This window comes from Streptomyces sp. NPDC047974 (assembly GCF_040653375.1).
Taxonomy (GTDB): domain Bacteria; phylum Actinomycetota; class Actinomycetes; order Streptomycetales; family Streptomycetaceae; genus Streptomyces.
This window is the reverse complement of sequence record NZ_JBEZNU010000019.1, coordinates 1-56,175: the sequence shown is the minus strand read 5'-3', so window position 1 is coordinate 56,175 and position 56,175 is coordinate 1. Positions and strand designations below refer to the sequence as shown.

Sequence of the window (56,175 nt, the reverse complement as noted above, 5' to 3'; positions counted from 1 at the left end):
GGGGCGGCGGCCCCGGCTTCGACCGCTTCTGGCGCAACGCCCGCGCCCTCACGGCCCGTACGCGCCCCGCCCACCGGCTCCGCGACATCGGCGACCACTACCTCCACAACGGCCACACCCGGCTGGCCCGCAGCGCCTGACCCCGGGGACGGACGGTCCGGCATGTCGGGACCTCCGTCCCTCACGTCCGACGGCCGATGGGCCCAAGCTGGGGGTGGAAGGGGACCGGCCGCCGGGCCGGACCCGACGCGCGCTGCGAGGGAGGACGTCGGATGAGTCGCGAGGCCCAGGAGTTCCGTACCGGAACGGAGATCGTGGCCGGGACGGAGATCGTGGCCGGGGTGGACGGATCGCCGGAGAGTCTCGCCGCCGCGGAGTGGGCGGCGCGGGAGGCCGGGCACCGGGGGGTGGCGCTGCGGCTCGCGCACGCCTGGCGCTGGGAGCTGCTCGACCTGCCTCTGGTCCAGGACGAGGGCGCGCAGGAGCAGGCGGCCGAGGCCGTGCTGCGGGAGGCCGAGCGGGAGATCACGCAACGCCACCCGGGCCTCCCCGTCACGGCCGAGGTACTGAAGGACACTCCGGTCGCGGCGCTGCTCGCCGCGCAGGAGAGCGCCGGGATGCTGGTCATCGGCTCGCGCGGGCACGGGGCGGTGGCCGGGTTCCTGCTCGGCTCGTACGGGCAGCAGATCATCGCCGCCGCGACCCGGCCGGTGGTCGCCGTGCGCGCCCGCGACGACCGGGCCGCCGAACCGCCCACGGGCGAGATCCTGGTGGGCCAGCAGGGCACCCCGGAGGACAGCGAGGGGGTGCTGCGCTTCGCCTTCGAGACCGCCGACGCGCGGGGCGCCGCGATCCGCGCGGTGCGCGCCTGGAGCCTGCCGTCGCTGTACGCGTTCAGCCCGGCCTCGCTGCGGCTGGCCGACGACTCCGGCGGCCTGGTGCCCTTCGAGGAGAAGGCGCTCCGCGAGGCGCTCGCGCCCTGGCGCGAGCGCTACCCGCACGTGCCGGTGACCGAGCACGTCGAACTCGGCAGCGCCGGCCAGGTCCTCCTCACCACCTCCGGGGCCGCGCAGCTCCTCGTCGTCGGCCGCCGCGCCAAGCGCGGCGCGCTGGGCGGGCGGATCGGCTCGGTGGCCCACGCCGCCCTGCACCTCGCCCCCTGCCCGGTGGCCGTGGTCCCCCAGGGCTGAGAGCGGGACGGCGCGCCGCACCCGCGCGGCCGCCGTGTCAAGCCGGCACGGCGGGTTGACGCGCGGAGTTGACCCGCCGGGTTGACGTCGGGTGTCGGGGCGCGGGCGGGCGGAAAGCCTTGACCCCGTCGCCCCGGGACCCACCGGCCCCGGACCGGACGGCGGCGCAGGCGAGAGAGCGGAGCCCCATGCGGTACGAAGGTCCCCCCGGTCCCGACCCCTCCGACCCCCACGAACACCCCCACCGCCCCGGCCCCGGCTCCCCCGCCTCCGGCCGCCATCGCCGCGGCGGTCCGGTCCGGCGCCGCGGGCTCCCCCGGCCGGGCTTCGCCGCGTCGGTGCTCGCCGCGGGCACGGCCGCCACCGTCGCCACCGTCCTCCTCGGTCTGTACGCGGCCCACCCGCCCTCGGCTCCCGCTCCCCGCGCGGCCAGGCCCCCCGCCCCCGAGGCCCCACCCCCGTCCCACCCCACCCGGGCCCCCGCCTCGCCCCCGGCCCGCGCCGGGGCGCAGGACGGGACGGCCTCCGACGGGCTCGCGCCCCAGACGGGGGCGGTGCCCGCCTCTCCGGTGACGGTGCCGGCGCGCGCCTCCGGCTACGTCCAGGACGTCATCGCCCTCGCCAACGCCGAACGGGAGCGGGCGGGTTGTGACCCGCTGCGGTCGGAGGCCCGGCTCGCCAAGGCCGCCCAGGGGCACGCCGACGACATGGCGGCGCGCGACTACTACGCCCACGACAGCCCCGAGGGGCGCGACGGCGGCGACCGGATGACGCGGGCGGGCTACAGCTGGTCCGCGTGGGGCGAGAACATCCACAAGGGGCCGAAGACCCCGCAGCGGGCGATGGACGACTGGATGGAGAGCCCGGCGCACCGGGCGAACATCGTCAACTGCTCGTTCCGCGACGTCGGGGTCGGCGTGGCCCTGACGGCCGACGGGCCCTGGTGGGTACAGGACTTCGGCACGAGGGAGTGACCGGGCGCGGGGGTCAGTTCGCGGGCGCGGCCAGTTTCTGCACCCAGACCGTGCCGCGCGGGCCGGGCGCGGCGGCCACGCCGGTGTCGCGGTAGGCGCAGTCGAGCATGTTGCGCGCGTGCCCGGCGTCGTCCCGCCAGCCGGCGACGACGGAGGCCGGGTCCTTCTGTCCCTCGGCGAGGTTCTCCGCCCAGGCCGACCAGCGGTAGCCGGCCTCGGTCATCCGGGTGTCCGCGAACTCGCCCTCGGGGCTGGCGTGTCCGTAGTATCCGCGGGCCGTCATGTCCCGGGCGTAGGCGCGGGCGGCGGCGGTCAGCCGGGGGTCGGTGCGCAGCGGTGCGCAACCGGCGTCCGCGCGGAGCCGGTTGACCAGCTCGGTGACCTCGTCGCCCGGGTCGGCCGGGGGCGGTGGGGTGGTGCGGGCCGGGGTGGGCGGGGCGGTCGTGGGCGTGGGCGTGGGCGGCGCCGGGCGGGTGGTGACGGCGGCGGTGCTCGGCGTGGGGGTCGGCGGGGGCGTCGCCGCCGGGGTGGTGGCGGGCGGTGCGGCGGCGGGCCGGGGTGCGGGCGGGGGCTCGGTGGCCTCGGGCAGGGTGAGGACGAACACGCCGAGCACGGCGACGGCCGCGACACCGGCCGCTCCCACGGCTCCGGCGCGGCGCCCGGTCGCCGCGTACGGCGCGGCATGGGCGCCGGCGGACCCCGCCGTGCCCGCCGGGTCCGGCGCGCCCGTGGACTCTCCGAGGGCGGCCGGTTCGGTGCCCGCCGAAGGTTCCGCCGCTGCGGTCGCTCCCGCCGCTCCGGCCGGTTCCGCCGCGAAGGCCGGGGTCATACCGGCGTCGAGGAGGGCGCCGGCGACGGGCGGGACCAGGCCGATGCCGACGAGGAGGCCCTCGACGGGGGCGAGGCCCCGCCGGGCGTTGCCGGTCGCGCAGGTGCGGCAGTCGCGCAGGTGGCGGGCTATGCGTTTGCGCCACAGCGGGGAGGGGCGGCCGTCCCAGGGGGCGAGGGCGGCGGCGAGGTCGGGGCAGCGGGGGTCGGCGTCGAGGGCGCCGACGACGGCCCGGCCGGTCTCCAGGCGCTCCTTCATCCGCTGGACGCGGACGGCGGTGTGGGCCGGGGGCAGCCCGAGGGCCTCGGCGAGTTCCGCGCGGGTCAGTTCCCCGGCGGCCTCCAGCCACCACAGGGAGAGCAGTTCGCGGTCGTCCTCGTCGAGCCAGCGGGTGGCGCGGGCGACGTCGCGGCGCTGTCCGGTGAGGCCCAGACGGAGGATGGTGAGGTCGGTGAAGTCGCCCGCCGGGTCGGCGAGGTCGACGGCCCGGTCGAGGCCGGGCACGGGCGCCTGGCTGCGTTCCCGCCAGCGGCGGCGCACCCCGTTCATGGCGATGGCGACGAGCCAGGACCGGAAGCGCTCGGGGTCGCGCAGCCCGGGAAGCCCGTCGAGGGCCCTGACCAGGGTCTCCTGCACGATGTCGTCGGTGTCGGCGTGGCCGTCGAGGGCGCGCCCCACGATGTTGTGGACGAGCGGCAGGAAGGCGCGTACCAGTTCCTCCCTGGCGTGCGGATCGCCCGCGCGCGCCGCCTCCACCAGGGCGGTGGTGCGCTGCTCGTCGCTGTGCATGGATGGTGCTCCCTCGTGCCCGGTCCTGTCCCCGTCCTGCTGGAGACGCACGGTGCCGGGTGGGGATAACACTTTTTCTAGCCGGTCGGATGCGGCAGGCGCGGGACGGTGGCCCCGGCGCCCGCCCTCACCGCCTCCACGACCGCGTCGTGGAGCTCGCGGCTCTCCTCCTCCGAGGAACAGGGGACAGGACTTCCCGACATGGTGAACCAGTCGGAGGCGCCGCTGTACTGCACGGCCACGCGTGCCTCACCGTCGGCGAAGGTCGTGTGCACGGTCAGGTCGCCCGTGACGATTCCGCCTTCGACGGTCAGCACCCCACCACGCCCGGTGTAGACACCGGCGGTCGTCCAAGATGCCCAGCTCATGCCCTCCAGGGTCACACCCGGATGGCGTACGCGCCACCGACGCGACCGCCCCGGCCGGAATCGCTCCGGCCGGGGCGGCGTGCGCCGGGTGCGGGATCAGGCGAGGGACGCGACGGCCGCGTTGAACGTGGCGGACGGGCGCATCACGGCCGCGGCCTTGGCCGGGGCGGGCTGGTAGTAGCCGCCGATCTCGGCCGGGGAGCCCTGGACGGCGTTCAGCTCGTCGACGATCTTCTGCTCGTCGGCCGTGAGCGTCTCGGCGAGCGGGGCGAAGGCCTTGGCGAGCTCGGCGTCCTCGGTCTGCTTGGCCAGCTCCTGGGCCCAGTACAGGGCCAGGTAGAAGTGGCTGCCGCGGTTGTCGATGCCGCCGACGCGACGGGTCGGCGACTTGTCCTCGTTGAGGAAGGTGCCGGTGGCGCGGTCCAGGGTGTCCGCGAGGACCTGGGCGCGGGCGTTGCCGGTGGTGGTGGCCAGGTGCTCGAAGGAGGCGGCCAGCGCGAAGAACTCGCCGAGGGAGTCCCAGCGGAGGTAGTTCTCCTTGACGAGCTGCTGGACGTGCTTCGGGGCGGAGCCGCCGGCGCCGGTCTCGAAGAGGCCGCCGCCCGCCATCAGCGGGACGACCGACAGCATCTTGGCGCTGGTGCCCAGCTCCAGGATGGGGAAGAGGTCGGTCAGGTAGTCGCGCAGCACGTTGCCGGTGACGGAGATGGTGTCCTCTCCGCGGCGGATGCGCTCCAGGGAGAACTTCGTCGCCTCGACCGGGGACAGGATCTTGATCTCCAGGCCCTCGGTGTCGTGCTCCGGCAGGTACTGCTTCACCTTGGCGATGATCTGCGCGTCGTGGCCGCGGTTCTCGTCGAGCCAGAAGACGGCCGGGGCGCCGGTGGCGCGGGCGCGGGTGACGGCGAGCTTGACCCAGTCCTGGATCGGGAGGTCCTTGGTCTGGCAGGCGCGGAAGATGTCGCCCTCGGCGACCTCCTGCTCCAGGAGGACGGTGCCCGCGGAGTCGACGATGCGGACGGTGCCCGCCTCGGCCAGCTCGAAGGTCTTGTCGTGGGAGCCGTACTCCTCGGCCTTCTGCGCCATGAGGCCGACGTTCGGGACGGAGCCCATGGTGGCCGGGTCGAAGGCGCCGTGGGCACGGCAGTCCTCGATGACGGCCTGGTAGACGCCGGAGTAGCTGTGGTCCGGGAGGACGGCGAGGGTGTCGGCCTCCTGGCCGTCCGCGCCCCACATGTGGCCGGAGGTGCGGATCATGGCCGGCATCGAGGCGTCGACGATGACGTCGGACGGCACGTGCAGGTTGGTGATGCCCTTGTCGGAGTCGACCATGGCGAGGGCCGGGCCCTCGGCGAGCTCGGCGTCGAAGGAGGCCTTGATCTCGGCGCCGTTCGGGAGGGCGTCGAGGCCGCCGAGGACGGTGCCGAGACCGTCGTTGGCGGAGAGGCCGGCGGCGGCGAGCGCCTCGCCGTACTGGGCGAAGGTCTTCGGGAAGAAGGCGCGCACGACGTGGCCGAAGATGATCGGGTCGGAGACCTTCATCATCGTGGCCTTGAGGTGCACGGAGAAGAGCACGCCCTCGGCCTTGGCGCGGGCGACCTGCTCGCTGAGGAAGGTGCGCAGGGCGGCGGCGCGCATGACGGCGGCGTCGACGACCTCGCCGGCGATCACCTTGAGCGGCGCGCGCAGCTCGGTGGTGGTGCCGTCGGCGGCGGTGAACTCGAAGCGCAGGGTGTCGTCCGCGGCGATGACGACCGACTTCTCCGAGGAGGCGAAGTCGTTCTCGCTCATGGTGGCGACGTTGGTCTTGGACTCGGGGGTCCAGGCACCCATGCGGTGCGGGTGGTTCTTCGCGTAGTTCTTGACCGAGCCGGGGGCGCGGCGGTCGGAGTTGCCCTCGCGCAGGACCGGGTTGACGGCCGAACCCTTGATCTTGTCGTAGCGGGCGCGGACGTCCTGGTCCTGCTCCGTCTTCGGGTCGTCCGGGTAGTCCGGGAGGGCGTAGCCCTGGGCCTGGAGCTCGGCGACCGCGGCCTTCAGCTGCGGGATCGAGGCCGAGACGTTCGGCAGCTTGATGATGTTGGCCGCGGGCGTCTTGGCCAGCTCGCCGAGCTCGGCGAGGGCGTCGCCGATGCGCTGCTCCTCCTGGAGGAACTCGGGGAAGCTCGCGATGATGCGGCCCGCGAGCGAGATGTCACGCGTCTCGACCGTGACACCTGCCGTGGAGGCGTACGCCTGGATCACGGGCAGGAACGAGTACGTCGCCAGTGCCGGCGCCTCGTCGGTGTGGGTGTAGATGATGGTCGAGTCAGTCACCAGGTGCTCCGCTCCACGTCTGCGTATGCGAGATTGCTCGACATCAAGATATCTCGTGATCGTGGTTCTCCGTAAAGGGCCCCACGAGCTCACCTTGGTCGGGGGCTCCGGAGTCCTCCACGAAGGGGCCTCCGAGCCGGTACGAGGCGGGCCCGCCGTCCAGGTCGACGTGGCGGACGAGGGCGAGCAGGGTCAGTCCGGCGGCGGCTCCGACCCCGGCGGCGAGGGCCTGGCCGCAGCGGTGGGCGAGGGCGAGCTCGTCGGGGTCGTACGGGGCGGCGGCGGGCAGTCCGAGGGTGTCGCCGAGGAGCAGGAATCCGGCCACGAGGCCACCGGCGGCGACGAGCGCGAGCGGCACGGTCGCGGGGAGGCCGCGCAGGGCGATGCCGCGCCGGGGGCCGGGGCGGACCTTGCCGCGCCGGGCGAGCAGGGCGATCAGCCCGCACTGGACGGCGAGGGCGAGCAGGGCGGCGGCCATCACGTCGCCCGGCCGGTGGTCGCCGGCGGCGATCGAGTACGCGCCGAGGAGGACGGCCCACAGGGTCGCGGCGCCGGTGACGAGGCCCCGGGCGCGCCGGGGCACGACCAGGGGGAGGGCGAGGGCGACCGCGAAGGCGAGGGTGGCGGTGGCGCTGGGGAAGCCGCTGGGCACGAGCGCCCCGGCGCCGTCGGGGAGCCGCGGGCGGGGGGCGTACCGCTGGAGGAGTCCGGTGACGGCGAGGGAGACGGCGACGGCCCCGGCGGCGGCGCCGGTGAGGGCGTACCGCTTGCGCAGCGCGCCGAGGCCGACGAGGAGGACGCAGGCGAGGACGAGGGAGAGGGTGGCGGCCCCGGCGAGCGAGGGGTGGTCGCGGACGAAGGCGGCGACGCGGGTGTCGGCGCGCCGGCCGGTGACGGCGGCGTCGCCCCAGCGGCGGCCGGTGGCGGTGAGCACGAGCCCGGCGTAGACGAGCGTGAGGAGCAGGACGGCCCCGAGGCAGGCACGCCGGGTCCGGGTGCGGACGCGGGTGCTGAAGGAGTCCGCGGCCTCGCCGGCCACGGCGGCGTACCACCAGGTGTCACCGGCCTTCGGCGGCCTCGGGGAGCCGCCTATGCGCCTGTCGTAGGAAGCCATGCCCCGATTCGAACCCACGCGCGCCCGGGCCGCCTGCTGGGATCACCCGAACGACACGCCGGGGCGTGGATTCAGTCGCGGCCGGAGCCGAGTTGGGCGACGAGGAGCAGGATCAGGGCGGCGACCATGGAGACTGCGGCAACGAGGCCCTCGGCGGTGCCGACGGCGGACTCGCCGACGAATCCGCTGACGCTCTGGAGGGCGAAGGATCCACCCATGACCAGCTGGCCCCAGCCGTGGAGGGCGACCCGCCTGACCCTGCGGCGCAGCCACGGCAGGACGAAGCCGGTGCGGAGGGCGGCGACACCGCTCACGGCGAGGAGGAGCGCGGACGCTCCGGGTATCAGGTACCAGTCCATGACAGCCCCAGGTCGTCTCCGGCCCAGCGCCGGAGCTGACGCGATCATGCCATGGACGGCGGTGGGCCCCTCGGGGCTCAGGAGGACGCGCGGACGACGAGTTCGGTGGGGAGCATCCGGCGGGGCTGGTCGTCGGGTTCGCTCGGGGCGGCGATCTCGGCGAGGAGCATGCGGGCCATGGTGCGGCCCATCTCCTCGATGGGCTGGCGGACGCTGGTGAGCGGCGGGTCCATGAGGCGGGCGACGGCGGAGTCGTCGACGCCGACGAGCGCGACGTCCTCCGGGACGCGGCGGCCGGCCTCGCGCAGCACGGCCCGGGCGCCGGCCGCCATCACGTCGGAGGCGGCGAAGACGGCGTCGAGGTCCGGGGCGCGGTCGAGGAGTTCGCGCATGGCGCGGCGGCCGCCCTCCTCGGTGAAGTCACCGGTGGCGACGAGGGCGTCGTCGGCGGGGAGCCCGGCCTCGGCGAGGCCCTCGCGGTAGCCGTCGAGGCGGCAGCGGGCGCCGTACATGTCGAGGGGGCCGGTGACGGTCGCGATGCGGCGGCGGCCGCCGGCGGCCAGGTGGGCGACGGCGGTGCGGCCGGCGCCGGTGTTGTCGGAGTCGACGAAGGCGACGGGCTCGTCCTCGCGGCGGCGGCCGTTGAGGACGGCGGGCATGCCGAGGCCGCGGACCTGGTCGGGGAGCGGGTCGTCGGCGTGCACCGAGACGAGCAGGACGCCGTCGACGCGCTGGGCGGCGAGGTACTGCTCGAAGCGCTGGCGCTCCTGGTCGCTGCGGATCAGGGTGAGCAGCAACTGCTTGTCGGCGGCGGCGAGTTCGCCGCTGACTCCGCGGATGATGTCGAGGAAGTACGGTTCGGCGAAGAGCCGGGCCTCGGTCTCGGGGACGACGAGGGCGACGGCGTCGGTGCGGCTGCCGGCGAGGGCGCGGGCGGCGCGGTTGGGCACGTAGCCGAGTTCGGCGACGGCCTGCTCGACGGCCGCCTTGGCCTGTTCGCTCACCTTCGGGGAGCCGTTGATGACCCGGGAGACGGTGCCGCGGCCGACTCCGGCCCGGGCCGCGACCTCCTCCAGGGTGGGCCTGCCGGTCTGTCGCCCGCTCACCGCCATGTGCCGCTTCTCCCCTCGGCCCGGGCCCGCCGCCCGCTCGACCGCCCGTACTGTGCGGCGAACCTATCAGGCGGGCGGGCGGGCCCCGGCGGGATCAGACGTCGGCGGGCGCGAGCTCCGCCATCGGGCCCCAGCCCCGCTGTTCCGTCTTCACGTTGATGATCTCGGGGGTGGCGGCGACGGCCCCCGCCATGGCGGCGAGACCGGCGGCGAAGTGGTCGGAGGCGACGTGGACGGCGCCGGCCTCGTCGTCGGCGAACCCCTCCAGGAGGGTGAAGACGTTCGGGTCGTCGACGCCGCGGGACCAGTCGAAGAAGAGGTTGCCCGGTTCGGCGCGGGTGGCGGCGGTGAAGTCGGCGACCAGGTCGAGCCAGCGGTCGGCGAGGTCGGGACGGACGGTGAAGCGCACGGCGATGAAGATCATGCCGTCAGGCTGCTCCGGGCGGCCCGGTGCGGGCCAGGCCGGCCGGTCAGGATTCCGGCAGGGCCGGAAAGTCCGGCACCGCGCGGGCCAGCGCGGCGCGGACGGCGCCCTGGCGGCGGGCGAAGTCGGCGGTGGGCAGGGAGACGGAGAGGGCGTGCACGATGCCGTCGCCGCGGTCGGGCACGGCCACCGCGAGGCAGGTGTACGCGAGGTCCGCCTCGCCGACGGAGACGGCGTAGCCCTGGCCGCGGACGGCGGCCATCTCGGCCTCGAAGCGTTCGGCGCCGGTGATGGTCCGCTCGGTGAAGCGGGCCATGCCGTGCTCGGCGAGGTAGCGGCGGCGGCGGGCGCGCGGCAGGGCGGCGAGGAGCGCCTTGCCGTGCGCGGTGGCGTGCGCGCGGGCCTCCGGGCCGGGGGTGAAGGGGTGGGCGGTGTCGGTGACCGGGGCGGTGGTGTCGACGACGGTGATCAGGCCGTCGCGGTAGGCGGTGTGGTACGCCTCCGCGCCGGTCGCCCGGCGCAGCCGCCCGAGCAGTTCGCCCGTGGACGCGCCGAGGCCGTGGTGACGGAGGTGCGCGCGGTGCAGGGCCGGGACGCGGGGCCCGGGCGCGTACCCCTCGGCGGTACGGACGAGGTGGCCGCGCGCCAGCAGCGGCCCGGCCAGGTGGTAGACGGTCGAGAGCGAGCAGCCGAGGCTCCGCGCGAGCGCCTTGGCCCCCACGGCCCGTCCGGCGTCGGCCACCAGGTCCAACAGCTCCAGCGCCCGCTCCACCGACCGCGGTCCGACGGAGCCCCGCGGCGGCTCGGCGGGGAGGTGCGGGTGCGGAAGCGGGGCGTCGGCGGGCATCGGACCAGGGTAGCCAGCGGGACGGGTCCGGTGCGGGCCCCGGCGGCGGCCGGCACGGGGCGGGCTCCCGACAGGCCCGGGGCGCCAGGCCCCCGCCCGCCCCCGGGGCGGCCCGTGCGACGGACTCCGGCGGGCCCGGGCCCGGGGACGGAGGCGACTCGCGCACCGGGCTCCGGGCTCCGCGCACCGGGCGGGGGCCGGTTCGGCTCGTTCGGGCGGGCGGGCGGGCGGGCGGGCGGGCGGCGCACCCTCTGTGGTGGGGGTGTCGCAGGGGGTATCGGTGCAGGTCAGCAGGGCTTTATGTGCATTTGACACTCTTTCGACGTACCGTCGTGAGGATCCCCTTGTCCCCGACGCACCGGGAGAGCGTGTGCCCCGCCCCAGGACCGACCATGCCCCGACGCCCGCCGCCGCGAACCGCCCACGGTGGCGGACGGCCGCGATCGCCACGGGCGTCGTCGCCGTCGCGGCGGGCGGTCTCTACGTGGCCGGCCTTGTGGCCACCGGCGACGACATATCCGCCGGCACCCGGGCCGGGGGCATCGACATAGGCGGCCTGAGCAAGGCCGAGGCCGCCGAGCGGCTGCGGGCGCAGGCGCCGGCGGCGTGGACGGCGCCGATCGCGGTGCAGGTCGGCGAGCGCACGGAGAGCGTCTCCCCGGCCGTCGCCGGGCTCACGGTCGACGCGGACGCGACGGCCGAGCGGGCCGCCGACCCGTCCAAGGACCCCTTCACCGTCATCGGCCGCCTCTTCTCCTCCGGCGACCGCGAGATCGAACCGGTCCTCGCCCAGGACACGGCGAAGACCGACGCCGCCGTCGCCGCGCTGGCGAAGCGGAACGACCGGGCCGTCAAGGAGGGCGCGGTCTCCTTCCGGGACGGCGAGGCCGTCGCCGCCCGGCCCGTCACCGGGCAGAAGCTGGACACCGCGAAGGCCGCCGAGGCCCTGCGGGCCGCCTATCCGGCCGCCCCCGGCGCCGCCGCCGTCGCCCTGCCGGTGTCGCTGACCGAGCCGAAGCTGCCCGCCGCCGAGCTGACCCGCTTCCTCGACGCGTACGCCCGGCCGGCCGTCTCGGGGCCGGTGACGCTCACCGTGGGCGAGGAGCGGCTGCGGATCTCCCCCGAGACCCTCGGCGACCACCTGACCGTGAAGGACGAGGGCGGCCGGCTGACCGGCTCCCTCGACTCCGCCGCACTGCTGCGCGACCCGGACGTGGCCCGGCCTCTCGCCGCCATGACGGGCGCGCCGGTGGAGGGCACCCTCGGCGTGCGGGACGGCAAGGTCGTCGTGGTGAAGGAGGGCAAGCCGGGCCGTGAGGTGACCGAGAAGTCGCTGGCCGCCGCCGTGGACCCGCTGCTCACCCGTACCGGCGACGCGGCCCGTACCGCCGCCGTGGCCACCAAGGTCACCCAGCCGCAGGTGAGCTCCGCCACCCTCGACTCGCTCGGCGTGAAGGAGCAGATGTCGACCTTCACCGTGAACTTCCCCACCGCGCCCTACCGGACGATCAACATCGGCCGGGCCGCCGAGCTGATCAACGGCTCGCTGGTGCAGCCGGGCGAGGTGTGGAGTTTCAACGAGACGGTCGGCGAGCGCACCGAGGAGAACGGCTTCGTCGACGGGACGATGATCCTCGACGGCCGCTACCAGGAGGCGCCCGGCGGCGGTGTGTCGGCGGTGGCGACCACCGTCTTCAACGCGGTCTTCTTCGCCGGCGTGCAGCCGGTCGAGTACGGCGCCCACTCCTTCTACATCGAGCGCTACCCGGCCGGCCGGGAGGCGACCGTCGCCTGGGGCAGCCTGGACCAGAAGTTCCGCAACGACTCCGGCAAGCCGATCTACATCGCCGCGAGCGCCACGGACTCCTCGGTGACCATCACCTTCTACGGCACCAAGAAGTACGACTCCGTGGAGGCGGTGGCCGGCCCGCGCACGAACATCACGAAGCCGGAGAAGCGCGAGGCCACCGGCAAGACGTGCGTGCCGCAGGAGCCCCTGGAGGGCTTCGACATCGCCGTCGACCGGGTCTTCGGGAACGGCGGCGAGGAGGTCAAGCGGCAGACCTTCAAGACGCACTACACCCCGCGCGACGAGGTCGTCTGCAAGCCGGCCACGGACTGACGCCGTCCAGGCCGGAACGGTGTCCTCCCCGTCACGGGCGGGCATGCATCCGGGGTGCGGCCGGACCGTGGCCGCTCCGAGCCCTGCCGGAGGCGTCCGTGGCGGAGCGCAGCGAAGTTCCCCCCTACGCCCGGCTGCTGGCCGGGGCGGTCCAGGACGGCGTGTGCCCGGGGGCCGTGTGGGCGGTCGGCGACGCGTCCGGCACCCGCTCGGCCGGCGCGGTCGGCGTGCTCGACCCGGAGCTGCCCGGGGAGCCGGTCCGCCCGGACACCCTCTTCGATGTGGCCAGCCTCACCAAGATCCTCACGGTCTGGGCGGTGACCGGGACCCTGGTCGACGCGGGGAAGCTGGACCCGGCGGCGCCGCTCGGCTCGTTCTGGCCGGCGGCCGCCGGCCGGCCGGTGGGCCGGGTCACCGCGCACCACCTGCTCACCCACACCGCCGGGATGCCGCTGCGGGCCAATCTGCGCTTCCTGTACGGCTCCGATCCGCAGGACATCAGGGACGGGGTGCTCTCGGAGCCGCTGCGGCACCCGCCCGGCGCGGCCGTCGCGTACACCGACCGGGCGGCGCTGGTCCTCGGCTGGCTGGCCGAGCACCTGACCGGCCGCCCGCTGGCCGAGCTGGCGCGCGAGCGGGTCTGGACGCCGCTGGGCATGCGGGAGACCCGCTGGGGCCCGCTGACGCCGGCGGAGGCGGCCCGCTGCGCGTCCACCGAGTACGACGAGGAGTCCGGCCGCCGGCTGCGGGGCACGGTCCACGACTTCTCCGCCCGGCTCCTGGGCGGGGTGTGCGGGATCGCCGGGGTGTTCACCACGGCCGGGGACACCGGCCGCTTCCTGCGCGGGGTGCTGTCCCCGCCGTCCGGCACCTTCTCCGCCGCCTGGACGGCCGCCTCCCTGCGCGTCGGCACGGGCGCCCTCGACCCGCCGCGCGGCCTCCTGTGGCATCCGGCGCCCGGCACCGGGCCCGCGGACGACGTGTGGGCGCACTTCGGCTTCACCGGCACCGCGATGTGGGTCTCCCCCGCCCGGTCCCGCTGGGCGGTGCTCCTCACCAACCGGCTGTACGTGACGCGGGACCCGGCTCCGCTGGCCCGGGTCCGCGAGGCCTTCCGGGCGCACGCCTTCGCCTGAGCGGCGGGCGCCGTCGGCGGGCGCCACGGGCGGGCGCCGCGGGCAGGCGCCGGCGGCAGGCGTTGTCGGTGGCCGCCCCTACGGTGCTGCCGTGGCGAACTCCTATACGACGCTCTGGACCAACGAACTCTGCCGGGAGCTGAAGCGCTCCGGGGAGGAGGGCCTGCGGCCGACGATCCTCTTCGGCGGGCCCTTCGCCTCGCAGCCCAGCTTCCGGCGGGCCGGGGTGCGGCCCGGCGACACCGTCTATCCGGTGCGGGCGCACCGCACCCGGCTCCATGTGCTGGGGTCGATGGAGGTGTCCCGCGTCCTCACCCACGAGGAGGCGGGCGCCGAGCTCCACGACGACTACGCGAAGCTCATGTACTGGCGGCGGCTCAAGACCGGCTTCGTGACGGAGGTGCTGCTCGGCCCGCCGGGCTCACCGCTCTCCTTCGACACGGTGGTCCCCGGCGACCTGCTCGGCCGGCTGACCTACACCTCCCGGCGGGGCGAACGGACGCTGAAGTACGTGGAGGACGGCAGGCTGCTGCGGGCGAACAGCCTCTACGGCATCTACCGGCTGGCCCCCGGGTCGGCGGCGGAGCTGCGGCAGCTGGTCGCCGACCGGTTCCAGGGGCCGGAAGTGTGAGCTCGCGGACAGACGTTCGGGCCCCCCTGTCGGGGCCGAGGACCTGGGGGTTACCATATGAGCGCCGTCTAGCTCGAAAGATAAATCTTGTGACTGTCAATGATGACTCGTTCACCAGCTGGAAGAACCGTGAGGAGATCGCGGAGTCGATGATCCCGATCATCGGGAAGCTGCACCGTGAGCAGGACGTCACCGTCCTCGTTCACAGCCGCTCCCTGGTGAACAAGTCGGTCGTCAGCATCCTCAAGACGCACCGCTTCGCCCGCCAGATCGCCGGCGAGGAGCTCTCGGTCACCGAGACGCTGCCTTTCCTGCAGACGCTCACCACGCTCGACCTCGGTCCCTCGCAGATCGACATCGGCATGCTCGCCGCCGAGTACAAGGCCGACTCGCGCGGCCTGACGGTCGAGGAGTTCACCGCGGAGGCCGTCGCCGGCGCCACGGGTGCGAACAAGATCGAGCGCCGTGACGGCCGGGACGTCGTCCTCTACGGCTTCGGCCGCATCGGCCGCCTCGTCGCCCGCCTCCTCATCGAGAAGGCCGGTTCGGGCAACGGCCTGCGGCTGCGCGCCATCGTCGTGCGCGGCGGCGGCGAGTCCGACCTCGTCAAGCGCGCCTCCCTGCTGCGCCGGGACTCGATCCACGGCCAGTTCCAGGGCACGATCACGGTCGACGAGGCGAACAGCACCATCGTCGCCAACGGCAACACGATCAAGGTCATCTACGCCAACGACCCCTCCGAGGTCGACTACACGGCGTACGGCATCGAGAACGCCATCCTGATCGACAACACCGGCAAGTGGCGCGACCGCGAGGGTCTGTCGAAGCACCTGCGTCCGGGCATCGACAAGGTCGTCCTCACCGCGCCCGGCAAGGGCGACGTGCCGAACATCGTGCACGGTGTCAACCACGACACGATCAAGCCGGACGAGCAGATCCTCTCCTGCGCCTCCTGCACCACCAACGCCATCGTCCCGCCGCTCAAGGCGATGGACGACGAGTACGGCGTGCTGCGCGGTCACGTGGAGACCGTCCACTCGTTCACGAACGACCAGAACCTGCTGGACAACTACCACAAGGCCGACCGCCGCGGCCGTTCCGCGCCGCTCAACATGGTGATCACCGAGACCGGTGCCGCCTCGGCCGTCGCCAAGGCGCTGCCGGAGCTGAAGGCCCCGATCACGGGCAGCTCGATCCGCGTCCCCGTCCCGGACGTCTCGATCGCCATCCTCAGCCTGCGCCTGGGCCGCGAGACCACCCGCGACGAGGTCCTGGAGTACCTCCGCGACGTCTCGCTGCACTCGCCGCTGAAGCGCCAGATCGACTTCACCACGGCTCCCGACGCCGTCTCGATGGACTTCGTCGGCTCGCGCCACGCCTCCATCGTGGACGCCGGCGCGACCAAGGTCGACGGCGACAACGCGATCCTGTACCTGTGGTACGACAACGAGTTCGGCTACTCCTGCCAGGTCATCCGCGTCGTCCAGCACGTCTCGGGCGTCGAGTACCCGACCTTCCCGGCCCCGGCGGCCTGATCCCGCCCGCGCCACACGCGAACGGCGCGCCGCGCTCCCCGAGGGGAGGGCGGCGCGCCGTTCGCGTGTGGCCGGGGCGTCAGTTCCTGCGCACGGAGCGCAGCGCGCCGGCCGCCGGTTCGACCGGCTCGTCCCGGGCCTCGGCCCAGAGCGAGCGGACGTGGCCGAGGTGGCGCATCATGCACGCCTCGGCGCCCGCGCGGTCCCGGGCGATCATGAGATCGAGGAGTTCGACGTGCTCCTCGGCGGAGCTGATCAGCTTGCCCGCCTCGTCGAGCCCCGTCAGGCCGTACAGCCGGGACCGCTTGCGCAGGTCGCCCACGGTCTCCACCAGCCGGTCGTTTCCGGACAGGCCGAGCAGGGTGAGGTGGAACTGCCGGTCGGCCTCCAGGTAACCGATGAGGTTGTGCGCGCGGGCGTTGGCCACGATCTCCTCGGCCAGCGGGCGCAGCGCCTCCAGCTCCTCGGCCGTCGCGGTCTCGGTGACCCGGCCGACCGTGGGCACCTCGATGAGCATCCGCAGCTCGGTGCACTGGTCGAGCTCGCGCTCGCTGACCTCGGTGATCCGGAAGCCCTTGTTGCGGACCGGCTCGACGAGGCCCTCGCGGGCCAGGTCGAGCATGGCCTCGCGGACCGGGGTCGCGGAGACGCCGAGTTCGGCCGCGAGACCGGGCGCCGAGTAGACGGTGCCCGGCTTCAGCTCCCCGGCGGTGAGCGCCGCGCGCAGCGCGTGGCCCACCTGGTCGCGAAGCCGCTCCTGGGCCTTGATGAGACTGTGCTGCTTCAGGTCACCCACGCCGTTCCTCCGAGAATCCGCAGACGACCAGCGTACAATGTCACGTTGCTCAGCCGGTGGCCGCCCGGTGGACCGCGACGGCCACGGCGAGATCCTGCCAGGCCATCCCCACGCTCTTGAAGAGGCGGGGAGCGGGTCCCGGCGCCGGCAGGGCCGGTCCCCGGACGAGATCGGCGAGCGTGCCGGTGAGGTGTCCGGGTCCGATCGCCCCCTCCGCCTCGGGGATCAGCAGGTCGCCGGCCTCGCGGAGGGCCGCCGAGCGGGCCTCGACCCAGACCACGGAGCGGCGCACGAGCGCGGTGTCGGTCTCCCGGGCGTCCGGCTCGTGCGAGCCGACCGCGACGACCACCGTGCCCGGCGCCACCCGCCGTCCGTCGAAGAGGGGTTCGCGCGCGGTGGTGCAGCAGACCACCAGGTCGGCCTCGGCCACCTCGCCGGCGGTGCCGGTACGGCCCTCCGGGACACCGATCCCCCGGGCGTACGCGGCGAGCCCCTCGGCGCGCCGGGGGTCGCGGGCGACGACGGTGACGGAGGCGAGCTTCCGCACCGCGAGGAGCGCGTCGACGTGACCGTACGCCTGCGGTCCCGACCCGAACACGACCACCCGCAACGGCCCGTCCCCCGAGGTGAGGTGACGGACCGCCAGGGCGGAGACGGCCGGGGTGCGCAGCGCGGTGAGCGCGGCGCCGTCGAGGAGGGCGCGGGGCCTGAGGGTGGCCCCGTCGAGGAGGAGGTAGCTCCCGGTGATCCGGGGCAGCCCGAGGGCGGTGTTGCCGGGCGCCACCCCGGCGATCTTCACTCCGGCCCAGCCCCCGGCGGCGGCCGGCATGAGCAGCAGTTCGCCGGCCGGGACGGGGACGGCGGAGCGCGGCGGGCAGGTCTCGGGGTCGAGGCCGTCCCGCAGGACCTGGGCGAGCGCCTCGACGGCGGCGGCCGGGGCGAGCGCCCGGGTGACGGCGCCGCCGTCGAGGTAGGGCACCGGCGGGGTGCTCACAGCAGGAACCCCGCGCCGAGCGCGTCGTCCGGGTCGAGCGTGAAGTGCGCCGTGCCGGTGCGGTGGGCGGTGCCGGTGACCTCGGTGACGAGTCCGCCGGCGGGGTCGCCGCCGGGGACGGCGCGGCCGGTGAAGACCGTGCCCGCGAGGGACTCGTGGGTGAGGACCTCGCCCTCCGCCAGGCGGCCCTCGTCGGCGAGGAGGGCGAGCCGGGCGGAGGTGCCGGAGCCGCACGGGGAGCGGTCGATCTGGCCGTCGGCGAAGACGGTGACGTTCCGCTGGCGCGGCCCCTGGGCGGTGTCGGGCAGGTCCTCGTACAGGATGACGCCGTAGACGCCGGAGAGCAGCGGCCCGTCGGGATGCCAGGTGGCGGGGTGGCCGGCGAGCGCGGTGCGGATCTCCCGTCCCACCCGGGTGAGTGCGGGCAGGGACGCCCCGTCCACGGTGAGGCCGAGGTCCCGGGCGCGGACGGAGGCGTAGCAGGCTCCGGCGTGGGCGAGGTCGGCCTCGACGATGCCGAGGCCGGTGGCGACGGGGACCTTGCGGGCGGTGACCCGGGCGGGCACGTTCCGGAAGGTGACGCCGGTGGTGCGGCCCGCGGCCCGGTGGACGGTGGCGGTGACCCGCCCGGAGGGCACGTCGACGCGGACCGGGACGTCGCGGTCGCCGTCGCCGGACGGGACGAGTCCGCTGTCGACGGCCCAGGCGGCGAGTGCCATGGTGCCGTGGCCGCAGGCGGTGGAGAAGCCGTCCTTGTGCCAGAAGAGGACGCCGAGGTGGGCGCCGTCGTCGTCGGGCGGGACGACGAAGCCGCCGTACATGCCGGCGTGGCCGCGCGGCTCCTGGACGAGGAGGCGGCGCAGCGCGTCCAGGGGGCCGGGGCGGGGGGCGGTGCCGGAGCCGCCGGAGCCGATGGCGGTGGCGCACCGCTCGGCGACGGTGTCGCCGGGGGCGGGCGGCAGCCCTTCGGCGACGATCCGGAAGGGTTCGCCGGCGGTGTGGTAGTCGATGACGCGGATCCCGTCCGCGGGGAGGGCGGTCACAGCAGGAATCCGGCGGGGAAGGGGTCGGTGGGGTCGAGGAAGTACTGGGCGGTGCCGGTGATCCAGGCCCGTCCGGTGACCGTCGGGACGACGGCGGGCCGGCCGCCGACGGTGGTCTCGGCGACGAGCCGCCCGGTGAACTCGGTGCCGATGAAGGACTCGTTGACGAAGTCCGTGTCGAGCGGGAGGAGTCCGCGGGCGTGCAGCTGGGCCATGCGGGCGCTGGTGCCGGTGCCGCACGGGGAGCGGTCGAACCAGCCGGGGTGGATGGCCATGGCGTGCCGGGAGCGGGTGGCGTCGGAGCCGGGGGCGGCGAGGTAGACGTGCTTGACGCCCGCGACGGCCGGGTCCTCGGGGTGGACGGGCCGGTCCTCGCCCGCGTTGATCGCGTCCATGATCGCCAGTCCCGCGGTCAGCAGGTCCTGCTTGCGGGCGCGGTCGAAGGGGAGGCCGAGGGCGTCGAGTTCCACGAAGGCGTAGAAGTTGCCGCCGTAGGCGAGGTCGTAGGTGACGGTGCCGTACCCGGGGACCTCGGTCTTGAGGTCGAGTCCGACGCTGAAGGCGGGGACGTTGGTGAGGGTGACGGAGCGGGCGGCGCCGTCCTCGACGCGGACGTCGACGGAGACCAGGCCGGCCGGGGTGTCGAGGCGGACGGTGGTGACGGGTTCGACGACCGGGACCATGCCGGTCTCGACGAGGACGGTGGCGACGCCGATGGTGCCGTGGCCGCACATCGGGAGCAGGCCGGAGACCTCGACGAAGAGGACGCCGTAGTCGGCGTCGGGCCGGGTCGGGGGCTGGAGGATGGCGCCGCTCATGGCGGCGTGGCCGCGCGGTTCGTACATGAGCAGGGTGCGCAGGGAGTCGCGGTGCTCGATGAAGTGGAGCCGCTTCTCCGCCATGGTGGCGCCGGGGATCACCCCCACTCCGCCGGTGACGACCCGGGTGGGCATGCCCTCGGTGTGGGAGTCCACCGCGTGGTAGACGTGTCGGGTGCGCATGGGCTGTGTGTCTCTCCCTCGGGTCAGCGGAGGCCTTCGGCGAGGACCTTCTCGGTGGCGGCGCGGACGGCGGTCTCGACGGCGCCGGTGAGCGGCAGGCGCGGGGCGCGGGTGGGCCCGCCGGGACGCCCCGCGATGTCCATGGAGAGCTTGATGGCCTGGACGAACTCGATCTTGGAGTCCCAGCGGTAGAGGCTGTGCAGCGCCTTGTAGAGCGGGAGCGCGGTGGTGAGGTCGCCGGCGACGGCGGCGCGGTAGAGGGCGGTGGCGGACTCGGGCAGGGCGTTGGGGTAGCCGCCGATCCAGCCGACGGCGCCGGCGACGGCCAGCTCCAGGAGGACGTCGTCGGCGCCGGCCAGGAGGTCGAGTCCGGGGGCGAGTTCGGCGATCTCGTAGGCGCGGCGGACGTCGCCGCTGAACTCCTTGACGGCGACGATGGTGCCGTCGGCGTGGAGCTTGGCGAGGAGGGCGGGGGTGAGGTCGACCTTGGTGTCGATGGGGTTGTTGTAGGCGACGATCGGCACCCCGGCCTGGGCGACCTCGGCGTAGTGGGCGCGGACGGAGGCCTCGTCGGCGCGGTAGGCGTTGGGCGGCAGGAGCAGGACGGATCCCGCCCCGGCCTCGGCGGCCTGCTCGGCCCAGCGGCGGGACTCGGCGGAGCCGTAGGCGGCGACGCCGGGCATCACGCGGGCTCCGTCGCCCGCGGCGGCGACGGCGGTGTGGACGACGGCGGCGCGCTCGGCGTCGGTGAGGGTCTGGTACTCGCCGAGGGAGCCGTTGGGCACGACGCCGTCGCAGCCGTGGGCGATCAGCCACTGGACGTGCTCGGCGTAGGCGTCGAGGTCGATGGAGAGGTCCTCGCGCAGCGGCAGCGTGGTGGCGACCATGATGCCGTGCCAGGGGCGGATGCGGGTGTCGGTCATGGTGACGTACTCCTTTGTAGTGTGTGACATTTTACTAAGGGGTGTGCGGCGGCCACAAGAGTGTGACCACCACGGAAAGCGGCTAGTCGGCGGGGAGCTCGGCGAGCTCCCCGAGGCGTACCGGGCAGGCCAGCGGGCGCCGGTCGGCAGCGGGTTCGCCGCCCGCGAGCGCGGCCACCGCCGGACCGCACATGCGGCCCTGGCACCAGCCCATCCCGGCGCGGGTCAGCAGCTTGACCGCGCGGGCGTCGGTGGCACCCAGCTCCTCCACCGCCTCGCGGACCCGCCCGGCCGGCACCTCCTCGCAGCGGCAGACGGCGGTCTCCTCGCGGAGCCAGCCGGTCCACCCGGCGCCGGGCCGGTGCGCGGCGCCCATCGCGTCGGCGAAGGCCCGCAGTCGGGCGCGGCGCCGGGCGAGGGCCGCGGGGACGGCCCGTCCGGCGATCGAGAGGGCGGCGATCTCGCCCTCCGCGAGGGCGAGTCGGGCGCCGCCGATCCCGCCGGTCTCGCCCGCCGCCCACACGCCGGGCACCGAAGTGCGCAGCGCGGGGGTGAGGACGAGGGCGGCGGTGCCGTCGGCGGCGGTGCGGGTCGCGCAACCGAGGGCGGTGGCGAGGGAGAGTTCGGGGACCAGGCCGTGGCCGACGGCGAGCGCGTCGCAGGGGACGCGACGGCCGGTGCCGGGCACGGGACGCCAGTCGCGGTCGAGCCGGGCGACGGTCACCGCCTCGACGCGGTCGGTGCCGTGCGCCTCGACGACGGCGTGCCGGAGCAGCGGGCGGACCTGGTGGCGGAGCAACGCACCGCCGTAGAGGGCGCCTTCGGCGAGCTTGGCCGGGTTGCGCAGCAGGGTTCCGGTGTGGCGGGCGTACGCCCCGTACCCGGCGGCCTCGACGACGGCGGGCACCCGGGCGCCCGCGGCGGCCAGCGAGGCGGCGACGGCGAGCAGCAGCGGCCCGCTGCCCGCGACGACCACCCGGCGCCCCGGCAGCACGAGCCCGCTCTTGAGCATGGCCTGCGCTCCCCCGGCGCCGACGACGCCGGGCAGGGTCCAGCCGGGGAAGGGGAGCTGGCGCTCGTACGCCCCGGTGGCGAGCAGCACGGCGCGGGCGCGTACGGGCTTCCCGGCCCGGTCGTCGGTGCGGGAGTGGAGGGTCCAGTCGCTGCCGGAACCGGTGACGCTCCAGACCTGATGGTTCGCCACATACCGGATGCGGCCCGCCCGTTCGTACGCGCGCAGCTCGGCCTCGCGACCGGCGAAGGCGGCCCAGTCGTGGTGCAGGGCCTGGGGGCGGGTGGCCCCGAGGGCCGGGTCGGGGTGGCGGTAGTACTGGCCGCCGGGCCGGGCGCCCGCGTCCAGGAGGGTGACGGTGCGGCCGAGGGCGGCGGCGGTGACCGCGGCGGCGAGTCCGGCGGGACCGGCGCCGACGACGGCGAGGTCGGCGCCCGCGGTGGGGTCGGCGCCCGCGGTGGTGTCAGACGGCGAGGTCGTCATGGCCGGTTCCCTCCTGGCTGGTGACGAGGCCGCCGGGACGGGCGGGGACGAGGCAGGCGCGGCGGTTGGGGGTGCCGTCGACGGTGACGAGGCAGTCGAAGCACTGGCCGATCCCGCAGAAGGCGCCCCGGGGTTCGCCGGCGCCGCGGGTGGTGCGCCAGGCGAGGACGCCCGCGCCCCACAGGGCGGCGGCGACGGTCTGCCCGGCCGCGGCCGGGATGTCCCGGCCGTCGAAGCGGAAGGTGAAGTTCTCCTGCGGTGCGCCGCCGACGAGGGCGCGCGGGGTACGGCGGCTCAACTCTGCTGCTCCTGGGTCGGGGCGTCGGCGGGGCCGAAGTCGCGCTCGGGACGGAAGGGCGCCGGGTCGAGCGGGGGTTCGGCGCCGGTGAGGGCGGCGGCGACGAGCGCGCCGGTGGCGGGGGCGAGGCCGATGCCGGCCCCTTCGTGGCCGCAGGCGTGGTGGAGGCCGGGGACGCGCGGGTCGGGGCCGATCGCCGGGAGGTGGTCGGGGAGGTAGGGGCGGAAGCCGTGGTAGGCGCGGAGCACCTGGACGCCGGCGAGCACCGGGAAGAGCGCGGCGGCCTGGGCGGCGAGCCGGCGCAGGGCCTCGGTGGAGAGCGAGCGGTCGAAGCCGACGCGTTCGCGGGTGGCGCCGATGAGGACGGGGCCGCCGGGGGTGCCCTCGACGACGGCGGAGGACTGGAGGGCGGCGGAGCCGCTGGCCACGTCGGCGATGTAGTCGGCGGCGTAGACCTTGTGGCGGACGACCCTCGGGAGGGGTTCGGTGACGAGGACGAAGCCCCGGCGGGGCAGGACGGGGAGGTGGACGCCGGCGAGCCGGGCGGCCTCGCCGCCCCAGGTGCCGGCGGCGTTGACGACGGCGGGGGCGAGGAGTTCACGGCGCGTGGTGCGCACGCCCCGGACGGCGCCGGCCGGGCCGCGGAGGATCGCGGTGACCTCCTCGCCGAGGTGGAGCGCGGCGCCGGAGGCGGCGAGCAGCCGGGCGGCGGCCTGCGCGGGCTGGACCTGGGCGTCCTGCGGGTAGTGGAAGCCGCCGGCGAGGCCGGGGGCGAGGTGGGGTTCGAGTTCGGCGAGCCGGTCGGCGGGGATCTCGGTGGCGGTGACGCCGGCCTTGCGCTGGCCCTCCGCGAAGGCGCGGAGGGCCTTGAGAGCGGGCTCGTCGGGCGCCACGACGAGCCCGCCCTTGGGCTCGTACTCGGTCTCCGGCGGGAGTGCCGCGGAGAGTTCGCGCCAGAGTCTCGTGGACAGCAGCGCGAGGTCGAGCTCGGGGCCCGCCTCCTTGTCGGAGACGAGCAGATTGCCTTCCCCGGCGCCGGTGGTGCCGCCCGCGACGGGACCGCGGTCGACCACGGCGACGGTGAGTCCGGAGCGAGCCGCGTAGTACGCGCAGGCGGCTCCGACGACGCCGGCGCCGATGATCACGACGTCCGGGGAGTGTCTGTTGGGCACGGCAGTAATATGTCACATTCTTCAGACGTTGCCCAGGGGCCGGCGGCCCCTGGGCAGGACGGGTGTGCGATCAGCTGCGCAGCGGGCCCTCGCAGCGGAAGTCGGACGTGCCGGCCGCGCGGTTGCTCCAGATGTCCACCGGGCCGAAGGAGCAGTTCATGTCGGCCAGGTTGTTGGAGGCGGCGCCCGCCCGGTCGAGGATGAAGTAGTCGACCGTCTCCGACATGTCCTTGAAGACCCGGTCGGGACTGCCGGCGTCCGCCAGGTTGGCGGTGATCCGGCCGGTGCAGACGAAGCGCCGCTTGCCCGCCTCGCCCGCCTCCACGCAGTCGGGGTTGTTGTAGGTGGCGGTGGCGAAGGCGGAGCGGACCGCGGCGACGTCCCAGTCCTTCAGGGAGCCGTTGGCGGTGTAGGTCGTGTTCGGCACGAAGAGCTCGTCGACCTTGGCGATCTGCGCGTCCAGGAAGCGGTCGTACGCCTGCTGGAGACCGGGGTCGGAGCTGAGCCGCTCGCGCCAGGCGTCGTAGCCGGCCACGTCGTCACCGCGCAGGTGGGTGTACATCTCGCGGATCAGGGAGGGGCGCTCGGTCCACAGGAACTCGAAGAAGGTGCCCGCGTAGTTGTAGAAGCGGAAGCCGTCGCCGTCGTAGGTGGCGTGCAGGATCTGGCGGAGGTTCATCCGCGGGCCGCCGCCGGCCGTGTCGTTGATGATGCCCCGGACCAGGGACTTGCGGACGGCGATGCCGTTGTCACGGGTGGCGCCGTCGAAGAACTCGGCGGTGCCCTCGTCCATGAAGGTGGTCCGGTCGCCCTGGTACCAGGGGCCCTGGCCGAAGAAGCCGGGGACGGCGAAGCGCCCGTTGAGGTAGTGGGCGTACTCGTGGCGGAACAGCTCCTCCAGGGTGAGGGAGGAGTCCTGCGGGACGCGGCGCTGGTACGTGTAGAAGGTGGCGCCGTTCTCGATGTAGATGCCGCCGTTGTTCGTGTCGTACCCGGTCAGGATCGGGTGGTAGTTCTCGTAGTCGGCCCGGGAGCCGTACAGCACGATGTTCAGGGTGGTGTTGGGGTCGCCGGCCAGCGGCTGCTCGCTGCCGACCACCCGGTGGAACTGCGCCTTGACCTGCTTGCTCGCGTAGTACAGCTGGTCGACGGTGGCGCGGTCGAGGCCGGTGCGGACCTTGAGGGCGGCGCCGGTCCCGGTGTCGTAGGTGTAGGTGTACGGGAAGATCCGGGCCTCGATGTCGGCCTTGCAGACGTTGTACGGGGCGCAGGCGTCGTAGAAGTTCAGCCAGGAGACGATCTTGGCCCAGGGCTGGCTGCCGGAGCCCCAGGCGGACTCGACGGGGCCGATCATCGCGCCGAGGTCGGCGACGATGCCGTCCCGCAGGCCCGCGACCTCGCCGAAGCGGCCGTACTCGCTGAGGGCGTCACGGGCGACCCAGGCGTTGGCGGTGCCCTTGAGGTGGGTGTAGCCGGCGAAGGCCTTGAAGACGGCGCGGTAGGCCGGGTCGGCGGCGACGGCGGCGTGGAAGGCCGCGTCCTGGTTGCCGGAGTAGATGCCCAGGTAGTTGACGGAGAGTCCGGCGAGGGCGGCGCCCGCCCAGGTCGGGTCGAGGTTCGTCGCGGGGTGCGACGGGTCCATGGTGGCGAGCACCTTGGCGATGAGGCCGAGCTGGTGCTGGCGCAGGCCGGGGGCGCTGCCGATGTAGAGGGCCTCGCGCAGGGTGCGGGCGTTGGACGCGGTGACGTCGAAGGTGCGGGCGGCGGAGCCGAAGGCGGCGATGGCTCGGCGGACGGCGTCGACGGTCGGGGCGTCGGTGATGTCGATCTCGTCGCGCGAGAAGTCGTGGTAGGCGACGGCGTGGAGATAGGTGAACATCTCCTCCAGGTGGGAGGAGTTGCGGCCGTCGTGGGCGGCGGCCAGGCCGGATATCCGGTTCGCGACGGCCTGGACGTGGGCGTCGGACATGACCGGGACGAGGCGGGCGTCCCAGGTCCAGATGAGGCCGCTCAGACAGCCGTCGGCGGTGACGGCGGGGTCGGCGAGGAAGTCGGCGAAGGCCGCCGGGGAGAGGCCGGTGATGCCGTCGAGGGTGCAGGGCACACCGGCGGCGACCAGGGCGGGCGCGGCCTGCGCCTTGCTCTTCCCTGCCGTGGCCTTGGTGTCCTTCTTCGCCTGGCCGGGGACGCGGGCCTCGGTGTCGCCGGTGCCGCCGGGGGCGGGCGCCGGGGCGGGCGTGGCCGTACGGGCCTTGGCGAATCGTTCCACCTCGTCGAAGGGGTTGGGCTCGGCGGCGGCGGGAGCGAAGGCGCCGGGCGCGGCGGACGGCGCGGCGGCGGCGCGGGGGGCGGGCGTCTCGGCGGCCTGGGTCGCGGCCTGGCCGGCGGAGGCCACGAGGGTCACCGCGATCGCGGTGGCGAGGAGGGAGGAGCGCACGACTCTGTGCTGGGACACGAGGTCTCCTGGATGAGGGTGGGGATGAGGGGGGTCGCGCGGCCGATCGGCGGAACCTGAACGCGAGTTGACGAAGAGACAGCCGTCCGCCGCACGAGGTGTAACATAGTAATGTGAAATTGCACTGACAACCCCTGTGCACGGGTCAGTTGCGACGGCCGGGCGACCGCCTCCGCGAGGGAACGGGGGGAGGCGGCCGCCCGGCCCCTCATCCGGGGCCGAACCCGCAGGTCAGCGCGGTGTGTTCGGTACGGCTCCAAGCCCGGGCGCCGCCGGCCTCAGCCCCTTCGCCGCGCCCTCCGCCCGCTCGCGCGCCACCGCCGCGAGCGCCGCGTCACCGATCGCGTCGGCCAGCCGGGCCCTGCCCAGCCAGTTGTACGGGCTGTCCGGGCGCAGCCCGTCCCGCTCGCTCAGGAGCAGCCGCGCCCGGTCGTGCTCCCCGGCGGCGAGCGCCGATTCGAGGAGCGTCCGCTGGACGGCGTCGCGCTGGGCGTGGCTGCCTCCGAAGAGCTGGATCCGGCGCCGCAGCGGCCACAGCAGCTCCACCACGGCGGCGTGGTCCCCTCGCCCGTACGCCACCAGCGCCTCGCAGACCGGGAGTCCGACCTCGGCCGTCATGGCGTGGTTGGCGAGGGCACGCCGGTCCCCGTCGCCCTCTCCGTCCGCCAGCCACCGGCGGCGGTCGGCCACCAGCGCCTCCGCCTCCGCGATCCGGCCCGCCCCCACGTACGCCATCACCGCGTGGGCGTCGTTGAAGGCGTAGAACGGCGGATCGGCCCGCGCGGCCCAGGCGTCGGCGAGCCGCGCCCAGCGCGCCGGCTCCTCCCGGCCCGCGAGCCGCAGCCGCCACAACAGCGCTGCGGCGTCGAGGAGTTCCATGGCGAGCCCCGCCGACTCCTCGTGGTGGACGGCCGCGTCGTAGACGCGCAGCGCGGTCTCCTCCGCGCCCGCCTCCAGGGCGTACAGCGCGTAGTGCCACCAGTTGTGCACCGTCAGGTAGTTGCCGTGCGCCCAGTCGTCCGCGCGGCCGTCGAGGAAGGCGACGCCCTCGGCGACCCTGCCCTGCATCTCGTACACGTGGGTCACCGCGTGCACCGCCCACACGTCCCTGGGATGCCGCTCGACCGCCGCGAGCCCCGTCTCCTCCGCGCGCCGGTAGTGGCCCGACTCCTCCAGGCCGAAGGCGTACATGCCGAGCAGCGGCCCCCGGTGCTCGTCGGCCCTCCCCCACGCCGACAGGGCGCCGCCGATCCGGTCCCGCAACCGGACGGCGTCCCCGGTGAGGAAGTCCAGCTGGTGCCCGGCGAAGAGCGCGAGGACGTCCCTCGGGTACGCGAGGGACAGCTCCTCCAGGAGGTCGCCCGCCCCGTGCAGGTCCCCGGCGAGGCAGGCGCCGGCGGCGGCCAGGTGCAGCCGCTCGCGCGCGGGCAGCGCGGAGGTGTCGCGGCCGGCGAGGAAGCCCGCGAAGCGGGCCCGGGCCTCCGCGGCGCCGGTGTGCTCGGTGCCGAGCACCCCCAGATAGGCGGCGAGGGCCTGGGCGTCGGGCGAACCGGGGCTCGCCGCGAGGGCGTCCGCGACGGCCGGGGTCACCTCGGGCCGGAAGAAGAGCAGGGCCTCCACGGCCCGGTCCAGATGGGCGGCCCCCTCGGGGGTGCAGGCGTACAGGGTGTTGCCGTAGCGGTCGGTCGCCAACGCGGATCCTCACCTCGGTTCCTCGGATGCTGCCTGGTGCCCGGACGGTCGGGGCACGGCCCCTCCCGTCGGCACCGGAAGCGTGCCCCGGGCGCTCCCGCGCCACTCTGTCCGCGCCTCGACGCGCCCCCCGCCCCGCCCCGTCCGGCGGCGTGATCCACTGGTCCCGCACCACAGCACGCAGCACGAGGAGAGTGAACGTTCATGTCGGTCGCCGACGACGCCGTCCGGGTCCGTCCGGTCCGGGAGGACGACTTCGAGCAGTGGCGCGCCCTGTACCGGGGCTACGCCGCGTTCTACCGGGTCGAGCAGAGCGAGGAGGCGGCCGCGCTCGTCTGGTCGTGGCTCCACGACCCCGGCCACGAAGTGGAGGGGCTGGTGGCCGAGGGGGCCGACGGGCGGCTCGTGGGACTCGCGCACTTCCGGGCCTTCGCCCGGCCGCTGTCCGCGTCGGTGGGCGGCTGGCTCGACGACCTGTTCGTGGACCCGGCGAGCCGCGGCACCGGCGCCGCCGACCGGCTGCTCGCCGCGCTGCGCGGGATCGGCGCGGAGCGCGGCTGGAGCGTCGTCCGCTGGATCACGGCCGACGACAACCACCGCGCCCGCTCCAAGTACGACCAGGTGGCCACGCGCACGATGTGGGTCACGTACGACATGACCCCCGAGGCCCAGGACCGCTAGGGCCTGTCTGATCAATTCGCGCCGGATCGGGCCGGGTCGACCGGTGCGTGCGATCGGCGTGCGGCAGGGGCGCCCTCGTAGCGGAACTACTCGGGCGCTTCTGCCGTGCGGCGAGCGTGCGTGCCGGTCGGGCCGGACCCGGCGGGAATGGTCAGACAGGCCCTGGAACGCCCCTTCCGGAGGATGCCGGGCTCGCGGCGTCGACGGCGCCTAGCGCAGCTCCTCGGCGACGATCGCCGCGGCGGCGGCCACCAGTTCGTCCACGCCCGGGGCCGCCTGCTCGAAGCGGGTGGTGAGGACGGCGAGGAGGATCGGGCCGCCGTCCGGCGGCCAGGTCACGCCTGCGTCGTTGTTGCCGCCGTACGAGCCGCCGCCGGTCTTGTCCGCGACCGTCCAGTCCGCCGGCAGGCCCTTGCGGAAACGGGTGGGGCTGGTGGTGTTGCGGAGCAGCCAGTCGGTGAGGAGGCCCCGGTCGGCGGGGTCGAGGGCGCGGCCGAGGACGAGCCTGCCGTAGGTGCGGGCGATGGCGCGCGGGGTGGTGGTGTCGGTGGTCCGCCAGGGCTCGCCGGAGTTCAGCTCGGGCTCCCAGCGGTCGAGCCGGGTGACCGGGTCGCCGAGCGAGCGGGCGAAGCGGGTGATCGCGGTGGGGCCGCCGAGCTCGCGCAGCAGCAGGTTGGCGGCGGTGTTGTCGCTGAAGCGGATGGCGGCGTCGCAGAGTTCGGAGACGGTCAGGCCGTCCGCGATGTTCGCCGGCCGCTCGGTCACCGGGGACCAGCCGGACTTCTCGACGTAGTCCGCGGTGTAGTGGAGGCGGCGGGCCAGGAAGGTGCCGTCGTGGTCGAGGTCGCGCAGGACGGCCGCGGCGGCGAGGGTCTTGAAGAGCGAGCACATCGGGAAGCGTTCGCGGTCCCGGTGGGCGATCGTGCGGCCGGTGCGCACGTCGTGGGCGTGGACGCCGAGGCGGGCGTCGTACCGCTCCTCGAGGGCGCGCAGGCGGGCGGCGATCCGGTCCTCGGCGCGGCCGGACGGCCGGGCCGCGGCGTGGGCGGTGCCCGCGCCGGTGAGGCCGAGGGTGGTGAGCGCCGTCGCGGCGCCGAGACTGAGCGCGGTCCGGCGGGAGGCGCCGGGATTCTGCGGGTGCACGGACGTCCCTTCGCAGGCGATCGTCGGCGATCGCTGGTGATCGATTCCGCAGTGCACCACGCAGGGCGGGCGGGGTCGGTTCCGACACCCCGGGTTACCTGACGGTATGTGATTCCGGCTTCACTGTCCGATCATGGTCCCGGAGCACAGTGCTCCGCGCAGTGCGAAAGGACACGCATGCCATATCGCGAGGGGGAAAGCGGCACGGCACCGACCCTGATCCAGTCGGTACGCCGGGCCGTACGGCTGCTGGACGAGCTGGAGCGGCGCGGGGGCACGGGGAGTGCCAAGCAGCTGGCCCGCGACGCGATGCTGCCGCTGCCGACCGCGTACCACCTGCTGCGGACCCTGGTCCACGAGGGCCTGGTCCGCAACGACAACGGCGCCTACCGGCTCGTCTCGCCGCTGCGCCGGAGCACGGACGCCGCCGTCCACGCTCCGGCGCTCGGCGTCCAGGCCTGGGTGGACTCGCTCAGCCGGGAGCTCGACGCCGCCGTGTACTTCGTGCAGTACCTGGACGGCGAGGTGCGGCTCGGCGCCGTCTCCGGCAATCCGGCGCGGCCGCCCGTCGAGGAGTGGGCCGACTTCCGGGCCACCGCCCACGCCCACGCCGCCGGCCAGAGCCTGCTGCTCCAGCTGGAGCCGGAGCAGCGCGACGACCACCTGAGCCGCCACCGGGTGACGGCGCTCACCCCGCACACCGTCGCGACGCGCGGCGCCTTCGAGCGGCGCCTCGCGGCGGCCCCGCGGCGGCTGGCGGTCCTGGAGCACCAGGAGTACGCGCTGGGGACCGCCTGCGCGGCGGTGCCGATCACCGTGGGCGCGGAGACGGCCGCGGTGGCGCTGTCGATCCCGGCCGCCGAGGGGGCGCGGCTGCGCGGGCTCGCGGACCGGCTCCAGAAGCGGGCGGAGCAGGTGCTGATCGCGCAGACCTTCGCGGTCGCCGCCGCCGGTCACGAGCCTTGACCCGTCGACCCTCGGGGCGGGCGATCGGGCCGGGAGGGGGACGGAAAGGGGCATCGCCGGGGCGCCGGCGGTGCCCCTTTCCGCTGCCCGCCGGTTCCCCACGCGTCCTCCACCTGCGGTGGTCGATACCCAGGGGGGTATTTGACGTGGCGCGACACCGACCCGTACGGTCGTACCTGTTCATACCCGGGGGGGTATTCAGTCGCTTGCGGGAGGTTCCGCCGTGTTCTTCGCCCAGTACTACCTCGACTGCCTGTCCCACGCCTCGTACCTGATCGCGGACGAGGGCACGGGCCACGCGGTGGTCGTCGACCCGCGCCGGGACGTCTCCGAGTACCTCGCGGACGCCGCCGCGCACGGCTTCACCGTCATCGGGGTGGTCAACACCCACTTCCACGCCGACTTCGTCGCCGGCCACCTGGAACTGGCGGACGACACCGGCGCCTGGATCGGCTACGGCCGGCGCGCGGAGACCGAGTACCCCATCCGCGCGCTCGCCGAAGGCGAGCGGATCGTGCTCGGCGAGGTCGTCCTCCAGGTCATGGAGACCCCGGGCCACACCCCGGAGTCGATCAGCGTCCTCGTGTACGAGCACGCCGACGACGCCGTCCCCTACGGCGTCCTGACCGGTGACGCGCTGTTCATCGGCGACGTCGGCCGGCCCGACCTGCTCGCCTCGGCCGGCGTGACCGCCGAGGAGCTCGGCCGGATGCTCCACCACAGCGTCCAGCACAAGCTGATGGGCCTGCCGGACGAGGTCCGGGTCTTCCCGGCCCACGGCGCCGGCTCGTCCTGCGGCAGGAACCTCTCCACCGAGAAGTCCTCCACCATCGGGGAGCAGCGGGCCACCAACTACGCCTGCGCGCCCATGGACCGGGACGCCTTCGTCGCGCTCGTCACGGCCGGACAGCCCCCCGCGCCCGGCTACTTCGCCTACGACGCCGACCTCAACCGCAAGGACCGCGCCCGCTACGACTCCGCCACCGCCGCCCGGGCCCTGACGCTCGACGGGTTCGCGGGGCTGCGGGCCGCCGGGGCCGTCGTCGTCGACGCCCGCGACCCGGGGGAGTTCGCCGCCGGGCACCTGCGCGGCGCGGTGAACGTACCGGCCGACGGGCGGTTCGCCGAGCAGGCCGGGACCGTCCTCGACCCCGCCGACCGGCTCGTCGTCCTCGCCCCCGCGGGGCGCGAGGAGGAGATCGTCACCCGCCTCGCCCGCGTGGGCTTCGACCGGGTCGAGGGGTACCTCCCCGAGCCGGAGACGGCGCTGGAGGCGCTCGCCGACGAGGTCGCCCCGGCGAGCCGCGTCACGGCGGCGCGGCTGCGGACCGCCCTCGCGGGCGAGCGGCCGCCGCTCGTCGTGGACGTGCGCACCTGCGGCGAGCGCGGCACGCACGGCGTCATCGACGCGGCCCTGCACCTGCCGCTCAACGAACTCCCGGACCGGGCCGGCGAACTCCCCGCCGGCCGGCCGCTCGTCCTGCACTGCGCGGGCGGCCACCGCTCCTCCATCGCCGCGAGCCTGCTGCGCCGGCGTGGCTTCGAGGACGTCTCCGACCTCCTCGGCGGCTACGCGGCCTGGGCCCTGACGGCGACGGAGGGCCCTGCCGCCTGAACCCCCGCCCGACCCGCCGCATCCATCCCCACGAACGGAGCCACCCCGCCATGACCACCCCCTCCTCCCTCTCCCCCGCCGTGCTGCACCGCCTCGTCCGGGAGGGCCGCGCGCCGCGCCTCCTCGACGTCCGCACGCCCGGCGAGTTCCGTACGACGCACATAGCGGGCTCGTACAACGTGCCGCTGAACACCCTGCGCGAGCACCGCGCCGAGCTGCTCGCCCACCTGGACGAGGAGGTCGTCCTCGTCTGCCGGTCCGGGCAGCGGGCGCGGGAGGCGGAGCGGGCCCTCGCCGACGCCGGGCTGCCGAACCTTCGGGTGCTGGAGGGCGGGATCGTCGCCTGGGAGGGGTCGGGCGCGCCCGTCGAGCGCGGCCCGGAGCGGTGGGACATGGAGCGTCAGGTCCGGCTCGTCGCCGGCTCCGTCGTCCTCGTCACCGGCCTGATCGGCATCGCGGTCCCCGGTGCCCACCTCGTCGGGACCGCGATCGGCGCCGGGCTCACCTACGCCGCGCTCAGCAACACCTGCGCCCTGGGCGTCCTCCTCTCGAAGCTGCCCTACAACCGCGGGCCCCGCACCGACCTGCGCACCGTCCTCGCGGAGCTGCGGAGCACCCGGTGACGGTGCTCGCCGTCGCGGCCTCGCTGCTGGTGGGCGTCGCCCTCGGCGTCCTCGGCGGCGGGGGCTCGATCCTCACCGTGCCGATCCTGGTCCACCTGGCCGGGCAGGACGCGAAGGAGGCGATCGCGACCTCGCTGTTCGTCGTCGGCGTGACCAGCCTCGCCGCCCTCGTGCCGCACGCGCGGGCACGACGGGTGCGGTGGCGGACCGGTCTGCTCTTCGGCGCCTTCGGCATGGCGGGCGCGTACGGCGGCGGGCGGCTCGCGGAGTACGTCCCGGGGACCGCGCTGCTCGTCGCCTTCGCCCTGATGATGCTCGCCACCGCCGTCGCCATGCTCCGCACGCCCCGCACCGCCCGCGCGCCCGAGCCGGGCGACGGCGGGCCGTCCGTGCGGCGCATCGGGGTCGAGGGGCTCCTGGTGGGCGCGGTGAGCGGGTTCGTGGGCTCCGGGGGCGGCTTCCTCGTCGTCCCGGCCCTCGTCCTGCTCGGCGGGCTGTCGATGGGACTCGCCGTCGGCACCTCGCTGCTGGTGATCGCCCTGAACTCCTTCGCGGGTCTGGCCGGGCACCTCTCCGGCGCCACCGTCGACTGGGGTCTCGCGCTCGCGGTCACCGCCATGGCCGTCCTCGGCAGCCTCGTCGGGGCGCGGCTGGCCGACCGGATCCCGCAGGCCGCCCTCCGCAGGGCCTTCGGCTGGTTCGTCGTGGCGATGGGGTCCTTCGTGCTCGCGCAGCAGCTCGGTCCGGTCGTCCGAACCCATCCGGCCACCTGGGCGGTCCTGGGCGCCGCCGGACTCGCGGCGGCGGCCGGGGCGGTCGTCCGGCGGGCCCGGACCCGTACCGCGACCGTCCGCGAGTGACCGGCACCAGCAGGAACCGACCGATTTAATACCCTGGGGGGTATCCTGATGGAGGGGGTGACGACGCGAAGGAGGCGGCCGTGCAGGTCGACGAAGAGGCCATGGCGCCCGTGCTCAACCGTCTGCGGCGGGCGCAGGGACAGCTGGCCGGAGTGATCGCGATGGTCGAGGCGGGCCGCGACTGCAAGGACGTCGTGACCCAACTGGCCGCCGTCTCCCGGGCCCTCGACCGGGCCGGGTTCAAGATCGTGGCGAGCGGGATGCGCCAGTGCCTGGCGGAGGAGCCGGCGGGCGGCCCGCCGATGACGGAGGCGGAGCTGGAGAAGCTCTTCCTCGCCCTGGCCTAGCGCCCCGGCGCAGCCCCCGGCCCCGCCGCCGCCCATCGGACACCCGCGCGACGGGGTCGGGCGGTCTCCGCGCCTCCTATGCTGACCAGGTACGGAATCACCAGGCCAGACATGGCGCACGAACAAAGGGGCACCCCGCTCGATGAGCCGGAAGCAGCAGCGCGGAGAAGTCACCGTCGAGCGCGTCCTCGACGCCGCGCTGGACCTCTACGCGCGCGAGGGCGAGGCGGGCCTCACCGTCGCCGCCCTCACCCGGGAGAGCGGTGTCAGCACCGGCAGCGTCTACCACCACTTCGGCAACCTCCACGGAGTGGTCTCCGCGCTCGCCCTCCGCTGGCTCGACCGCCTCCTCGGCGAGCTCGGCACCGCCCTGCTCTCCCACCAGGACGCCCGTTCCGGTATCGAGGCGGTCGTCCACGCCTATCTGGGCTTCGTCCGCACCGAACCGGCCGCCTCCCGCCTCCTGCACTCCCCCTTCGCGGACCAGGAGGGCACGGCCCACGCCGCCGAGATCCGCGACAGCCAGGAGGCCCGGCTCACCCCCATCGAGCTCTGGCTCGACGCCCACCGCAAGGCGGGCGAGCTGGCCGACCTCCCGACCCCCGTCATCGAGGGCCTCGTCCTGGGGCCGGTCGTCGCCATGGCGCGCCGCTGGCTCACCCTCGGCGACGTCGACCTCGAAGAGGCGAGCCGGATCCTCCCCGACCGGATCTGGCGCTCGGTCGGCCCCTGACGGCGGCCGGCCCCGGGGTCAGCGGGGTCCGCCCCCGGTGGGCGGGGCCGGCGGCGCCGGGGACGCGCCGTCCGAGGTGCCCGGGCCGATGCGGAGCTCGAAGTCGCCGTCGTACCGCTCGTGTCCGGCGATCACCGCGACCCCGACGACCTCCTCGCCGACCTGGCCGCGCACGATCAGCGGATCCTCCCGCAGGTCCCGCATGAGGGCCACGCACATGCCGATCATGACGAGCACGAACGGGGCGGCGACCAGGATCGTCAGGTTCTGCAGGCCCGCCAGGGCGTCGCCCTGCCCGTCGCCGATGAGCAGCATGATCGCGGCGACGGCGCCGGTGACCACCCCCCAGAAGATCACCACCGGGCGGGTCGGCTCCATCGCGCCGCGCTGCGACAGGGTGCCCATGACGATGGAGGCGGCGTCCGCGCCGGAGACGAAGAAGATCCCGACGAGGATCATCACGAGCAGGCTCATCACGCCCGTCAGCGGGAACTCCTGGAGCAGCCCGAAGAGCTGGCCCTCCGGCGTCGTCTCGCCCGCGAGCTCGCCCTGCTCGGCCAGCCGCATCGCGGTGCCGCCGAAGATCGCGAACCAGACCAGGCTGACCGCGCTCGGCACCAGGATGACGCCGCCGATGAACTGACGGATCGTCCGGCCCCGGCTGATCCGGGCGATGAACATGCCGACGAAGGGCGTCCACGAGATCCACCACGCCCAGTAAAAAACGGTCCAACTGCCCAGCCAGTCGTGGATGTTCTCGCCGCTGGTGGCCTCGGTGCGGCCGGCCAGCTGCGGCAGGTCGCCGATGTACGCGGCGATCGAGGTCGGCAGCAGGTCGAGGACGATGATCGTGGGTCCGGCGACGAAGACGAACACCGCGAGCAGGAGCGCGAGCACCATGTTGATGTTGGAGAGCCACTGGATGCCCTTCTCCACGCCGGAGACGGCGGAGAGCACGAAGGCGACGGTGAGCACGGCGATGATGCCGACCAGCAGGCCCGTGCCGGTCTTCGCCATCCAGCCCAGCTCCTCCACGCCGCTGCCGATCTGGAGCGCGCCGAGGCCCAGCGAGGCGGCGGAGCCGAAGAGGGTGGCGAAGATGGCGAGGATGTCGATGACCCGGCCCGGCCCGCCGAGCGCCCGGCGCTTGCCCATCAGCGGCACGAAGACGGCGCTGATCGTCTGCCGGCGCCGGCGGCGGAAGGTCGAGTAGGCGATGGCGAGGCCGACGACCGCGTAGATCGCCCACGGATGGAGCGTCCAGTGGAAGAGCGTGGTGGCCATCGCCGTCTCCATCCGCTCGGCCGAGTCGGCCGGGGAGGTGCCGGGCGGCGGGGTGCCGTAGTGGGCGAGCGGCTCGCTCACCCCGTAGAACATCAGGCCGATGCCCATGCCGGCGCTGAACATCATGGCGATCCAGGAGACCGTGCGGAACTCCGGCCCCTCGCCCTCCTGTCCGAGCGTGATCCGGCCGTACCGGCTGATCGCCAGCCAGAGCGCGAAGACGACGAAGCCGGAGGCCGCCAGCATGAACGCCCAGCCGCCGTCCCGGATCAGGCCGTCGAGCAGGCTGCTGGAGACCGACTCCAGACCGTCCGTGGCCGTCGCGCCCCAGACGACGAACGCGAGGGTGAGGACAGCCGTGACGCCGAAGACGACCGGGTCGGTGCGGGCGGGGTGACGGTGGGCGAGATCGGGCAGGTCCGCCGTCACCGGCAGCGCGCCCCTCCCGCTCCCGTCCTGGCCGCCTCCGTCGTCACCCGCGCCCGGATCCTGTCCGTCTTTCGCCATCTACAACCCCTTTCCCCACCAAACGGAACAAACGCTTTATGTCCCCGTAAGGCAGTACCACACGAGGGGTCCGACTCGGGGGACCAACAGGCCCGGCCGGCTTCTGGACACCATCGGGAGGGGATAGTTAGGTTAGCCTTACCTAAAAGTCGATCGAGGAGTCCTCGTGCGCGTCGCCCCCTCCCCCGCCCTGCCCCAGCAGACCGCCGCGGAACAGGTCCGCTCCGTGCTGGCCCGGGCCATCTCCCTCTCCCTCACCCTCGACGGCGAGACCTACGACCTCCTCGGCGCGCACACCGTCGGAGCCCGCGGCCGGATCACCCTCCACCCGCCGGCCGACACCCCCCTCTCCGACCACCTCGCCCGCTCCCCGCACCACGGCGTCGACGCCCGGATCGAGCTCACCGACATCGCCCCGACCGCGCTGCGCGACCGGGTCCGGGCCCGCGTCACCCTCACCGGGCGGCTCGCCCCCGCCACCCCCGGCGACCTCGGCTCGCTCCGCCTCGACCTCGCCCGCGTCGTCCTGCGCACCGGCACCGGGACCCAGGAGGTCGCCCCCGGCGCGTACACCCTCGCCGCCCCCGACCCGCTCGCCCTCGAAGAGGCCGCCCTCCTCACCCACCTCGCCGACGCCCACGCCGACCTCGTCTCCGACCTCGTCGTCCTCGCCGGCGCCCGCCTCCCGCACGGCGTCGTCCGCACCCTCCCCCTCGCCATCGACCGGCACGCCGTCTCGCTGCGCTGCGAGTACGGCGAGGGCCACTGCGACCTCCGCCTCCTCTTCCCCGGCGATGCCCGCGACGCCGCCGAGGCCGGCGACATGGTCCGCCGGCTGCTCACCGCCCCGCGCTGCGCCCACCACCACGACCACCACTGACCGGACCCCCGCGGCGGAAACCGCACACACGCGCGGGCGCGTCCCCTCCCGCATGGACCAGATCAGGCACGGATTCCGCCAGCTCCTGCGCTTCGCCCTGCTGGAGGCGCGCTGCTGCGCCTTCGCCGTCGCGCTCGTCGGCGGCATCGCCGTCTCCTCGCTCCTGCCCGACCTGCCCGTCGCCCGCTACGACCTGCTGCTCGGCTACGGGATCCTGCTCACCGTGCTGGCCTGGCGGCTCGGCTGGGACAGCGGGCGGGACGTCGCGGTCATCGCCGTCTGCCACCTGATCGGCCTGGTCTTCGAGCTGGTCAAGGTCCGCATGGGCTCCTGGAGCTACCCTGAGGACGCGGTCACCAAGTTCGGCGGCGTCCCCCTCTACGGCGGCTTCCTGTACGCGGCCGTCGGCAGCTACGTCTGCCGCGCCTGGCGCCTGTTCGACCTGCGGATCACCGGCTACCGGCCCCGGATCATGGCGGTCCTCGCCGGCGCGGTCTACCTCAACTTCTTCAGCCACCACTGGCTGCCCGACGCCCGCTGGGTCCTCGCCGGACTACTGCTCCTCGCCACCGCCGGCACCTGGGTCCGCTTCCGCGTCGGCGAGGAGGACCACCGGATGCCGCTGGCCCTCTCCTTCGTCCTCATCGGCTTCTTCCTCTGGATCGCCGAGAACGCCGCGACCTACGCCGGCGCCTGGAGCTACCCCGACCAGCTCGACGGCTGGCAGCCCGTCTCCGTCGCCAAGTTCGGCGCCTGGGCGCTCCTCATCTCGGTCACCTTCGTCCTGGTCTACGGGACGGGCTCCTCGCCCCGGCGGATCCCGAGCGTGGCCAGCAGGTCCTCGTGAAGCTCCATCCAGACCGTGTGGCAGGAGTCGGCGCGCGGGCGGTCCACCCAGGACAGCTCGCCGCGCCGCACCCGGGCGAGCGCGCCGGTGAAGCGCTCCCCGTAGCCGCCGAAGCGCGGCAGCAGGGTGGCAAGGTCGGCCGAGAGGGTGTCGATGACCCCGCCGAGCACGGTCAGCTCGTCGAGGACGCGCCGGTCCCAGACCGGGTCCCCGTGGGTGTTGACGGCGAGGCGTCCGCCGTCGTCGGGCCGTAGCTGCCAGTCAGTACAGGCCGTCAGGCAGCGGGCGTTGTAGGCCAGGAAGGTCGCGTACCGCTCCCGTACCGCCGCCTCGTGCCCGGCCCCGGCCAGCTCCTCGGCCAGCAGCCGCTCCCCCTCGGCCCGCCCCCGGTCGGTCAGGCTCCAGCCCGAGGTGCCGGCGAAGGCGGCCCTGCTGACCCGCCCGTACGCCTGGAGGTCGAGCAGCAGCTCGCCCACGGCCTCGGGATCGAGCCCGTAGCGCGCCGCCGCCTCCTCCTCGGTGGTCATGCCCCGCAGCCGTACGGCGTGCAGGACGAGGAGCTCGGGAGCGGAGGGGATCGAGGGCGTCGCCATGGAGAGAGCCTAGGCCGTCTCTTTCGGGTCGGGCCGGATCAGGGAGCGGCGTCCGGTGCGTGCGGTCGCAAGGCGGAGGAGGGAGTCCATGCGGTGGGGGCACCTCCCAGCGGTAGCCGGGGACATCGGCGACCGACGACAACGCGGCGAGCGCGCGTGCGCATGGGGGCACCTCCCGGCGGTAGCCGGGGGAGACGCGAGCCCGGCATGATCCGGAAGAGACGGCCGAGGCAACCCGGCGGGCGTCCGGGGCGTCCTCCCGGGCAGGAAACCCACGACCGAGCCAAGGACATGTCATGAGTGACAAGGCCCGCGTCCTCTTCGACGCGCTCGACCTCGACCAGGACGGCACGCTGACCCGTACGGAGGTCATCCGGGCCCTGCGCGAGAAGGGCCCCACACTCGCGGCGCGCGGAGTGATCCCGTTCTGGGGCGTGGGCGGCGACGACGAGTCCGCCGCGCTGTTCGACGCGGCGGACCAGAACGGCGACCGGGTCCTCAGCTACGAGGAGTTCGCCGCCGTCGTGGACCGCCGCTTCGGCTGGTGACCCCGGGGATTTTGAGTAGGCCGGTCGATTTCTTGCGGCCGGTGCGGGCGTAGACCTCTCCCGGACGGGAGCGGTACGGGCTCCGCTACGCGCGGGCCGGCGGCGGCGCGGTCGAGCCGCGCACCACGAGCTCGGGCTCGTAGAGCAGCTCGCCGGGGTGCGAGTGGACTCCCTGGATCTGGGCGCAGAGCAGTTCGACGGCGGCCCGGCCCATCGCCTCGATGGGCTGACGGACGGTGGAGAGCGGGGGCTCGGTGCAGTTCATGAAGGCGGAGTCGTCGAAGCCGACCACCGACACGTCCGCGGGGACGGCGAGTCCGCGTCGGCGGGCGGCCCGGATGGCGCCGAGGGCGAGCGGGTCGCTGGCGCAGACGATGCCGGTGACGCCCTGTTCGAGCAGCTGGTTGGCGGCGGCCTGGCCGCCTTCGAGGGAGAAGATCGAGCGGACGACGCGCTCGTCGGGGAGCGGGGTGCCGAGTGCCTCGGCGGCGGCCCGGGCGGCCTGGAGCTTCCGGCGGGAGGGCACGTGGTCGGCGGGGCCGAGGAGGAGCCCGATCCGCTCGTGCCCGAGGGAGGAGAGGTGGCGCCAGGCCTGTTCGACGGCGACGGCGTCGTCGCAGGCCACGCAGGGGAAGTCGAGCCCTTCGATGGAGGCGTTGACGAGGACGACCGGGATGTTGCGCTCGGCGAGCCGGTGGTAGTGCTCGTGCGGGGCGTCGGCCTGCGCGAACAGTCCGCCGGCGAAGACCACGCCGGAGACGTGCTGCTGGAGGAGGAGGTCCACGTAGTCGGCCTCGGAGACACCGCCCTTGGTCTGGGTGCAGAGCACGGGGGTGAGCCCCTGCTGGGCGAGCGCCCCTCCGATGACCTCGGCGAAGGCCGGGAAGATCGGGTTCTGCAGCTCGGGCAGGACGAGTCCGACCAGCCGGGCGCGCTCGCCCCTGAGCTGGGTGGGCCGCTCGTAGCCGAGCACGTCCAGGGCGGTGAGCACGGACTGCCGGGTCGCCTCGGACACCCCGGGCTTGCCGTTGAGGACGCGGCTGACCGTCGCCTCGCTGACCCCCACCTTCTTCGCCACTTGAGCAAGTCGTCGCGTCATGAGCGCAAGGCTAGCGCAAGCCCCGCAAGAGAATGACGATCCGTTGCAGTCTCCGCGCAAACGCGCCGGCGAGGGTCTTTCCGCAGGACCCCGAAAGGGACACGGATGGGTAACGGACGGGCCGAGCGGGATCCCACACCTTGTCAGTGCAATTTCACATTACTATGTTACGGGTCACATTCCGGCCGCTCTGGCTGTCCGACCGCTCTTCCGCCCTCCTCGGAGTGACCCATGACCAAGCGCACCCGCACCCTGGCCATCGCCCTGGTGTCGACCCTGACCCTCGGCCTCGCGGCCTGCTCCGGCGGCTCGTCCGGCGGGACCGGCGGCACCGAGCGGAAGAACCCCGCCGCCGCCAACGCCGGTGCGGTCCTCGGCGGCACCCCGCAGCGGGGCGGCACCCTCACCGTCCTGTCCAACCAGGACTTCTCCCACCTCGACCCGGCCCGCAACTGGGTCATGCCCGACATGGACTTCGGCACCCGGCTGCTCTACCGCACCCTCGTCACCTACCGGGCGGCGCCCGGCGCGCAGGGCAGCGAGCTGGTCCCCGACCTCGCCGAGGACCTCGGCACCCCGTCCGACGGTGCCAAGACCTGGACCTTCCGCCTCAAGCCCGGCCTGAAGTACGAGGACGGCACTCCGATCACCGCCCAGGACATCAAGCACAACGTCGAGCGGTCCTTCTCCCCCGACCTGCCCGGCGGCCCCGACTACGCGGCCCGCTACCTGGCGGGCGCCGAGGGCTACCAGGGCCCCGCCCAGGGCGGGCACCTCGACTCGGTGAAGACCCCCGACGCCCGCACGATCGTCTTCGAACTCCGCAAGCCCTTCGCCGAGTTCCCCTTCGCGGCCACCCTGCCGACCTTCGCCCCGGTGCCGCCGAAGCAGGACAAGGGCCCCCAGTACGACAACCGCCCGTTCTCCTCGGGGCCGTACAGGATCGAGAGCTACGCCCGCGACAAGCGGATGGTCCTCGTCCGCAACACCCACTGGGATCCGAAGAGCGATTCCGTCCGCAAGGCCTACCCGGACCGGATCGTCGTCACCATGGGCCTCAAGGGCAACCAGGTCGACGACCGCCTCATCGCCTCCTCCGGCGCCGACGCCTCCGCGATCTCCTGGGCCCAGCTCCGCCCGGAGTCCCTCTCCAAGGTCCTCACCAAGGCCGACGTGAAGGCCCGGCTGCTCGCCGAGTCCAGCAGCTGCACCGAGATGCTCCAGATGCACACCGGCCGCGCCCCCTTCGACGACCCGAAGGTCCGCCAGGCCGTCCAGTGGGCCCTCGACCGGGAGGCGATCGTCACCGCCGCCGGCGGCCCCGCCGTCGCCGAGGCCGCCGGCGCCGCCATGCCCGGCGCCCTGTTCACCGGGGGCAAGCAGCCCGACACCCTCGGGATCCCGCTCGCCGGCGACCCCGGGAAGGCCAAGGAGCTGCTCAAGGAGGCCGGGAAGCCCGACGGCTTCGCCACCCGCCTGACCGTCTCCACCAACGACAAGGCCATCGGCGAGGCCGTCCAGCAGGCCCTCGGCAAGGCCGGCATCGAGGTCACCATCGACACCGTCGACCCGTCCGCCTTCTACGACACCATCGGCGACACCAGGAACCGCACCGACCTCGTCTACACCGGCTGGTGCCCCGACTTCCCCTCCGGCACCACCTTCCTCCCCTTCGTCTTCGACGGCCGCTCCATCAAGGAGAAGGGCAATTCCGGCAACCACTCCCTCTTCAAGGACGACGCCACCATGAAGCGGATGGACGAGATCGCCGCCATGACCGACGGCGCCGCCGCCAACAAGGCCTGGCAGGAGCTCGACGGGCAGATCCTCGCCAAGGCCCCGGTCGCCCCCGGCGCGACGAAGCGCCGCTCCCTCCTCGTCGGGACCAACGTCGCCGGCGCCTACGGCCACACCTCGTGGGGCGGCCAGATCGACTACGCGACCGTCGGTCTCAAGGACCCGTCGAAGAGCACGGACTGAGGAACGACGCCCCGATGACCACCACCACACCCAAGCCCGGGCCCCGCCCCGATCCGGCGGCCACCTCCGCGCCGGCCGCCGCCGCTCCGGTCCACCCGGCCGACGGCGCCTGGCGGCTCGTCCGCGCGGAGCTCGGCCGCCGCGCCTCGCTCAAGGTCTCCCTCGCCGTCGTCGCCCTCTTCGCGGTGATGACCGCCGCCGCCCCGCTGATCAGTGCGCTGGGCGGCTGGGGCCCGGAGGAGTTCGACAAGTCCGCCGTCGACCCGTACCTCGGCGGACTGCCGATCGGGCCGCTCGGCGGCGTCTCCGCCGAGCACTGGCTCGGCGTCGAGCCCGTCACCGGCCGCGACCTGTTCGCCCGCGTCGTGCACGGCGCCCAGGTCTCCCTGCTCATCGCCTTCGCCGCCACCGCGATCGTCGTCCTCGCCGGCACCACCGCCGGCATCGCCGCCGGCTACTTCGGCGGCCGCACCGACACGGTCCTCTCCCGGCTGATGGACCTCACCATGTCCTTCCCATCCCTCATCTTCATGATCGCGATGATGTCGGTGGCCAGGGACGTCGACCGGATCCTGCTCATGACCCTCGTCATCGGCCTCTTCGGCTGGCCCGGCGTCGCCCGGGTCGTCCGCGGCCAGACCCTCTCCCTCAAGCACCGCGAGTACGTCGACGCCGCCCGCGTCGCAGGCTCCGGGCCCTGGCGGATCCTCGCCCGCGACATCCTCCCGGGCGTCGCCGGACCGGTCATCGCGTACACCACGCTGATGGTCCCCGGCATGATCGCCACCGAGGCGGCGCTGAGCTACCTCGGCGTCGGGGTCCGCCCGCCGACCCCGTCCTGGGGCCAGATGATCGCCGAGAGCGTCGCCTACTACGACACGGACCCCATGTACTTCCTCGTCCCCAGCCTCTGCCTCTTCCTCACCGTGCTCGCCTTCACCCTCCTCGGCGACGCGCTGCGCGACGTCCTCGACCCCCGGGGGAGCCGTACGTGATCCTCTACCTCGGCCGCCGGCTCCTCGGGATGCTCGGCGTCCTCCTCGCCATCGCCGCCGTCACCTTCACCATCTTCTACGTCCTCCCCTCCGACCCGGCCGCAGCCGCCTGCGGCAAGGCGTGCAGCGACGAACGCCTGGAGGCGATCCGCGCGAACATGGGCCTGGACGCCCCCGTCTGGCGGCAGTTCGCCGACTTCGTCACCGGCATCTTCACCGGCCGCACCATGGGCACCGGCCAGTACGCCCTGCACTGCGACTTCCCCTGCCTCGGCTACTCGTACGAGAACAGCGAGGGCGTCTGGGACCTGCTCGTCGACCGGCTGCCCGTCTCCGCCTCGCTCGCGGTCGGCGCCGCCGTCCTCTGGCTCGCCCTCGGCCTGACGGCCGGCGTCACCGCCGCCCTCCGCAAGGACAGCCTGACCGACCGGGCCCTCATGGTCGGCGCCGTCGCCGCCGCCTCGCTGCCCGTCTACTTCACCTCCGTCCTCCTCATCTACGGACTGATCCGGCTCACCGGGCTGCTGCCCTACCCGAGTTACGTCCCCTTCACCTCCGACCCGCTGTCCTGGGCGTCCAATCTGCTCCTGCCCTGGCTGGCCCTCGCGATCCTGTACGCCGCCATGTACGCCCGGCAGAGCCGCTCCGCCATGATCGAGTCCATGGCGGAGCCGTACATCCGCACCGCCCGCGCCAAGGGCCTGCCGCGCCGCACGGTGGTCGTCAAGCACGGCCTGCGCGCCGGCATGACCCCCGTCCTCACCCTCTTCGGCATGGACCTCGGCGGCCTCCTCGCCGGCGCCGTCATCACCGAGTCCCTCTTCGGACTCCCCGGCATCGGACGCCTCTTCTACGGCGCCCTCACCACCGGCGACCAGCCCGTCATCCTCGGCGTGACGCTGCTCGCCGCCACCTTCATCGTCGTCGCCAACCTCGCCGTGGACCTGCTGTACGCCGTCGTCGACCCGCGAGTGAGGTACTGATGACCGCCCTGTTGTCCGTCCGGGACCTCAGCGTCACCTTCCGGACCCCGCGCGGCCCCGTCCGCGCCGTGGACTCCCTCTCCTTCGACGTCCCGCACGGCCGCACCCTCGGCATCGTCGGCGAGTCCGGCTCCGGCAAGTCCGTGACCTCGCTCGCCGTCATGGGCCTCCACACCGGCGCCGAGGTCACCGGCTCGGTCGCCCTCGACGGCCGCGAACTCGTCGGCCTGCGCGACCAGGAGCTCAACCGGCTGCGCGGCCGGCGGATGGCGATGATCTTCCAGGACCCGCTCTCCAGCCTCCACCCGTACTACACGGTCGGCGAGCAGATCGCCGAGCACCACCGCGTCCACTTCGGCACCCGCAGGGCCGCCGCCCGCGCCCGCGCGATCGAGGCGCTCGCCGAGGTCGGCATCCCGGAACCGAAGCGGCGGGCCGGCGAGTACCCGCACCAGTTCTCCGGCGGCATGCGCCAACGCGTCATGATCGCCATGGCGCTGGTCTGCGAACCCGACCTCCTCATCGCCGACGAACCGACCACCGCGCTCGACGTCACCGTCCAGGCGCAGATCCTCGACCTGCTCGCCCGCCTCCAGCAGGAACGCCGGCTGTCCGTCGTCATGATCACCCACGACCTGGGCGTGGTGGCCCGCGTCGCCCACGAGGTCCTCGTCATGTACGGCGGCCGGGCCGCCGAACAGGCCCCGGTGGACGCCCTGTTCGCCGCCCCCGCGCACCCGTACACCCGCGGGCTCCTCGACTCGCTCCCCCGGCTCGACGACCCCGACGACGTACCGCTCCGCGCCATCCCCGGCACCCCGCCGTCCCTCCTCGCCCCCTCCCCCGGCTGCGCCTTCGCCCCCCGCTGCGCCCGCGCGGCGGCGGGCACGCCGGAGGAAAGGGCCCGGTGCGACCACGACCGGCCGGCCCTGACCGGACCCGACGGCCACACCGCGGCCTGCCACTTCGCGGCCCTCCCGGCCGCCGCCTCCTACGAAGGGATCGCCCCGTGAGCACGCCGACCCCTCCCGGTGAGCCGCCGCTGCTGCGGGTCCGGGACCTGGCGATGACCTTCCCGGGCCGGCGCGGCTCCGCGCCCGTGCGGGCCGTCGACGGCGTCGGATTCGACCTGGCGGCCGGGGAGACCCTGGGCCTGGTCGGCGAGTCCGGCTGCGGAAAGTCGACCACCGGCCGGATGATCGTCCGGCTCCTGGAACCGACCGCCGGCTCCGTCGAGTACGGCGGCCGTCCGATCGCCCACCTCTCGCAGCGGGCCCTGAAGCCGCTCCGCCGCGAGATCCAGATGGTCTTCCAGGACCCCCACTCCTCCCTCAACCCCCGCCAGTCCGTGGCCCGGATCATCGCCGACCCCCTGCTCGTCCAGGGGAGTTCGGCCGACGAGGCGCGCAGACGGGCGCTGGAGCTGATGGAGCTGGTCGGCCTCATCCCCGAACACGCCGACCGGCGCCCGCACGAGTTCTCCGGCGGACAGGCCCAGCGCATCGGCATCGCGCGGGCGCTCGCGACGGGCCCCCGGCTCGTCGTCGCCGACGAGCCGGTCTCCGCCCTCGACGTGTCCGTCCAGGCGCAGATCGTCAACCTGATGGAACGGCTCCAGGACGAACTCGGCCTCGCCTACCTCTTCATCGCCCACGACCTGTCGGTGGTGAAACGGGTCTGCGACCGGGTCGCGGTCATGTACCTCGGCCGGATCGTCGAGATCGGCGCCAAACGGCAGGTGTACGAGACCCCCGCCCACCCCTACACCCGGGCGCTGCTCTCCGCCGTACCGCTGCCGGACCCGGCGGCCGAACGCGCCCGCGAACGGATCACCCTCCTCGGCGACCCGCCCAGTCCCGCCGCTCCCCCGCCCGGCTGCACCTTCCACCCCCGCTGCCCGAAGGCACAGGCCATCTGCCGCACCGAGGCACCGGCCCTGCGGGTGCTCACGGCGGGCGAACCCCGGGAGGTGGCCTGCCACTTCCCCGAGGAGGGCTGACGGGCCGGCGGTGTCAGCCGGACGCCATCGCCAGGACCATCAGCAGGGCCAGCGCCCAGGGCGCCGCGAGCAGGAGGAGGGCGGCGGACGCGGCGGCGGTACGGACCCACCGGAGGGCGCGGCGGTGCGGCAGCAGCCAGGCCATGGCGAGGAGGACGCCCGCGAGGGTGAGGAGGGTCTCGAAGCCGCTGGTGTACCCGTCGGCCCAGAAGGTCGCGAACCCGCCGACCAGGAGCGGGAGTCCGGGGAGCGTCGCCACCAGGGGCGCCTTCCACCAGGTCGGGTCGGTGCGGACGTGGGTGCGGGTGTCGGTGTCGGTCGCCGTCGTCATGGCCCCAGCTCACCACGGCCGCAGCGGCCCGGGATCCGGGCCGGTACTCAGGACGGTGGCCGTACGTACTCAGGTGCGGTGGCGGCGGGGGCGGTCACGCGTCCCGCCGGTGGCGGCGGGAAGCCGCCTCGGCCGCCTCGACGGCGGACCTGGCCTCCTCCACGGCGCGCTCGGCGGCCCGGAGGCCCGTACCGGCCCGCTGCGCGGTCTCCTCGGCCGCGGCGGCCGCCGTGCGGGCGTCCTCCCGCTCCGACTCGGCGCGGCGAAGCCGGTCGGCGGCTTCCCCGGCCGCCGCCGCAGCGGCCCGTTCCGCCTCCCGGGCGGAGTCCAGGTCCCGCTCCCGCCGGGCCAGGCCGGCCCGGGCCTCCTTCGCCTTCGCTTCCGCCGCTCTGGCGTGCTCCGCCCTCTCCCCGGCCTTCCGGTCGTGTCCCTCCGGCTGTTCCGGCGGGGCGGCCGGGGTCCGGGCCGCCAGGGTGTCGGGAGGGGCGGCGGGGAAGCCGACGGCCGCCTCCGGCATCGCGGCGAGCCGTCCCTTCGCCCACGGCCCGGCGACGTCAGGGAGGGCGAGGACGGCGTGCAGGATCCGCTCGACGTCGCCGAGCACCACGTCGCTCGCGGGCTGACCGGCCTCCTCCGCGAGACCCGCGGTGGTCCGGACGAGCGCCCCGACGAGCCGGTGCTGCTGCCGGCTCGCCTCCCGCAGCCGCTCGCCGTCGAGCGTCCGGTGGGCCTCGCGGAGCGCCTCGCCCAGGGCGAGGAACCGCTCGGCCTCCCCGGGCCGTTCACGCGCCAGCAGGTTCGCCGCCCAGACGGCGAGCGGCGGGCGCCGCAGCGCCGCGATCGCCTTCGCGGCCGCCGTGTCCTTCGCCCGCCGCGCCTCGGCGACGTACGCGTCCCGGGCGGCCGTGAAGTCGGCCGGCCTCAACCCGTACAGCTCGTCGGTGACCCGCTCCACATCGACATCCATGCGCCCCACTCTGCGGGGCCCGGCGCGGACGCGCGGGCCGAACCTCCGCGGGCCGTCCGCCCGTCACCCGCTCGGTGGCGGGGGCCTCAGGCGTCCTGGATGCGCCGGAAGGGCCGCTCGGCCTCCAGGGCGAACGCCGCCTCCAGGAGGGTGCGTTCGCTGCCGGGCCTGCCGGAGAGGAGGACACCGACGGGCAGCCCGTCGGCGGTGGTGCGGGCGCTGGGCAGCGAGATCGACGGGGTGCCCACCACGTTGTCGATCGGCGTGTAGGCGACGTACGCCAGGATCCGCTCGACGAGGACCTCGTACGGCACCGTGGGGCTGAGGTGCCCGATCGGGGGCGTCGTGTGGGCGAGCACCGGGGTGAGGACGAGATCGAGACCGCGCAGGGCCGCCGCGTACGCCTCCTTGGTGCGCCGCAGCCGGCGCAGCACGCCCGGGGTGTCCCGCCACCGCCGCACGTACTCCTCGCGCAGCCCGCGGCTGAGTCCGTCCATGCGGTGCCGGTCGAAGTCGGCGCCGAAGGTGCGGCCGGTGGTGCCGAGGAGGAAGGAGAGCAGCCCCCAGTAGGTGAGGAAGTCCTCGGTGAAGCGGGGGTCGATGTCCATGGTGACGGGTTCGACGGTGTGGCCGAGGCCCCGGAGCGTGGCGGCGGTGTCGGTGACGGCGGCGCGGGTGTCGTCGTCGCAGGCGACGCCGTTCGGCGAGTCGAGCAGGAAGCCGATGCGCAGCCTGCGGTCCGAGGGCCCCTCGACGAGGCCGACGGGCGGCAGCTTCGGGTTGCGCCGGTAGCGCTCGGCGGCGGCGAGGAAGGCGGCGGAGTCGCGGACGGTGCGGGTGACGACGCCGTCGACGACCAGGTCGACCGGCAGGTGGCGGCTCTGGTCGTTCGGGACGACGCGGCCCCTCGTGGGCTTGAGGCCGACGAGTCCGCAGGCCGCGGCGGGGATCCGGATGGAGCCGCCGCCGTCGTTGGCGTGGGCGAGGGGTACGGCCCCGGCGGCGACGAGCGCCGCGGCGCCGCCGGAGGAGCCACCGGAGGAGTGTCCGGTGTGCCAGGGGTTGCGGACCGGCTCGGCGTGCTCGTACTCGGTGGTCGGGCTGAAGCCGAACTCCGGCAGCCGGGTCTTGCCGAGGACCGTGACGCCGGTGCTGAGGAACTGCCGGACGAAGGGCGCGTGCCGGCGGGCGGGCCGGGGCGTGAAGGCGGCGCTGCCGTGGCCGGTGGGCAGCCCCGCGAAGTCGGTGTTGTCCTTGACGAGGGTGGGGACTCCGGCGAAGGCCCCGCCGTTCCCGCCGCCGAGGGCTTGGGGCATCCCCTCGCCCGAACGAAGTCGAGAACTCGGGGAAGGGTCGAGCGGGGTCTGCACCGCGTTCAGGCCGGCGACCGCCCGGAGCCGGGCGGCCGCGTCCCTGGCCGCCTCGGCGGGACTCACCTCCCGCCGCCGGATCGCCTCCGCGAGTCCGACGGCGTCGTGCTCCCCGAGGGAGTCGTCCCGGAAGGCGTGCTCCCTGTTCCGCTTGTCGTCGCTCACCGCTGCCTCAGCCCCCGGGGTGGTCGTGGTCACCTGCTGCCGCCATCATGGCGTACCCGCGGGTAACACGCGAGGGGCCGGGGCGGCGGAGCGCAGGGCGAGGGAGGCCACGGCGGAGGGCGGCACGGCGGAGGGCTAACGGCCCTGGAGTCGCTTGACGTTGTCGCCGAAGGTCCAGTTCTTCGACCCGTCCCAGTTCGCCGACCAGGTCATCAGGCCCTTGAGCTTGCCGCCGTAGTGGTTCCACGCCTGGGCGACGAGCGAGGGCGTCATGTAGCCGCCGCCCGCGCCGGGCTGCGCGGGCAGGCCCGGGACCTGCTTGTCGTACGGGACGCGGATGGTGGTGCCCTGGATGACGAGACCGCGGTCGAGGCAGTCGGTCTGCGCGGTGAAGCCGGCGACGGTACCGGCGGAGTAGGAGTCGCCGGAACAGCCGTACATGCTGCCGTTGTAGTACTGCATGTTCAGCCACCACAGGCGCCCGTTGTCGGCGTACTTCTTCACGATGGGCAGGTACGCGCCCCAGATCGAGCCGTACGCGACGCTGCCGCCGGTGACGTACGCGGTCTCGGGCGCCATCGTCAGCCCGAAGCCGGCGGGCATGCGGGCGAGGACGCCGTCGATGATCCGGATCAGGTTGGCCTGGGAGGCGGAGAGGGTGGTGATGCTGCCGCTGCCGACGAGGCCGGTCTCGATGTCGATGTCGATGCCGTCGAAGTTGTACCGCTGCAGGATCGGCACGATCGTCTCGACGAAGCGGTCGGCGACGGCCGCGGAGCCGAGGTCGATGCCGGCGGCGGCACCGCCGATGGACATGAGGAGGGTGGCACCCGCGGCCTTGGCGCGGCACATCTCGGCGGGGGTGGAGACCTTGACGGTGTTGTCCATGCCGTCCTCCCACAGCACGGTCCCGTCGGAGCGGATCACGGGGAAGGCGGCGTTGACGACGTTGTACCCGTGGGCGGCGAACCGGGGATCGTCGATCGGGGCCCACCCGAAGGGCGGATGGACGCCGTTCGCGGCGCCGTCCCAGTTCTCCCAGTAGCCCTGGAGGACCTTGCCGGCGGGTCGGGGCTTGAGGGCGCAGGTGTCGGCGGCGGCCTCGGTGGTCGTGGCGGGGCGGGCGGCGGCCTGGGAGGAGGTGGCCGCGACGGCGGCGAGCAGGGCGGCGAGGCCCGCCCCGAGGGCGCGGGCGATCCGTGAGCCTGGCATGCGTGTGCTCCTTGGGACGTGGGGGGGGGTCGGTCCGGGGCGCGGCGCGCGCTCCAGGAGACCGTAGATTGGTCCAGACCTACCGTCAACCATGCATGCGGAGAGGGGAGTTGGCGATATGGGCAAGGGGCGCGACAGCGAGTCCGACGGAGGCGGACGGCACTGGTCGACACCGGGCGGCACTCTTGCGGAGGCAGTCCAGGGCCTTCCACGGCTCCTCGCGTTCGGCGTTCTTGCCGGACTTCTCGTCGGCGAAGATCCGGATGCACCCGGCTTCGGTGAGTGCGCGGATCTGCCGGTCGAGCAGCCGCCCAACAGGGTGCCCCTCAGGTTCTCCTTGAGCACATCGACTTCCTGACACCGTTTCATGGGCATGATCCGGCGCCGATCCGGCCGTGCGTCGCCGTTTGCCGATCTTGCTCATCCATCGGTCGATTTCCGAACGCGGGGGGCCGCGCCGGAACTTGGAACGCTTCACAACAACTCTTTTGAAACAACTGTTGTAGATCTACGTTCTGCGCATGGCCGCTTCCTCTGCTTCGTCCGGCGAGTCCTCGGGACGGGACGTCGAACTCGACACCGCCGCCTTGCGCGTGCTCGCTCACCCGTTGCGTCTGAACGTGCTCACCCTGCTGCGCGAGCGTGGTCCGTCCACTGCCACCCGGATCTCCGACGAGCTCGGCATCAACCCTGGCGCGGCGAGCTACCACCTGCGTCGCCTTGCCTCGGGAGGGCTCATCGCGGAGGAGCCGGACCGCGGTACCGGGCGCGAGCGGTGGTGGAAATCTGCTCATCGCCAGTCGATACACGATCCCGCGGCCTCTCCTGCGGAGCAGCGCGAGGCCGGACGCGCGTACACGCACGCGGTCGCCCTTGCCGCTGCAGATCGTCTGCGCAGAGCTGCGCATGAGGTGCCGCTGCTTCCTCAAAAGTGGCTCGACGTCACTACCTACAGTGACTTCCTTCTGCATCTGGCCCCGGGCGACGTGGACAGGATGAGGGCCGAGATCTTCGAGGTGATCTTGCGATACCGAGAGGGGGAGCGCGAGGCGACCGAAGGCGCTTCGCCCGTAGCGGTGCACGTGCATGCGTTTCCGGTTCCCGGCACGGCGCTGCCGCCGGCCGGTGAGGCGTGAACGCGCACGGCATAGCCGCGGTCGCGCGGCCGGCTTACCGGGATGCCAACGTTCTGCGCTGGCTTGCCGCGTACACGGCTTCGGTTGCCGGTGACGTTGTGTACTTTCTCGCCCTGTCCTGGGCGGCCGCACGCGCTGGGGGGCCGTCGCAGGTGGGCCTGGTGGTCGCGGCCGGGGCTCTTCCCCGTGCGGTGCTCATGCTGGGCGGTGGTGTGGTGGCCGACCGGTTCGGGCCGCGCCGGGTCGCTGTCGTCAGCGACGCGGTTCGCTGTGCGGTGGTCCTCGCGGTCGCCGGGGCACTCATGCTGGCGTCCCCGGGTATCTGGCTGCTGGTCACGGTTGCGTTGATCTTCGGTGTGGTGGACGCGGTGTTCATGCCCGCGGTGGGCGCGCTCCCGCCGCGCATTACCGCACCTGAGCAGCTCGCCCGGGTTCAGGGGATGCGCGGGTTGTCGATCCGCCTGAGCAATGCTGTCGGCCCGCTCCTGGCGGGAGCCGTCCTGGTGGTCGGCGGTGCGGCTGGTGCATTCACAGCGGCTGCCGCTCTCTTCGCGCTGTCGCTCGTCACGCTGCTCACCGTGCGAGTCGCTCCCCTGACGGAGGAACCTCAGCGCGGCTCCGCCTGGCGTGAACTGGGCGACGGTCTGCGATATGTGCGCCGCCATCGGATGCTCGCCCCGCTGGTCACGGTGATCGGGCTGAGCGAGATGTGCTTCAGCGGTCCGGTCGCCACCGGCTTGGTGCTCCTCGCCGATGAACGCGGCTGGGGTGCCTCGGGCATGGGGTGGATCGCGAGCGCATTCAGTGTCGGAGCCGCGGCTTCGGCGTTGCTGCTCACCGTCGCGGCCCGGATACCGCGCGCCGGGCTGGCGGTCTGTGGCACGTTGTCGCCACCGCTGCGGGAACGGTCGCCCTGGGGCATGCGCCCTCACTGCCCATCGCCGTCGTCTTCGGTTTCTTGATCGGACTGACCAGCGGGGTCACGACGACCGTGACCCAGGCGCTGGTCCAAACAGAGACAGACCCTCACTACCTCGGACGAGTCACCTCGGTCATGACTCTGTGCACGCTGGGCCTTGCACCCGTGCTCTTCCCTGCTGTCGGCATCACGGTGGCCCTCTGGGGAGCGGAGGTGTTCTTCATCGGGTGCGGTGCAATCTGCCTGCTTGCCGCAGTGCTCGGCCTCTCTTTCCCCGTGCTGCGACGCGCCGAACTCAACCCGCCGAGGCCCGCATCGCCGGCCGGCCGGTGACGCGCCCGGACCGGCTCACGTGTCCATACGTTCGTCGGCCGGTGCCTCATCGCCCGCTGCACGGGGGCCGGGCATCGCGGCCACGGTGAGGTTGAGGCGGGCACCCATGACGACCTCGTAGACCATGCGCACCACCCGGCGCCGGCCGCGCTTGTCGGTGTGGTGGACGGCTTCCGCCCAGTCCCCGCCCATCGCCTTGTGCGCCGGCACCGTCTCGCCCAGCGGGTCGTACGTGGTGTTGCCCGCCGCCGCGTACCGGGCCACCAGCCCCAGGGCCTCGATCACCGGCTGGTGCGTGTGGTCGGAGGAACGGAACTCCAGCACGTCCAGCAGCTTGATCAGCCCGCGCCGGTAGTGGTCGGTGCAGGACGCCTTCAACGCGGTCCGCACCGTGCGCCGGTAGACCGGGCCGCGGGTCTTGAACTCGTGCACCAGCTCCCGCAGCGTCTGCTCACTGCCCGGCACGGCCGGGTAGACGACCTCGCGGACCGTGCCCTCCGGCTCGCCGATCGACGCCTCGGCGAGCTCGAAGAGGATGTTCTCCTTGCCCGACACCTTCTTGAACGCGTTGACGAGCTGCTCGGTGACCTTCTTCTCCGCCCGCGCCCCGATCCGGTGCACCGTGAAGATCAGCGGCTCCACCAGCGCGTCCGTGATCTCCCGCTCCCGCTCGTGCAGCAGCGCGGCCGGCAGCGTCACCCGCAACGGCAGCGGGTGCGTACGCAGATGGGAGGGCGACTCCGCTGCGGCCCGCGCCCGCCATCCGGCCACCACCTTCGGCGCGACGTCCGTGAACAGATCCGGCGGAAGCCCGATCGCGCGGACCGCGAGCAGCAGCTCCACCCGCACCTGCTCCGGCCGCCGCTCCCTGCACGCGACGCGTTCGGCGAGCCAGCCGGTCAGCTTGTCCGCGTCCGCGTCCGCGACACTGCACTCACGGAAGCCCGGATGCCCGCGGATCTGCGCACGGTGGTACTCGACCCGTCAGCCCCACCGGGGCGCCGTGCGGTGCCAGGTGGCGCCACATGACGCCACATGGCGCCACATCCCACGTCGACCGGCACACCGAAGGCGCCCACTGGCGCCATTCGGCGCCACATGGCGCCATGTGGCGCCACGAGGGGTTGCGTATGGCGCCATGATGGTGCCATGATGACGTCATGGACCTCACCCCGTATGTCGACACCCTCCGCCGCGAACTCGCGGTGGCCGCCGAAGCCGGTGGCGACGCGGCCCGCGAGCTGGCCGAGCGGCTCACCGCTCCGCTGGAGTCGGCGGCCCGTCTGACCATGCTCAACGTGCTCTCCGCCGCGACGGACGAGATCACCCGCGAGCTCGCCCCCGGTTCGGTCGACGTACGCCTCCGCGGTCTCGACCCGGACTTCGTGGTGACGCGGCCGCCGGCCGACAGCGGCGCGGCGCCCGTGGAGCCCTCGGAGCCCGCCGAACCGCCGGCGGCCACGGCGGCCCCCGAGACGGACGAGGGGGCGGTCGCCCGGGTGAACCTGCGACTGCCGGCCCACCTCAAGGCGCGGGCCGAGGAGGCCGCGAGCCGCGAGGGACTGTCGGTGAACGCCTGGCTGGTACGGGCCGTGTCGTCGGCGCTCGACGGCGGCGCCGCGACCCGCCCGCGCACGGCGGAGGGACCCCGGTCCGTCGGCCAGAGCATCACGGGCTGGGTGCGCTAGCCCGCCCACCCCGTCCGGCACCGACGTTCCACTCCATCACCCCACTCCACTCCACTCCACTCCCACCACGTCCCACCAGCGGGGACGCCCCAGAGACCCAAGAGGACGGGACAGCCATGCCTTCTTTCGACACTCCCGCAGCGATCTCGGCCCTGGCCCGTGTGGAGGCCGGTTCCATCCAGTTCGTCGCCGGCGACCGTACGGACACGGTGGTCGAGGTGGCTCCGCGCAATCCGAAGAAGGACCTGGACGTGCGGACGGCCTCGCAGACCGAGGTGTCGTACGCCAACGGCACGCTGACCGTGCGGACGCCCAAGTCGAACCTGTTCGGCCGCACCGGCGTCGTCGACGTGATTGTGGAGCTGCCGACCGGTTCCCGGGTCGAGGTCGACGGCGCCTGGACCCAGATCCTCGGCGAGGGCAGGTTCGGCGAGGTCCGCGTGAAGACCTCCGCCGGCGACGCCCGGCTCGACACCACGGGCCCGCTGCACCTCGTCGCCTCGCACGGCTCCATCACCGTCGACCGCGTCGAAGGAGCGGCCGAGATCACCACCAGCTCCGGCAGCATGCGCGTCGGCTTCGTCGACGGCCCGGCCGTCCTGAAGAACTCGTCCGGCACCACGACGGTCGGCGCCGTCACCGGCGAGCTCCGCGTGAGCGGGGCGCACGGCGACATCACCGTCGACCGCGCCGAGGACTCGGTCACCGCGACCACGGCCCACGGCACGGTCCGGATCGGCGAGATCGCCCGGGGGACGGCGCAGCTGGAGACGAGCTACGGCGCCATCGACGTCGGCATCCGCGAAGGCACCGCCGCATGGCTCGACGCCGTCTCCGGCAGCGGCCAGGTACGCAACGGTCTGACGGCCTCGGACGCCCCCGAGGCGACGGAGGAAACCGTCAAGGTCCGCGCCCGCACCCGCCACGGCAACATCGACATCCGCCGGGCCCGCCCCTGACCCTCCCCGGCCCCCACCCGAGACCGCCCCTGCCCTCCTCCTGCCCGGCCGGGTGAAGGCACAGCAACGCCCGGGCCCCTCCGGCCCCACCCGAGCGGGCACCGCACGGCCTCCCCTCCCACTCCGCCCGGGCTCCGGCCCGGCGGACCCCCTCCGGCCCCCGGAACCACCCGGCCTCACGCCCACGCGACGCGGCGCGAGCTCCGCCCTGCCCCCTCCGGCGGGCCCCGAGTCCGCCTCCCCACAGGGCCGCGCCCACCCCGGACCGTCCCGGCCTCCCTCCGGACAGGCACCCGTCATCCGGCTCCGGCCCGGATCCCGCCCGGCGCACTCGGGCCCCCGGTCCCGCCCCGCCGGCAACGCGCCGCCCCGAGGCCCGGCGCAGCGCGGACCCAGCCGCTCCGGCTCCCTCCCCGCCCCACACCCACACTCACACTCACACCCACCTCAGCCTTCGATCGGAGGCCCTCATGCCTTCCTCTGTCATGCCCACGCCCACCCCTCAGCCCCTCCCGAGCCAGGGGAACGGTCACACGGCACCCCCCGCCATCACCGCCGCCGGCCTCCGGAAGTCGTACGGCGACAAGGTCGTCCTCGACGGAGTCGACCTCCACATCCCGGCCGGTTCCGTCTTCGCCCTGCTCGGTCCGAACGGCGCGGGCAAGACCACCGCCGTGAAGATCCTCTCCACCCTCGTCACCACCGACGCCGGCCACGCCACCGTCGCCGGACACGACCTCACCACCGACGCCCACCGCGTCCGCGCCGCCATCGGCGTCACCGGACAGTTCTCCGCC

At 74.1% G+C, this 56,175-nt stretch carries 54 protein-coding genes and 1 pseudogene (1 of these 55 only partly in view); 27 read left to right on the top strand and 28 right to left on the bottom strand.

Features of this window, described 5'->3' with window-relative positions:
- The 3 genes from AB0E19_RS25265 to AB0E19_RS25255 form a co-directional block, all read left to right on the top strand.
- A protein-coding gene (locus tag AB0E19_RS25265) for an acyl-CoA dehydrogenase (RefSeq protein WP_362184397.1) crosses the window boundary here: on the top strand, positions 1-140 show its end. Its footprint begins 1,225 nt before the window's first position; only the last 140 of its 1,365 coding nucleotides appear in the window; the start codon falls outside the window, past its left edge; it ends in the stop codon at positions 138-140.
- A gap of 132 nt (positions 141-272) precedes the next feature.
- Positions 273-1,190 carry a universal stress protein gene (locus AB0E19_RS25260; protein ID WP_362184395.1) on the top strand — a complete coding sequence of 306 codons (918 nt, stop codon included), beginning with the start codon at positions 273-275 and terminating at the stop codon, positions 1,188-1,190.
- A gap of 188 nt (positions 1,191-1,378) precedes the next feature.
- The gene (locus tag AB0E19_RS25255) at positions 1,379-2,164 is read left to right on the top strand and encodes a CAP domain-containing protein (protein WP_362184393.1); all 786 of its coding nucleotides are present in this window, start codon (positions 1,379-1,381) and stop codon (positions 2,162-2,164) included.
- Positions 2,165-2,177: 13 nt separating this feature from the next.
- On the opposite strand, the gene AB0E19_RS25250 is transcribed toward AB0E19_RS25255, so the two are convergent.
- The 8 genes from AB0E19_RS25250 to AB0E19_RS25215 form a co-directional block, all read right to left on the bottom strand.
- On the bottom strand, positions 2,178-3,782 hold the full coding sequence (locus AB0E19_RS25250) for a sigma-70 family RNA polymerase sigma factor (protein WP_362184391.1): 1,605 nt from the start codon (positions 3,780-3,782) through the stop codon (positions 2,178-2,180).
- Positions 3,783-3,859: 77 nt separating this feature from the next.
- Positions 3,860-4,150: a hypothetical protein gene (locus AB0E19_RS25245; protein WP_362184389.1), complete on the bottom strand. Its 291-nt coding sequence runs from the start codon at positions 4,148-4,150 to the stop codon at positions 3,860-3,862.
- A gap of 96 nt (positions 4,151-4,246) precedes the next feature.
- Positions 4,247-6,466 (bottom strand): NADP-dependent isocitrate dehydrogenase, encoded by a 2,220-nt coding sequence (locus AB0E19_RS25240; protein WP_362184387.1) that lies wholly within the window; start codon positions 6,464-6,466, stop codon positions 4,247-4,249.
- A 43-nt stretch (positions 6,467-6,509) separates the two neighbouring features.
- On the bottom strand, positions 6,510-7,580 hold the full coding sequence (locus AB0E19_RS25235; RefSeq protein ID WP_362184385.1) for a phosphatase PAP2 family protein: 1,071 nt from the start codon (positions 7,578-7,580) through the stop codon (positions 6,510-6,512).
- Positions 7,581-7,651: 71 nt separating this feature from the next.
- The gene (locus AB0E19_RS25230; RefSeq protein ID WP_362184383.1) at positions 7,652-7,939 is read right to left on the bottom strand and encodes a hypothetical protein; all 288 of its coding nucleotides are present in this window, start codon (positions 7,937-7,939) and stop codon (positions 7,652-7,654) included.
- Between the two features lie 77 nt (positions 7,940-8,016).
- On the bottom strand, positions 8,017-9,051 hold the full coding sequence (locus AB0E19_RS25225; protein WP_362184381.1) for a LacI family DNA-binding transcriptional regulator: 1,035 nt from the start codon (positions 9,049-9,051) through the stop codon (positions 8,017-8,019).
- Between the two features lie 94 nt (positions 9,052-9,145).
- Positions 9,146-9,475, bottom strand: coding sequence for a putative quinol monooxygenase (locus AB0E19_RS25220; protein WP_362184379.1), 330 nt, complete (start codon positions 9,473-9,475; stop codon positions 9,146-9,148).
- Positions 9,476-9,521: 46 nt separating this feature from the next.
- Complete coding sequence (locus tag AB0E19_RS25215) at positions 9,522-10,322, bottom strand: IclR family transcriptional regulator C-terminal domain-containing protein (RefSeq protein ID WP_362184377.1); 801 nt, start codon at positions 10,320-10,322, stop codon at positions 9,522-9,524.
- Positions 10,323-10,692: 370 nt separating this feature from the next.
- Between AB0E19_RS25215 and AB0E19_RS25210 the strand changes: the two genes are divergently transcribed.
- The 4 genes from AB0E19_RS25210 (at position 10,693) to AB0E19_RS25195 (ending at position 15,746) form a co-directional block, all read left to right on the top strand.
- Entirely contained in the window at positions 10,693-12,444 is a 1,752-nt protein-coding gene (locus AB0E19_RS25210) for a VanW family protein (protein ID WP_362184375.1), read from the top strand.
- A gap of 98 nt (positions 12,445-12,542) precedes the next feature.
- Positions 12,543-13,580, top strand: a complete 1,038-nt coding sequence (locus tag AB0E19_RS25205) for a serine hydrolase domain-containing protein (protein ID WP_362184373.1) — start codon at positions 12,543-12,545, stop codon at positions 13,578-13,580.
- A gap of 91 nt (positions 13,581-13,671) precedes the next feature.
- Positions 13,672-14,211: a hypothetical protein gene (locus AB0E19_RS25200; protein WP_362184371.1), complete on the top strand. Its 540-nt coding sequence runs from the start codon at positions 13,672-13,674 to the stop codon at positions 14,209-14,211.
- 89 nt (positions 14,212-14,300) lie between these two features.
- Entirely contained in the window at positions 14,301-15,746 is a 1,446-nt protein-coding gene (locus AB0E19_RS25195; protein ID WP_362184369.1) for a glyceraldehyde-3-phosphate dehydrogenase, read from the top strand.
- A 79-nt stretch (positions 15,747-15,825) separates the two neighbouring features.
- On the opposite strand, the gene AB0E19_RS25190 is transcribed toward AB0E19_RS25195, so the two are convergent.
- From AB0E19_RS25190 to AB0E19_RS25145, 10 genes are all read right to left on the bottom strand, one after another.
- Positions 15,826-16,542: a GntR family transcriptional regulator gene (locus AB0E19_RS25190; protein ID WP_362184367.1), complete on the bottom strand. Its 717-nt coding sequence runs from the start codon at positions 16,540-16,542 to the stop codon at positions 15,826-15,828.
- A gap of 49 nt (positions 16,543-16,591) precedes the next feature.
- Positions 16,592-17,536 carry an NAD(P)-dependent oxidoreductase gene (locus AB0E19_RS25185; protein WP_362184365.1) on the bottom strand — a complete coding sequence of 315 codons (945 nt, stop codon included), beginning with the start codon at positions 17,534-17,536 and terminating at the stop codon, positions 16,592-16,594.
- Positions 17,533-18,588 carry a proline racemase family protein gene (locus AB0E19_RS25180; protein WP_362184544.1) on the bottom strand — a complete coding sequence of 352 codons (1,056 nt, stop codon included), beginning with the start codon at positions 18,586-18,588 and terminating at the stop codon, positions 17,533-17,535. The genes AB0E19_RS25185 and AB0E19_RS25180 overlap by 4 nt, the downstream gene beginning before the upstream one ends.
- On the bottom strand, positions 18,576-19,580 hold the full coding sequence (locus tag AB0E19_RS25175; protein ID WP_362184363.1) for a proline racemase family protein: 1,005 nt from the start codon (positions 19,578-19,580) through the stop codon (positions 18,576-18,578). The genes AB0E19_RS25180 and AB0E19_RS25175 overlap by 13 nt, the downstream gene beginning before the upstream one ends.
- 23 nt (positions 19,581-19,603) lie before the next feature.
- Complete coding sequence (locus AB0E19_RS25170) at positions 19,604-20,503, bottom strand: dihydrodipicolinate synthase family protein (RefSeq protein WP_362184361.1); 900 nt, start codon at positions 20,501-20,503, stop codon at positions 19,604-19,606.
- Between the two features lie 82 nt (positions 20,504-20,585).
- Positions 20,586-21,998, bottom strand: a complete 1,413-nt coding sequence (locus tag AB0E19_RS25165) for an FAD-dependent oxidoreductase (RefSeq protein ID WP_362184359.1) — start codon at positions 21,996-21,998, stop codon at positions 20,586-20,588.
- Positions 21,979-22,296: a (2Fe-2S)-binding protein gene (locus AB0E19_RS25160; protein WP_362184357.1), complete on the bottom strand. Its 318-nt coding sequence runs from the start codon at positions 22,294-22,296 to the stop codon at positions 21,979-21,981. Before AB0E19_RS25160 ends, AB0E19_RS25165 begins: the two co-directional genes overlap by 20 nt.
- Entirely contained in the window at positions 22,293-23,468 is a 1,176-nt protein-coding gene (locus AB0E19_RS25155; RefSeq protein ID WP_362184355.1) for an FAD-binding oxidoreductase, read from the bottom strand. Before AB0E19_RS25155 ends, AB0E19_RS25160 begins: the two co-directional genes overlap by 4 nt.
- Before the next feature lie 70 nt (positions 23,469-23,538).
- Complete coding sequence (locus tag AB0E19_RS25150) at positions 23,539-25,923, bottom strand: collagenase (protein WP_362184353.1); 2,385 nt, start codon at positions 25,921-25,923, stop codon at positions 23,539-23,541.
- A gap of 231 nt (positions 25,924-26,154) precedes the next feature.
- Entirely contained in the window at positions 26,155-27,615 is a 1,461-nt protein-coding gene (locus AB0E19_RS25145) for a tetratricopeptide repeat protein (RefSeq protein ID WP_362184351.1), read from the bottom strand.
- Between the two features lie 204 nt (positions 27,616-27,819).
- On the opposite strand from AB0E19_RS25145, the gene AB0E19_RS25140 reads away from it, so the two are divergent.
- A complete protein-coding gene (locus AB0E19_RS25140) occupies positions 27,820-28,296 on the top strand; it encodes a GNAT family N-acetyltransferase (RefSeq protein WP_362184349.1) in 477 nt (158 codons plus the stop codon).
- Positions 28,297-28,506: 210 nt separating this feature from the next.
- On the opposite strand, the gene bla is transcribed toward AB0E19_RS25140, so the two are convergent.
- A complete protein-coding gene (bla, locus tag AB0E19_RS25135) occupies positions 28,507-29,439 on the bottom strand; it encodes a class A beta-lactamase (RefSeq protein WP_362184347.1) in 933 nt (310 codons plus the stop codon).
- Positions 29,440-29,616: 177 nt separating this feature from the next.
- Here bla and AB0E19_RS25130 point away from each other — a divergent pair, with 177 nt between their 5' ends.
- The 6 genes from AB0E19_RS25130 to AB0E19_RS25105 all read left to right on the top strand — a co-directional run bounded on the left by AB0E19_RS25130 (position 29,617) and on the right by AB0E19_RS25105 (position 34,583).
- On the top strand, positions 29,617-30,405 hold the full coding sequence (locus tag AB0E19_RS25130; protein ID WP_362184345.1) for an IclR family transcriptional regulator C-terminal domain-containing protein: 789 nt from the start codon (positions 29,617-29,619) through the stop codon (positions 30,403-30,405).
- Positions 30,406-30,628: 223 nt separating this feature from the next.
- Positions 30,629-32,020: a rhodanese-like domain-containing protein gene (locus AB0E19_RS25125; protein WP_362184343.1), complete on the top strand. Its 1,392-nt coding sequence runs from the start codon at positions 30,629-30,631 to the stop codon at positions 32,018-32,020.
- 50 nt (positions 32,021-32,070) lie between these two features.
- Positions 32,071-32,643 (top strand): rhodanese-like domain-containing protein, encoded by a 573-nt coding sequence (locus AB0E19_RS25120; RefSeq protein WP_362184341.1) that lies wholly within the window; start codon positions 32,071-32,073, stop codon positions 32,641-32,643.
- On the top strand, positions 32,640-33,503 hold the full coding sequence (locus AB0E19_RS25115) for a sulfite exporter TauE/SafE family protein (RefSeq protein ID WP_362184339.1): 864 nt from the start codon (positions 32,640-32,642) through the stop codon (positions 33,501-33,503). The genes AB0E19_RS25120 and AB0E19_RS25115 overlap by 4 nt, the downstream gene beginning before the upstream one ends.
- 101 nt (positions 33,504-33,604) lie before the next feature.
- On the top strand, positions 33,605-33,850 hold the full coding sequence (locus tag AB0E19_RS25110; protein WP_360610316.1) for a metal-sensitive transcriptional regulator: 246 nt from the start codon (positions 33,605-33,607) through the stop codon (positions 33,848-33,850).
- A 142-nt stretch (positions 33,851-33,992) separates the two neighbouring features.
- Positions 33,993-34,583 carry a TetR/AcrR family transcriptional regulator gene (locus tag AB0E19_RS25105; RefSeq protein ID WP_362184337.1) on the top strand — a complete coding sequence of 197 codons (591 nt, stop codon included), beginning with the start codon at positions 33,993-33,995 and terminating at the stop codon, positions 34,581-34,583.
- A gap of 18 nt (positions 34,584-34,601) precedes the next feature.
- On the opposite strand, the gene AB0E19_RS25100 is transcribed toward AB0E19_RS25105, so the two are convergent.
- Positions 34,602-36,374, bottom strand: coding sequence for a BCCT family transporter (locus tag AB0E19_RS25100; protein ID WP_362184335.1), 1,773 nt, complete (start codon positions 36,372-36,374; stop codon positions 34,602-34,604).
- A 166-nt stretch (positions 36,375-36,540) separates the two neighbouring features.
- On the opposite strand from AB0E19_RS25100, the gene AB0E19_RS25095 reads away from it, so the two are divergent.
- Together AB0E19_RS25095 and AB0E19_RS25090 are read left to right on the top strand one after the other, a co-directional pair.
- Positions 36,541-37,254 (top strand): DUF2470 domain-containing protein, encoded by a 714-nt coding sequence (locus AB0E19_RS25095; RefSeq protein ID WP_362184333.1) that lies wholly within the window; start codon positions 36,541-36,543, stop codon positions 37,252-37,254.
- Positions 37,255-37,306: 52 nt separating this feature from the next.
- Positions 37,307-38,101, top strand: a complete 795-nt coding sequence (locus AB0E19_RS25090; RefSeq protein WP_362184331.1) for a DUF817 domain-containing protein — start codon at positions 37,307-37,309, stop codon at positions 38,099-38,101.
- On the opposite strand, the gene AB0E19_RS25085 is transcribed toward AB0E19_RS25090, so the two are convergent.
- Positions 38,044-38,694, bottom strand: a complete 651-nt coding sequence (locus AB0E19_RS25085; RefSeq protein ID WP_362184329.1) for a transcriptional regulator — start codon at positions 38,692-38,694, stop codon at positions 38,044-38,046. The genes AB0E19_RS25090 and AB0E19_RS25085 overlap by 58 nt on opposite strands.
- Before the next feature lie 296 nt (positions 38,695-38,990).
- On the opposite strand from AB0E19_RS25085, the gene AB0E19_RS25080 reads away from it, so the two are divergent.
- The gene (locus tag AB0E19_RS25080) at positions 38,991-39,242 is read left to right on the top strand and encodes an EF-hand domain-containing protein (RefSeq protein WP_362184327.1); all 252 of its coding nucleotides are present in this window, start codon (positions 38,991-38,993) and stop codon (positions 39,240-39,242) included.
- A gap of 85 nt (positions 39,243-39,327) precedes the next feature.
- Here the strand turns inward: AB0E19_RS25080 and AB0E19_RS25075 are convergent, their stop codons facing one another.
- Complete coding sequence (locus AB0E19_RS25075) at positions 39,328-40,341, bottom strand: LacI family DNA-binding transcriptional regulator (RefSeq protein ID WP_362184325.1); 1,014 nt, start codon at positions 40,339-40,341, stop codon at positions 39,328-39,330.
- Between the two features lie 231 nt (positions 40,342-40,572).
- Between AB0E19_RS25075 and AB0E19_RS25070 the strand changes: the two genes are divergently transcribed.
- Genes AB0E19_RS25070 through AB0E19_RS25050 form a run of 5 tightly spaced genes read left to right on the top strand, consistent with a single transcriptional unit; the run spans position 40,573 to position 46,298 of the window.
- Positions 40,573-42,321 (top strand): ABC transporter substrate-binding protein, encoded by a 1,749-nt coding sequence (locus AB0E19_RS25070; protein ID WP_362184323.1) that lies wholly within the window; start codon positions 40,573-40,575, stop codon positions 42,319-42,321.
- A 14-nt stretch (positions 42,322-42,335) separates the two neighbouring features.
- Positions 42,336-43,316, top strand: a complete 981-nt coding sequence (locus AB0E19_RS25065; protein ID WP_362184321.1) for an ABC transporter permease — start codon at positions 42,336-42,338, stop codon at positions 43,314-43,316.
- A complete protein-coding gene (locus AB0E19_RS25060) occupies positions 43,313-44,299 on the top strand; it encodes an ABC transporter permease (protein ID WP_362184319.1) in 987 nt (328 codons plus the stop codon). Before AB0E19_RS25065 ends, AB0E19_RS25060 begins: the two co-directional genes overlap by 4 nt.
- Positions 44,299-45,312, top strand: coding sequence for an ABC transporter ATP-binding protein (locus AB0E19_RS25055; protein WP_362184317.1), 1,014 nt, complete (start codon positions 44,299-44,301; stop codon positions 45,310-45,312). Before AB0E19_RS25060 ends, AB0E19_RS25055 begins: the two co-directional genes overlap by 1 nt.
- A gap of 53 nt (positions 45,313-45,365) precedes the next feature.
- Positions 45,366-46,298: an oligopeptide/dipeptide ABC transporter ATP-binding protein gene (locus AB0E19_RS25050; RefSeq protein WP_362184543.1), complete on the top strand. Its 933-nt coding sequence runs from the start codon at positions 45,366-45,368 to the stop codon at positions 46,296-46,298.
- Positions 46,299-46,311: 13 nt separating this feature from the next.
- Here AB0E19_RS25050 and AB0E19_RS25045 read toward each other — a convergent pair whose 3' ends face one another.
- From AB0E19_RS25045 to AB0E19_RS25025, 5 genes are all read right to left on the bottom strand, one after another.
- Positions 46,312-46,629, bottom strand: a complete 318-nt coding sequence (locus tag AB0E19_RS25045) for a hypothetical protein (RefSeq protein ID WP_362184315.1) — start codon at positions 46,627-46,629, stop codon at positions 46,312-46,314.
- 94 nt (positions 46,630-46,723) lie between these two features.
- A complete protein-coding gene (locus tag AB0E19_RS25040) occupies positions 46,724-47,596 on the bottom strand; it encodes a hypothetical protein (RefSeq protein ID WP_362184313.1) in 873 nt (290 codons plus the stop codon).
- Between the two features lie 86 nt (positions 47,597-47,682).
- Positions 47,683-49,164 carry an amidase gene (locus tag AB0E19_RS25035; protein WP_362184311.1) on the bottom strand — a complete coding sequence of 494 codons (1,482 nt, stop codon included), beginning with the start codon at positions 49,162-49,164 and terminating at the stop codon, positions 47,683-47,685.
- 102 nt (positions 49,165-49,266) lie between these two features.
- A complete protein-coding gene (locus tag AB0E19_RS25030) occupies positions 49,267-50,343 on the bottom strand; it encodes a chitinase (RefSeq protein ID WP_362184309.1) in 1,077 nt (358 codons plus the stop codon).
- A gap of 85 nt (positions 50,344-50,428) precedes the next feature.
- A complete protein-coding gene (locus AB0E19_RS25025; protein ID WP_362184307.1) occupies positions 50,429-50,767 on the bottom strand; it encodes a hypothetical protein in 339 nt (112 codons plus the stop codon).
- A gap of 97 nt (positions 50,768-50,864) precedes the next feature.
- Between AB0E19_RS25025 and AB0E19_RS25020 the strand changes: the two genes are divergently transcribed.
- Complete coding sequence (locus tag AB0E19_RS25020) at positions 50,865-51,479, top strand: helix-turn-helix domain-containing protein (RefSeq protein WP_362184305.1); 615 nt, start codon at positions 50,865-50,867, stop codon at positions 51,477-51,479.
- Positions 51,476-52,731, top strand: a pseudogene (locus AB0E19_RS25015) (MFS transporter). Before AB0E19_RS25020 ends, AB0E19_RS25015 begins: the two are co-directional and overlap by 4 nt.
- 15 nt (positions 52,732-52,746) lie before the next feature.
- On the opposite strand, the gene AB0E19_RS25010 reads toward AB0E19_RS25015, so the two are convergent.
- Positions 52,747-53,574 (bottom strand): hypothetical protein, encoded by an 828-nt coding sequence (locus tag AB0E19_RS25010; protein ID WP_362184303.1) that lies wholly within the window; start codon positions 53,572-53,574, stop codon positions 52,747-52,749.
- 317 nt (positions 53,575-53,891) lie between these two features.
- Between AB0E19_RS25010 and AB0E19_RS25005 the strand changes: the two genes are divergently transcribed.
- The 3 genes from AB0E19_RS25005 to AB0E19_RS24995 form a co-directional block, all read left to right on the top strand.
- Positions 53,892-54,419, top strand: a complete 528-nt coding sequence (locus AB0E19_RS25005; protein WP_362184301.1) for a toxin-antitoxin system HicB family antitoxin — start codon at positions 53,892-53,894, stop codon at positions 54,417-54,419.
- A 116-nt stretch (positions 54,420-54,535) separates the two neighbouring features.
- A complete protein-coding gene (locus AB0E19_RS25000; protein ID WP_362184299.1) occupies positions 54,536-55,378 on the top strand; it encodes a DUF4097 family beta strand repeat-containing protein in 843 nt (280 codons plus the stop codon).
- A gap of 470 nt (positions 55,379-55,848) precedes the next feature.
- Positions 55,849-56,175: ATP-binding cassette domain-containing protein (locus tag AB0E19_RS24995; protein ID WP_362184297.1), on the top strand; the 327-nt coding region annotated here is incomplete at its 3' end.

Coding starts and splice junctions, on each gene's coding strand:
- AB0E19_RS25260 (WP_362184395.1), top strand. CDS start 273: ATGAGTCGCGAGGCCCAGGAGTTCCGTACCGGAACGGAGATCGTGGCC.
- AB0E19_RS25255 (WP_362184393.1), top strand. CDS start 1,379: ATGCGGTACGAAGGTCCCCCCGGTCCCGACCCCTCCGACCCCCACGAA.
- AB0E19_RS25250 (WP_362184391.1), bottom strand. CDS start 3,782: ATGCACAGCGACGAGCAGCGCACCACCGCCCTGGTGGAGGCGGCGCGC.
- AB0E19_RS25245 (WP_362184389.1), bottom strand. CDS start 4,150: ATGAGCTGGGCATCTTGGACGACCGCCGGTGTCTACACCGGGCGTGGT.
- AB0E19_RS25235 (WP_362184385.1), bottom strand. CDS start 7,580: ATGGCTTCCTACGACAGGCGCATAGGCGGCTCCCCGAGGCCGCCGAAG.
- AB0E19_RS25230 (WP_362184383.1), bottom strand. CDS start 7,939: ATGGACTGGTACCTGATACCCGGAGCGTCCGCGCTCCTCCTCGCCGTG.
- AB0E19_RS25225 (WP_362184381.1), bottom strand. CDS start 9,051: ATGGCGGTGAGCGGGCGACAGACCGGCAGGCCCACCCTGGAGGAGGTC.
- AB0E19_RS25220 (WP_362184379.1), bottom strand. CDS start 9,475: ATGATCTTCATCGCCGTGCGCTTCACCGTCCGTCCCGACCTCGCCGAC.
- AB0E19_RS25215 (WP_362184377.1), bottom strand. CDS start 10,322: ATGCCCGCCGACGCCCCGCTTCCGCACCCGCACCTCCCCGCCGAGCCG.
- AB0E19_RS25175 (WP_362184363.1), bottom strand. CDS start 19,580: ATGCGCACCCGACACGTCTACCACGCGGTGGACTCCCACACCGAGGGC.
- AB0E19_RS25170 (WP_362184361.1), bottom strand. CDS start 20,503: ATGACCGACACCCGCATCCGCCCCTGGCACGGCATCATGGTCGCCACC.
- AB0E19_RS25165 (WP_362184359.1), bottom strand. CDS start 21,998: ATGACGACCTCGCCGTCTGACACCACCGCGGGCGCCGACCCCACCGCG.
- AB0E19_RS25140 (WP_362184349.1), top strand. CDS start 27,820: ATGTCGGTCGCCGACGACGCCGTCCGGGTCCGTCCGGTCCGGGAGGAC.
- AB0E19_RS25130 (WP_362184345.1), top strand. CDS start 29,617: ATGCCATATCGCGAGGGGGAAAGCGGCACGGCACCGACCCTGATCCAG.
- AB0E19_RS25120 (WP_362184341.1), top strand. CDS start 32,071: ATGACCACCCCCTCCTCCCTCTCCCCCGCCGTGCTGCACCGCCTCGTC.
- AB0E19_RS25110 (WP_360610316.1), top strand. CDS start 33,605: ATGGCGCCCGTGCTCAACCGTCTGCGGCGGGCGCAGGGACAGCTGGCC.
- AB0E19_RS25105 (WP_362184337.1), top strand. CDS start 33,993: ATGAGCCGGAAGCAGCAGCGCGGAGAAGTCACCGTCGAGCGCGTCCTC.
- AB0E19_RS25100 (WP_362184335.1), bottom strand. CDS start 36,374: ATGGCGAAAGACGGACAGGATCCGGGCGCGGGTGACGACGGAGGCGGC.
- AB0E19_RS25090 (WP_362184331.1), top strand. CDS start 37,307: ATGGACCAGATCAGGCACGGATTCCGCCAGCTCCTGCGCTTCGCCCTG.
- AB0E19_RS25085 (WP_362184329.1), bottom strand. CDS start 38,694: ATGGCGACGCCCTCGATCCCCTCCGCTCCCGAGCTCCTCGTCCTGCAC.
- AB0E19_RS25080 (WP_362184327.1), top strand. CDS start 38,991: ATGAGTGACAAGGCCCGCGTCCTCTTCGACGCGCTCGACCTCGACCAG.
- AB0E19_RS25075 (WP_362184325.1), bottom strand. CDS start 40,341: ATGACGCGACGACTTGCTCAAGTGGCGAAGAAGGTGGGGGTCAGCGAG.
- AB0E19_RS25070 (WP_362184323.1), top strand. CDS start 40,573: ATGACCAAGCGCACCCGCACCCTGGCCATCGCCCTGGTGTCGACCCTG.
- AB0E19_RS25065 (WP_362184321.1), top strand. CDS start 42,336: ATGACCACCACCACACCCAAGCCCGGGCCCCGCCCCGATCCGGCGGCC.
- AB0E19_RS25055 (WP_362184317.1), top strand. CDS start 44,299: ATGACCGCCCTGTTGTCCGTCCGGGACCTCAGCGTCACCTTCCGGACC.
- AB0E19_RS25050 (WP_362184543.1), top strand. CDS start 45,366: ATGACCTTCCCGGGCCGGCGCGGCTCCGCGCCCGTGCGGGCCGTCGAC.
- AB0E19_RS25045 (WP_362184315.1), bottom strand. CDS start 46,629: ATGACGACGGCGACCGACACCGACACCCGCACCCACGTCCGCACCGAC.
- AB0E19_RS25040 (WP_362184313.1), bottom strand. CDS start 47,596: ATGGATGTCGATGTGGAGCGGGTCACCGACGAGCTGTACGGGTTGAGG.
- AB0E19_RS25030 (WP_362184309.1), bottom strand. CDS start 50,343: ATGCCAGGCTCACGGATCGCCCGCGCCCTCGGGGCGGGCCTCGCCGCC.
- AB0E19_RS25025 (WP_362184307.1), bottom strand. CDS start 50,767: ATGAGCAAGATCGGCAAACGGCGACGCACGGCCGGATCGGCGCCGGAT.
- AB0E19_RS25020 (WP_362184305.1), top strand. CDS start 50,865: ATGGCCGCTTCCTCTGCTTCGTCCGGCGAGTCCTCGGGACGGGACGTC.
- AB0E19_RS25005 (WP_362184301.1), top strand. CDS start 53,892: ATGGACCTCACCCCGTATGTCGACACCCTCCGCCGCGAACTCGCGGTG.
- AB0E19_RS25000 (WP_362184299.1), top strand. CDS start 54,536: ATGCCTTCTTTCGACACTCCCGCAGCGATCTCGGCCCTGGCCCGTGTG.